The organism is Streptomyces sp. C, assembly GCF_000158895.1.
Taxonomy (GTDB): domain Bacteria; phylum Actinomycetota; class Actinomycetes; order Streptomycetales; family Streptomycetaceae; genus Streptomyces; species Streptomyces racemochromogenes.
On the sequence record NZ_GG657750.1, the window covers coordinates 5,032,820 to 5,074,146 of the forward strand.

38 protein-coding genes and 2 pseudogenes are annotated in these 41,327 nt (G+C 72.4%); 24 read left to right on the top strand and 16 right to left on the bottom strand.

Going from position 1 to position 41,327, the window contains the following annotated elements; translation table 11 throughout:
* Positions 1-44: 44 nt before the first annotated feature.
* Positions 45-1,076 carry a class II fructose-bisphosphatase gene (gene glpX, locus SSNG_RS22885; protein WP_007266271.1) on the bottom strand — a complete coding sequence of 344 codons (1,032 nt, stop codon included), beginning with the start codon at positions 1,074-1,076 and terminating at the stop codon, positions 45-47.
* Positions 1,077-1,259: 183 nt separating this feature from the next.
* Here glpX and SSNG_RS22890 point away from each other — a divergent pair, with 183 nt between their 5' ends.
* Positions 1,260-1,787 (top strand): DUF4245 domain-containing protein, encoded by a 528-nt coding sequence (locus SSNG_RS22890; RefSeq protein WP_206731402.1) that lies wholly within the window; start codon positions 1,260-1,262, stop codon positions 1,785-1,787.
* Positions 1,788-1,920: 133 nt separating this feature from the next.
* Here the strand turns inward: SSNG_RS22890 and SSNG_RS22895 are convergent, their stop codons facing one another.
* The 4 genes from SSNG_RS22895 to SSNG_RS22910 form a co-directional block, all read right to left on the bottom strand.
* Positions 1,921-2,511: a malonic semialdehyde reductase gene (locus SSNG_RS22895; RefSeq protein ID WP_007266273.1), complete on the bottom strand. Its 591-nt coding sequence runs from the start codon at positions 2,509-2,511 to the stop codon at positions 1,921-1,923.
* Positions 2,512-2,608: 97 nt separating this feature from the next.
* Positions 2,609-2,848 (bottom strand): exodeoxyribonuclease VII small subunit, encoded by a 240-nt coding sequence (locus SSNG_RS22900; protein WP_042801687.1) that lies wholly within the window; start codon positions 2,846-2,848, stop codon positions 2,609-2,611.
* A gap of 37 nt (positions 2,849-2,885) precedes the next feature.
* On the bottom strand, positions 2,886-4,205 hold the full coding sequence (gene xseA, locus SSNG_RS22905) for an exodeoxyribonuclease VII large subunit (RefSeq protein ID WP_007266275.1): 1,320 nt from the start codon (positions 4,203-4,205) through the stop codon (positions 2,886-2,888).
* A gap of 33 nt (positions 4,206-4,238) precedes the next feature.
* Complete coding sequence (locus SSNG_RS22910; RefSeq protein ID WP_007266276.1) at positions 4,239-5,618, bottom strand: APC family permease; 1,380 nt, start codon at positions 5,616-5,618, stop codon at positions 4,239-4,241.
* 86 nt (positions 5,619-5,704) lie between these two features.
* Between SSNG_RS22910 and SSNG_RS22915 the strand changes: the two genes are divergently transcribed.
* Both SSNG_RS22915 and ppgK read left to right on the top strand, forming a co-directional pair.
* Positions 5,705-6,709 (top strand): 4-hydroxy-3-methylbut-2-enyl diphosphate reductase, encoded by a 1,005-nt coding sequence (locus tag SSNG_RS22915; RefSeq protein WP_007266277.1) that lies wholly within the window; start codon positions 5,705-5,707, stop codon positions 6,707-6,709.
* A 19-nt stretch (positions 6,710-6,728) separates the two neighbouring features.
* Positions 6,729-7,478 (top strand): polyphosphate--glucose phosphotransferase, encoded by a 750-nt coding sequence (ppgK, locus tag SSNG_RS22920; RefSeq protein ID WP_007266278.1) that lies wholly within the window; start codon positions 6,729-6,731, stop codon positions 7,476-7,478.
* 1 nt (position 7,479) lies between these two features.
* On the opposite strand, the gene SSNG_RS22925 is transcribed toward ppgK, so the two are convergent.
* Complete coding sequence (locus SSNG_RS22925) at positions 7,480-7,971, bottom strand: DUF6542 domain-containing protein (protein ID WP_050779706.1); 492 nt, start codon at positions 7,969-7,971, stop codon at positions 7,480-7,482.
* Between the two features lie 150 nt (positions 7,972-8,121).
* Here SSNG_RS22925 and ychF point away from each other — a divergent pair, with 150 nt between their 5' ends.
* Complete coding sequence (gene ychF / locus SSNG_RS22930) at positions 8,122-9,210, top strand: redox-regulated ATPase YchF (RefSeq protein ID WP_007266280.1); 1,089 nt, start codon at positions 8,122-8,124, stop codon at positions 9,208-9,210.
* A 133-nt stretch (positions 9,211-9,343) separates the two neighbouring features.
* Here the strand turns inward: ychF and SSNG_RS22935 are convergent, their stop codons facing one another.
* Both SSNG_RS22935 and SSNG_RS22940 read right to left on the bottom strand, forming a co-directional pair.
* A complete protein-coding gene (locus SSNG_RS22935) occupies positions 9,344-9,607 on the bottom strand; it encodes a type II toxin-antitoxin system RelE/ParE family toxin (RefSeq protein WP_007266281.1) in 264 nt (87 codons plus the stop codon).
* A complete protein-coding gene (locus SSNG_RS22940; RefSeq protein WP_007266282.1) occupies positions 9,600-9,869 on the bottom strand; it encodes a type II toxin-antitoxin system Phd/YefM family antitoxin in 270 nt (89 codons plus the stop codon). Before SSNG_RS22940 ends, SSNG_RS22935 begins: the two co-directional genes overlap by 8 nt.
* Positions 9,870-9,963: 94 nt before the next feature.
* On the opposite strand from SSNG_RS22940, the gene SSNG_RS40135 reads away from it, so the two are divergent.
* The 3 genes from SSNG_RS40135 to SSNG_RS22955 all read left to right on the top strand — a co-directional run bounded on the left by SSNG_RS40135 (position 9,964) and on the right by SSNG_RS22955 (position 12,214).
* Complete coding sequence (locus SSNG_RS40135) at positions 9,964-10,161, top strand: Txe/YoeB family addiction module toxin (protein WP_042801689.1); 198 nt, start codon at positions 9,964-9,966, stop codon at positions 10,159-10,161.
* Positions 10,162-10,245: 84 nt separating this feature from the next.
* Positions 10,246-11,460, top strand: a complete 1,215-nt coding sequence (locus SSNG_RS22950; RefSeq protein WP_007266284.1) for a hypothetical protein — start codon at positions 10,246-10,248, stop codon at positions 11,458-11,460.
* The gene (locus tag SSNG_RS22955; RefSeq protein WP_007266285.1) at positions 11,444-12,214 is read left to right on the top strand and encodes an alpha-ketoglutarate-dependent dioxygenase AlkB; all 771 of its coding nucleotides are present in this window, start codon (positions 11,444-11,446) and stop codon (positions 12,212-12,214) included. Before SSNG_RS22950 ends, SSNG_RS22955 begins: the two co-directional genes overlap by 17 nt.
* A gap of 260 nt (positions 12,215-12,474) precedes the next feature.
* On the opposite strand, the gene SSNG_RS22960 is transcribed toward SSNG_RS22955, so the two are convergent.
* Positions 12,475-13,299: a hypothetical protein gene (locus tag SSNG_RS22960; protein WP_050779707.1), complete on the bottom strand. Its 825-nt coding sequence runs from the start codon at positions 13,297-13,299 to the stop codon at positions 12,475-12,477.
* A 490-nt stretch (positions 13,300-13,789) separates the two neighbouring features.
* On the opposite strand from SSNG_RS22960, the gene SSNG_RS22965 reads away from it, so the two are divergent.
* The 4 genes from SSNG_RS22965 to SSNG_RS22980 are packed head-to-tail and all read left to right on the top strand — an operon-like array spanning position 13,790 to position 18,971.
* Positions 13,790-14,527 (top strand): 2OG-Fe dioxygenase family protein, encoded by a 738-nt coding sequence (locus SSNG_RS22965; RefSeq protein ID WP_128637104.1) that lies wholly within the window; start codon positions 13,790-13,792, stop codon positions 14,525-14,527.
* Positions 14,528-14,581: 54 nt separating this feature from the next.
* The gene (locus SSNG_RS22970) at positions 14,582-17,470 is read left to right on the top strand and encodes an FAD-binding and (Fe-S)-binding domain-containing protein (RefSeq protein ID WP_007266288.1); all 2,889 of its coding nucleotides are present in this window, start codon (positions 14,582-14,584) and stop codon (positions 17,468-17,470) included.
* Positions 17,458-18,216: a fumarylacetoacetate hydrolase family protein gene (locus SSNG_RS22975; protein ID WP_007266289.1), complete on the top strand. Its 759-nt coding sequence runs from the start codon at positions 17,458-17,460 to the stop codon at positions 18,214-18,216. Before SSNG_RS22970 ends, SSNG_RS22975 begins: the two co-directional genes overlap by 13 nt.
* Before the next feature lie 32 nt (positions 18,217-18,248).
* Positions 18,249-18,971 (top strand): sulfite exporter TauE/SafE family protein, encoded by a 723-nt coding sequence (locus SSNG_RS22980; protein ID WP_007266290.1) that lies wholly within the window; start codon positions 18,249-18,251, stop codon positions 18,969-18,971.
* Positions 18,972-19,009: 38 nt separating this feature from the next.
* On the opposite strand, the pseudogene SSNG_RS38700 reads toward SSNG_RS22980, so the two are convergent.
* Positions 19,010-20,615: pseudogene (locus SSNG_RS38700) on the bottom strand (PucR family transcriptional regulator).
* Between the two features lie 259 nt (positions 20,616-20,874).
* Here SSNG_RS38700 and SSNG_RS22990 point away from each other — a divergent pair.
* Positions 20,875-23,265: a molybdopterin cofactor-binding domain-containing protein gene (locus tag SSNG_RS22990; RefSeq protein ID WP_007266292.1), complete on the top strand. Its 2,391-nt coding sequence runs from the start codon at positions 20,875-20,877 to the stop codon at positions 23,263-23,265.
* A 44-nt stretch (positions 23,266-23,309) separates the two neighbouring features.
* On the opposite strand, the gene SSNG_RS22995 is transcribed toward SSNG_RS22990, so the two are convergent.
* A complete protein-coding gene (locus tag SSNG_RS22995; protein ID WP_007266293.1) occupies positions 23,310-23,891 on the bottom strand; it encodes a Uma2 family endonuclease in 582 nt (193 codons plus the stop codon).
* A gap of 32 nt (positions 23,892-23,923) precedes the next feature.
* Complete coding sequence (locus tag SSNG_RS23000) at positions 23,924-24,919, bottom strand: SMP-30/gluconolactonase/LRE family protein (protein WP_007266294.1); 996 nt, start codon at positions 24,917-24,919, stop codon at positions 23,924-23,926.
* 77 nt (positions 24,920-24,996) lie between these two features.
* Between SSNG_RS23000 and SSNG_RS23005 the strand changes: the two genes are divergently transcribed.
* From SSNG_RS23005 to SSNG_RS23020, 4 genes are all read left to right on the top strand, one after another.
* Positions 24,997-25,434 carry a MarR family transcriptional regulator gene (locus SSNG_RS23005; RefSeq protein WP_007266295.1) on the top strand — a complete coding sequence of 146 codons (438 nt, stop codon included), beginning with the start codon at positions 24,997-24,999 and terminating at the stop codon, positions 25,432-25,434.
* A gap of 91 nt (positions 25,435-25,525) precedes the next feature.
* Positions 25,526-26,650, top strand: a complete 1,125-nt coding sequence (locus tag SSNG_RS23010) for an alpha/beta hydrolase-fold protein (protein ID WP_007266296.1) — start codon at positions 25,526-25,528, stop codon at positions 26,648-26,650.
* Positions 26,651-26,907: 257 nt separating this feature from the next.
* Positions 26,908-27,993 carry an alpha/beta hydrolase-fold protein gene (locus SSNG_RS23015; protein ID WP_007266297.1) on the top strand — a complete coding sequence of 362 codons (1,086 nt, stop codon included), beginning with the start codon at positions 26,908-26,910 and terminating at the stop codon, positions 27,991-27,993.
* A complete protein-coding gene (locus tag SSNG_RS23020; RefSeq protein ID WP_042801691.1) occupies positions 27,990-28,781 on the top strand; it encodes a trypsin-like peptidase domain-containing protein in 792 nt (263 codons plus the stop codon). Before SSNG_RS23015 ends, SSNG_RS23020 begins: the two co-directional genes overlap by 4 nt.
* A gap of 58 nt (positions 28,782-28,839) precedes the next feature.
* On the opposite strand, the gene SSNG_RS23025 is transcribed toward SSNG_RS23020, so the two are convergent.
* The 3 genes from SSNG_RS23025 to SSNG_RS23035 all read right to left on the bottom strand — a co-directional run bounded on the left by SSNG_RS23025 (position 28,840) and on the right by SSNG_RS23035 (position 31,893).
* The gene (locus tag SSNG_RS23025; RefSeq protein WP_007266299.1) at positions 28,840-29,790 is read right to left on the bottom strand and encodes an EamA family transporter; all 951 of its coding nucleotides are present in this window, start codon (positions 29,788-29,790) and stop codon (positions 28,840-28,842) included.
* Between the two features lie 44 nt (positions 29,791-29,834).
* Positions 29,835-30,653 carry an isocitrate lyase/phosphoenolpyruvate mutase family protein gene (locus SSNG_RS23030; protein WP_007266300.1) on the bottom strand — a complete coding sequence of 273 codons (819 nt, stop codon included), beginning with the start codon at positions 30,651-30,653 and terminating at the stop codon, positions 29,835-29,837.
* 109 nt (positions 30,654-30,762) lie between these two features.
* Positions 30,763-31,893: a pyridoxal-phosphate dependent enzyme gene (locus SSNG_RS23035; RefSeq protein ID WP_007266301.1), complete on the bottom strand. Its 1,131-nt coding sequence runs from the start codon at positions 31,891-31,893 to the stop codon at positions 30,763-30,765.
* A 233-nt stretch (positions 31,894-32,126) separates the two neighbouring features.
* Here SSNG_RS23035 and SSNG_RS23040 point away from each other — a divergent pair, with 233 nt between their 5' ends.
* The 7 genes from SSNG_RS23040 to SSNG_RS23070 all read left to right on the top strand — a co-directional run bounded on the left by SSNG_RS23040 (position 32,127) and on the right by SSNG_RS23070 (position 40,312).
* Positions 32,127-33,701: a S8 family peptidase gene (locus tag SSNG_RS23040; protein WP_007266302.1), complete on the top strand. Its 1,575-nt coding sequence runs from the start codon at positions 32,127-32,129 to the stop codon at positions 33,699-33,701.
* 164 nt (positions 33,702-33,865) lie between these two features.
* Complete coding sequence (locus SSNG_RS23045; RefSeq protein ID WP_007266303.1) at positions 33,866-35,032, top strand: DUF4190 domain-containing protein; 1,167 nt, start codon at positions 33,866-33,868, stop codon at positions 35,030-35,032.
* Positions 35,033-35,169: 137 nt separating this feature from the next.
* A complete protein-coding gene (locus tag SSNG_RS23050) occupies positions 35,170-35,922 on the top strand; it encodes a GntR family transcriptional regulator (protein WP_007266304.1) in 753 nt (250 codons plus the stop codon).
* Positions 35,923-36,220: 298 nt separating this feature from the next.
* Positions 36,221-36,415, top strand: a complete 195-nt coding sequence (locus SSNG_RS23055) for an SPOR domain-containing protein (RefSeq protein WP_007266305.1) — start codon at positions 36,221-36,223, stop codon at positions 36,413-36,415.
* 32 nt (positions 36,416-36,447) lie between these two features.
* A complete protein-coding gene (locus SSNG_RS23060) occupies positions 36,448-36,855 on the top strand; it encodes an NUDIX domain-containing protein (protein ID WP_007266306.1) in 408 nt (135 codons plus the stop codon).
* Between the two features lie 227 nt (positions 36,856-37,082).
* Positions 37,083-37,511 (top strand): ATP-binding protein, encoded by a 429-nt coding sequence (locus SSNG_RS23065; RefSeq protein WP_042803982.1) that lies wholly within the window; start codon positions 37,083-37,085, stop codon positions 37,509-37,511.
* Between the two features lie 182 nt (positions 37,512-37,693).
* The gene (locus SSNG_RS23070) at positions 37,694-40,312 is read left to right on the top strand and encodes a SpoIIE family protein phosphatase (RefSeq protein ID WP_050779903.1); all 2,619 of its coding nucleotides are present in this window, start codon (positions 37,694-37,696) and stop codon (positions 40,310-40,312) included.
* A 12-nt stretch (positions 40,313-40,324) separates the two neighbouring features.
* Here SSNG_RS23070 and SSNG_RS23075 read toward each other — a convergent pair whose 3' ends face one another.
* Positions 40,325-41,041: a PspA/IM30 family protein gene (locus SSNG_RS23075; RefSeq protein ID WP_007266309.1), complete on the bottom strand. Its 717-nt coding sequence runs from the start codon at positions 41,039-41,041 to the stop codon at positions 40,325-40,327.
* Positions 41,042-41,078: 37 nt separating this feature from the next.
* Between SSNG_RS23075 and SSNG_RS43040 the strand changes: the two are divergent.
* Positions 41,079-41,327: pseudogene (locus tag SSNG_RS43040) on the top strand (hypothetical protein); the annotation flags it as partial.

Consider the following 41,327-nt stretch of genomic DNA (forward strand, 5'->3'; position numbering starts at 1 on the left):
CCGCACAGGGGCCGCCCCTTCGTCGTGCCGTGACCGGCCACCCCCTAGCGGGCGCGGTCGAAGTCGACGTCGCTGTAGGCGCGCAGCTTCGACAGGCGGTGCGTGGAGTCGATCTGCCGGATCGTGCCCGACTTCGAGCGCATGACCAGCGAGGACGTGGTCGCGGTCTCCGAGCGGTAGTGGACGCCGCGCAGCAGCTCGCCGTCCGTGATGCCGGTGGCGACGAAGAAGACGTTCTCGCCGGACACCAGGTCGTTCGTGGTCAGCACGCGGTCCAGGTCGTGGCCGGCGTCGATGGCCTTCTGGCGCTCGGCCTCGTCCTTGGGCCACAGCTTGCCCTGGATGACGCCGCCGAGGCACTTTATGGCGCAGGCGGAGATGATGCCCTCGGGGGTGCCGCCGATGCCCATCAGCAGGTCGACGCCGGTGCCCTCGCGGACGGCCATGACCGAGCCGGCGACGTCGCCGTCGGAGATGAACTTGATCCGGGCGCCGGTCTCGCGGATCTCCTTGACGATGCCCTCGTGGCGGGGGCGGTCCAGGATGACGACCGTGACGTCCTCGGGGGCGATGTTCTTGGCCTTGGCGACGCGGCGGATGTTCACCGAGACGGGGGCGTTGATGTCGACGAAGTCGGCGGCCTCGGGGCCGGTGACCAGCTTGTCCATGTAGAAGACCGCAGACGGGTCGAACATGGTGCCGCGGTCGGCGGCGGCCAGGACGGCGATGGCGTTGGGCATGCCCTTGGCGTTGAGCGTGGTGCCGTCGATCGGGTCGACGGCGATGTCGACCTCGGCACCGGTGCCGTCGCCGACGCGCTCGCCGTTGAAGAGCATCGGGGCTTCGTCCTTCTCGCCCTCGCCGATGACGACGACGCCGTTCATCGAGACGGTGGAGATCAGGGTGCGCATCGCGTTGACCGCGGCGCCGTCGGCGCCGAGCTTGTCGCCACGGCCGACCCACCGGCCCGCGGCGAGGGCCGCGGCCTCGGTGACCCGTACGAGTTCCAGGGCGAGGTTGCGGTCAGGCGAGTCGGGGGCGACTTCGAGCTGGGGCGGCAGGTTGTGCTCGGTCATCGGAGCGCACCTTTCTGTACGACGACGGCCGGGATGTGAGGGTGCTGGAACTCTATCGGTTCATCGACATATTGAGCAGACCGGGTCACGTATGAGCGGTATATCGGTGATGTCGTACGGCTGAGCGGACACCCCGGCCGCTGATCGCCCACGGCGATGCGGGACGATGGTGCCGTGGCAGGTATGAAAGGCAAGCAGACGGTCTGGGACATGGTCCGGTCGCTGGCGGTGATCGGCGTGGTCGTGGCGGGCATCTACATATTCGTCCCCCATGACGAGGATGCCGACCCGACGCGCACGGTGGACTACCGCGTGGAGACCATCACGGCCCGGCGCGCCGCGCCCTACCCGGTGGCGGCCCCGGTGGGCCTTCCGGAGCAGTGGCGGGCCACCTCGGTCACCTTCGAGCGCAAGAACGCGAACGCCTGGCACCTCGGCTTCCAGGACCCGGAGAAGCAGTACGTGGCGGTGGAGCAGTCCACCGACGCCTCCGCCAAGAACGTGGCCAAGCTCACCCAGCAGGCGAAGGCCACCGGGCAGACCCAGCAGGTCGGCGACCGGGCCTGGGAGCGCTGGGACGGCGAGAAGTACGACGCGCTCGTGCGGCAGGAGCAGGGCTACGTGACCGTGGTGACGGGCACGGCCGGCTTCGAGGGGCTCGGCGCGATGGCGGCGGCGCTGGAGTTCAAGCAGGGGCAGCAGGCCCCGTAGCGGCCGAGCCGCGCGTGCGGCGCACGGCCGGAAGGACGAGGAGAGGCCGCCCGCCCCGGGATCCCGGGGCGGGCGGCCTCTCGTGTCGCGTCGTGCTTCCTGTCCGTGCCGGTGCTCAGACGGCGCGGGCGGCTCAGACGGTGGTGATGACCTGGTCGAAGTCCAGGCGCGGGGAGCGCGGGAACCAGGCGTTCTCGCCCGGCTTGCCGATGTTGACGACCATCAGCGGGGTGTGGTCGGCGTCCAGGAACTCCTTCTGCACGCCGGCGAAGTCCACGCCGGTCATCGGGCCGGCGGCCAGGCCGGCGGCGCGGACGCCGATGATGAAGTACGCGGCCTGGAGGGCACCGTTCAGCAGGGCGGCCCGCTCGCGGACCGGGCGCTCGGAGAAGAAGGCGTCCTTGGCCTGCGGGAAGTGCGGCAGCAGCTGGGGGAGCTCCTCGTGGAACTCGTTGTCCGCGGAGAGGATGGCGACCAGCGGGGCGGCGGCCGTCTTGGCCTTGTTGCCCTCTTCCATGTGCTTGACGAGGCGCTCGCGGGCCTCGGCGGAGCGGACGAGGGTGATGCGCAGCGGGGTCTGGTTGAAGGCGGTGGGGCCGAACTTCACGAGGTCGTAGATGGCCTGGACCTGCTCCTCGGTCACCGGCTCGTCGGAGAACGAGTTGGCGGTGCGGGCCTCGCGGAACAGCAGGTCCTGGGCAGCGGCGTCGAGCACGAGAGACATCGGTAAGCCTTCTTCTATGCGGTGGTGAAGCGATGGCTCCGACTCTACGGCGAAAGTAGATTAAATTTCAACTACTTGCGGGGGTGGGGGGTGCGGGTCACTCCTCGCGGCCGTTCCCGTCGCCCCCGGCGGCCGCCTCGCGGGCGGCCAGTGCCGAGTCCAGCCGGGCGCGGGCCCCTTCGAGCCAGTGCCGGCAGACCTTCGCCAGCTCCTCGCCGCGCTCCCAGAGGGCCAGGGACTCCTCCAGGGAGGTGCCGCCCGCCTCCAGCTTGCGGACGACCTCGACGAGCTCGTCCCGTGCCTGTTCGTACCCCAGCGCCGTATCGGTGTCGGTCATTTCCTTGGGTCCCATCGTAGGTGTGTGATGCGTCTGATTAGCGTGGAATATGTCGGTTTTCGAGGGGTCCTGGACCGGCGGTCGAGCCACCTTCCAGCGCCGCCTCCGGGACCTGCGGCGGAGCCGCCGACGGCCCCGCCGGCACAGCCGTCCCGGCGACCGTCACCGTGAACCCGCCCGCCGCCACCCGGGCCCGCAGCGCCTCGCCCTCCGCGACCTCCGAAGCCGCCCGCACCACGTGCCCGTCCGCCCGCTGGAGCACCGCGTACCCGCGCTCCAGGGTGGCCGCCGGCGACAGGGCGACGACCCGGGCGAGGGTGTGCTCCAGCTCGGAGTCGGCCCGGTCCAGCAGGTGCCCGAGCGTGCGCCGGCTGCGGGCCAGCAGCGCCTCCAGCTCGTCCTCCCGTACCTCCACCATCCGCCGCGGGTGCACGAACACCGGGCGCGCCAGCGCGTGCGCCAGGCCCCGCTCCTCCCGGTCCAGCAGCCCGCGCAGCGCCCGCAGCCCCCGCTCCTGGAGCTGGCGCACCCGCTGGAGCTCCTCACCGACGTCCGGGACCACCTTCTTGGCCGCGTCCGTGGGCGTGGAGGCCCGCAGGTCCGCGACCAGGTCCAGCAGCGGGGAGTCCGGCTCGTGCCCGATCGCCGACACCACCGGCGTACGGGCGGCCGCGACCGTCCGCACGACCTCCTCGTCGGAGAACGGCAGCAGGTCCTCCACGCTGCCGCCGCCCCGCGCCACGATGATCACGTCCACGTCGGGCCGCGCGTCCAGCTCCTTGACCGCCTGCACCACCTGGGGCACCGCGTGCACCCCCTGCACCGCCACGTTGCGCACCTCGAAGCGGACCGCCGGCCAGCGCCGCCGGGCGTTCTCCAGTACGTCCCGCTCGGCCGCCGAGGCCCGCCCCACCACCAGGCCGATCAGCTGCGGCAGGAACGGCAGCGGCTTCTTGCGGTCCAGGGCGAAGAGCCCCTCGGCGGCCAGCGACCGCTTCAGCCGCTCCAGGCGCGCCAGCAGCTCCCCGATCCCGACCGGGCGGATCTCGGTCACCCGCAGGGACAGCTGCCCGCGCGGGGCGTACCACTCCGGCTTGGCCAGGACGACGACCCGCGCGCCCTCGGAGACCACGTCCGCGACCTCGTCCCAGACCTGGCGGAAGCAGGTCACGCTGACCGAGATGTCGTGCGAGGGGTCGCGCAGCGTCAGGAACACCACCCCGGCCCCCGGCCGCCGGGACAGCTGCGTGATCTGCCCCTCCACCCACACCTGGCCCAGGCGGTCGATCCAGCCCCCGATGAGCCGGGACACCTGGCCGACCGGCAGCGGCGCATCAGCCGACGTATTCAGACCCATGCAGGCAGGCTAACCGCCCCCGCTGACAGCGTCTCAGGCCCGGGGCCGGGTGTCGGCGCCCACGGGACCCCGCCCGCGCTGTACGAGGAGCACCGTCAGGCCCGCCAGCAGCCACGCCGCCCCCACCAGCTGCGCCGTCCACGAGGCCTCCACGATCACGGCCACCGTCACCGCCGCCCCCAGCACCGGCACCACCAGGTGCTTCCACCACACCGGCGCCCCCGCGCGCCGCCGGACCACGAACCACCCCACCACCGACGCGTGCAGCAGGGTGAACGCCACCAGCGCCCCCACGTCCACCACGGAGACCAGGTGGTCGAGGCCGTCGTCGCGGCGGGCCGCCCACACCGCCGCCACCAGCGTCACCGCCGCCGCCACCAGCAGCGCCGCCCGCGGGGTGCCGCCCGAGGTGCGCGCCAGCGCACGCGGCAGCCGCCGCTCCCGGGCCATCGCGAACAGCAGCCGCCCGGCCGCCGCCTGCCCGGCCAGCGCCGCGAAGGCCGCCCCGATCGCCTTGCTCACCGCCACCAGGTCGTGCAGCCAGGACCCGACCGAGGCCTCGACCGCGTCGTAGAAGGCCGGCCCCTGCCGCCCCGGGTCGGCCGCCAGCTCCGCCGAGGACACCGGGGACAGCAGGGCCGCGAGGTAGGTCTGCGCGACGAACAGCACCCCGGTCAGCGCCAGGCAGAACAGCACCGCCCGGGCCACCCGGGCACTGCCCCCGGTGACCTCCTCCGCGAAGGAGGCGATGGCGTCGAAGCCCAGGTACGACAGGACGGCCACGGACACCGCGCCCAGCACGGCCGCCGCCGAGAAGCCCAGCGGGCCGTCCCCGGTCAGCGGCGACAGCCAGCCGCGCCGGGCCCCGTCCCGGGCCAGCACGGTCACCGCCGCCACCAGGAACACCAGCAGCACCGCGATCTCCATGGCCAGCACGGCGAAGCCCACCCGCGCGGCCGCCCGTACGCCCCACAGGTTCAGCGCCGTGGTGGCCACCACCGCCAGGGCCGTCCACACCCACCGCGACACCTCCGGGACCAGCGCGTGCATCGCGATCCCGGAGAACAGGTACGCCACCGCCGGGATCAGCAGGTAGTCGAGCATCGCCATCCAGCCCGCGATCAGCCCCGCCCCCTCGCCGAGCCCCTTGCGGGCGTAGGTGAAGACCGAGCCGGCCTGCGGGGCCACCCGCACCATCTGCGCGTACGAGAAGGCCGTGAACGCCATCGCCACGGTCGCGACGGCGTACACGAGGGCCACCGCTCCGTGCGACTTCGCGTCGAGGGTGCCGAAGACCCCCACCGGGGCCATGGGGGCGATGAAGAGCAGCCCGTAGACCACCAGGTCCCGGAAGCCCAGGCTCCGGCGCAGCGCCGCGGGGGCCGCCGTGCTGGAATCCGTAGCGGAAGCCATCGATCCTCCGGGGGACGGTCGGTACGTACGTTCGACCAAGTCTGTGCCGAACGGGCGACGTCCGGCCTGCTGGAGACCCCCGTACGATGGAGCACATGACTGCTGCCGCCCCTGCTCCCGCCGCCCGCCGCGTCCTGCTCGCCGCCCCCCGCGGTTACTGCGCGGGCGTGGACCGTGCCGTGATCGCCGTCGAGAAGGCCCTGGAGCAGTACGGTGCTCCCGTCTACGTCCGCCACGAGATCGTGCACAACAAGTACGTGGTCCAGACGCTGCAGAAGAAGGGCGCCGTCTTCGTCGAGAAGACGGAGGAGGTCCCGCCGGGCAACATCGTGATGTTCTCCGCGCACGGCGTGGCGCCGGTGGTGCACGAGGAGGCGGCGCGCGGCCGGCTCGCGACCATCGACGCGACCTGCCCGCTGGTCACCAAGGTCCACAAGGAAGCCGTCCGCTACGCCAACGAGGACTTCGACATCCTCCTCATCGGCCACGAGGGCCACGAGGAGGTCATCGGCACCTCCGGCGAGGCCCCGGACCACATCACCATCGTCGACGGACCCGACGACGTGGCCAAGGTCGAGGTCCGCGACGAGTCCAAGGTCGTCTGGCTCTCCCAGACCACCCTCTCGGTCGACGAGACCATGGAGACCGTCGACGCGCTGAAGACGAAGTTCCCGCTGCTCGTCTCCCCGCCCAGCGACGACATCTGCTACGCCACCTCGAACCGGCAGGCCGCCGTCAAGGTGATGGGCGCCGACTCCGACCTCGTCATCGTCGTCGGCTCCAAGAACTCCTCGAACTCCATCCGCCTCGTCGAGGTCGCCCTCGACGCCGGCGCGAAGGCCGCCCACCTGGTCGACTTCGCCAGCGAGATCGACGAGGCCTGGCTGGACGGCGTCACCACCGTCGGCCTGACCTCGGGCGCCTCGGTCCCGGAGGTCCTCGTCGAGGAAGTCCTCGAATGGCTCGCCCAGCGCGGCTACGCGGACGTGGAGATCGTCAAGACCGCCGAGGAGCACATCACCTTCTCGCTGCCCAAGGAGCTGCGCCGCGACCTGCGCGCCGAGGCCGCGGAACTGGTCGCCGAGAAGTAAGTCCTCGTACCGTATGCCCATGCAGATCTTCGGTGTGGACATCGGCGGTTCCGGCATCAAGGGCGCTCCCGTGGACCTGGCCCGCGGCGAGCTGGCACAGGAGCGCCACAAGGTACTCACCCCGCACCCGGCCACCCCCGAAGGGGTGGCCGGGTGCGTCGCGGAGGTGGTCGGCGCCTTCTCCTGGGACGGTCCCGTCGGGGTCACCTTCCCGGGCGTGGTCACGGGGGGCGTCACCCGCACGGCGGCCAACGTCGACCCGGGCTGGATCGGCCTCGACGCGGCGGCCCTGCTCTCCGCCCGGCTGGACGGCAGGCCGGTCACGGTCCTCAACGACGCCGACGCGGCGGGCGTCGCCGAGATGACGTACGGGGCGGGGCGCGGGGTGGCGGGCACGGTGCTCCTGCTCACCCTGGGCACGGGCATCGGCAGCGCGCTCTTCCAGGACGGCCGGCTCGTACCGAACACGGAGCTGGGCCACCTGGAGCTCAAGGGCCACGACGCGGAGACGCGGGCCTCGGTGAAGGCCAAGGAGGACGGGGACCTCAGCTGGGAGCGCTGGGCGCACCGGCTGCAGAAGTACCTGGCCCACGTGGAGATGCTCTTCTCCCCGGACCTGTTCATCCTGGGCGGCGGCGTCAGCCGCAAGCCGGAGAAGTTCCTGCCGCTGATCAAGGGGATCCGGGCGGAGATCGTCCCCGCGCAGCTCCAGAACGACGCGGGGATCGTCGGCGCGGCGATGGCCGCGCGCGACGGGGCGGCCCGGTAGCTCAGTAGGCCGTCCTGGCACGCTGCTGCCGGGCGGCCCGCTTGCGCCCGCTCAGGGCGGCCCGGCGCACCAGCGCGATCAGCCCGGCGGCCAGCGTGCCCGCGTAGAGCCACCCGGCGTGCAGGGACAGCGCGGACACCACCCCCATCAGCTGCCCGCCGAAGCCGCCGGAGCCGCCCGAGACGGGCCACACCCCGGCGGCGAAGGCGATGGGGGCCGAGATCGGCGCGGTGACCAGGTCCGCCGGCCGCACCCACACGCCGACCGCGGCGGAAACGGGCAGGAAGAGCAGCCCGTACGCGAAGAGCGAGGAGCCGAAGAGCAGCCGGCAGACCCCCGCGACCAGCAGCATCGCCAGGCAGGCGAACAGCCCGGCGCCGAACCCGGTCAGCATGGGCCGGGGCAGCCGGCGGGGCGCGGCGGGGCGCCGCGACTGGGCGGGCACCCGGGCGGGCACCCGGGCGGACACCTGGGGGTGACGTACCGAACGCATCCTGTATTGCTCCACCCCACCAAACTAGGCGGGAAGGGCCCCGAATCCGGGCGCGGACACGCGTACGTCCACCCCCGCTCATCGGAAAGTAAACTGTCGGGTGGCCCACCTCCGGGCCGCCGCCCCCTCCAGCTACGGGAAGTCGCCAACGTGTCGCTCACGATCGGAATCGTCGGCCTGCCGAATGTCGGCAAGTCGACCCTGTTCAACGCCCTGACCAAGAACGACGTGCTGGCGGCCAACTACCCGTTCGCCACCATCGAGCCGAACGTGGGCGTCGTCGGCGTCCCGGACCCGCGCCTGGGCGTCCTGGCCGGCATCTTCGGCTCGCAGAAGGTCCTCCCGGCCACGGTCGACTTCGTCGACATCGCCGGCATCGTGCGCGGCGCCTCGGAGGGCGAGGGCCTGGGCAACAAGTTCCTGGCGAACATCCGCGAGTCCGACGCGATCTGCCAGGTCATCCGCGCCTTCAAGGACGAGAACGTCGTCCACGTCGACGGCAAGGTCTCGCCCAAGGACGACATCGAGACGATCAACACCGAGCTGATCCTCGCCGACCTCCAGTCCATCGAGAAGGCCGAGCCGCGCCTGACGAAGGAGTCCCGTCTCCAGAAGGAGAAGGTCGCGGTCCTGGCGGCGGTCGTCGAGGCCAAGAAGATCCTCGAAGCCGGCGACACCCTCTTCTCCAAGGGCATCACCAAGGGCACGGAGCAGGGCGACCTCCTCCACGAGCTCCACCTCCTCACCACCAAGCCGTTCCTCTACGTCTTCAACGTGGACGAGGACGAGCTGACGGACGAGGCCTTCAAGGCGGAGCAGGCCGCCCTGGTCGCCCCGGCCGAGGCGATCTTCCTGAACGCGAAGCTGGAGGCGGACCTCGCGGAGCTCGACGACGAGGAAGCCCTGGAGCTCCTCCAGTCGGTCGGCCAGGACGAGCCCGGCCTCGCCACCCTCGGCCGCGTCGGCTTCGCCACCCTGGGCCTCCAGACGTACCTGACGGCCGGCCCGAAGGAAACCCGCGCCTGGACCATCAAGCAGGGCGCCACCGCCCCCGAGGCGGCCGGCGTGATCCACACCGACTTCCAGCGCGGCTTCATCAAGGCCGAGGTCATCTCCTTCGCGGACCTGGTCGAGTGCGGCTCGGTCACCGAGGCCCGCGCGAAGGGCAAGGCCCGCATGGAGGGCAAGGACTACGTCATGCAGGACGGCGACGTGGTGGAGTTCCGCTTCAATGTGTAGTCGTGCACATACTGCACGTTAGGCGTTGAGTCAAACGCGCAAGTCGGAAGGGGTCGGGCTCTGTCGAGTCCGACCCCTTCGTCGTCACCGTGCTGGATGGGTGCTGGATATTCTGACGTGTGGTCAGCGGCAATCAGGTGTCGTAGACGGTGGACCGGTGTCCCACGTGAACGAGCCAGACCACCAGTTCCCCGTTGTCGATCGTGTAGAGGACGCGGTAGTCGCCGACCCGTAGCCGTCGGCGGTCTGGCTGGGACACGAGTGCGGTGGTGTTGAAGCCGAGCGGATCGCTTTCCAGCTCGGTCAGCCTGGCCAGGATGCGCAGCGCCATGTCGCGAGGGATCTTCCGAAGTTCGGCCTGCGCCTCGGGGCGGAAGACGGTTCGGTACTCACTCACTGCGCGCCAGCGTCTCCCTCATGATGTCCTCGATCGGGATGCCGGGCGCGGGGTTGGCCATGCGCTCGTCGATGATCCGATTGATTTCGCGCTCTTCCCACTCCTGGTACTTGCGCAGTACCTCGATGGAGACAACGGCGGCGACTTCCTTGCCGCGGCGCGTGATCACCGTGGGTACGTCGTCGCGGTCCGCGCGCTCCACGACCTCCGCCAGGTGGGCGCGCACGTCGCGGATGGACTCTATGGGCAGCGGCTGCGTCATGCGCCCAAGGGTACCGAGTGTCCCATGTGTACACAACGAGGCGGTGGCGGTGGGCAGGCCGCCTCGCCGCGGTCGCGTGTGCTGGATGTGCTGGATGAACGCGCACCGTGCTGGATCAGTGCTGGATGAGGACTCCGAAAACCGCGTTTTCGCAGGTCGGAGCGGCAAGCCGGAACCCTTGAAGTACCACCTGCCCGGCGCGTGGTCGCGGCGGATCGACGACGAGCACCGCCTCGTCTACCTGGTGACCGACAAGGAGATCGTCGTTCTCGCGGCCAGGTACCGCTATTGAGAGCGACGGTGTCGGACGTACTCGCTTCGCTGCCGTACGGAGGTACAGTGATCGGCTCGGAGCCTGCGAGCGGGGGGACCGTTGATGAGCACGACAGGAGCGGCAGGGGCTCGTATCGAGGACGCGGGGAACGTTCTGGTCGCGCCGCCGGGGGGCGGTGATCCCGTCGGGGGGTTCTTCGGGGCCGTGGTCACGGCCGAGGAGGTCGCGGCCGGGGGGCTCGACCTCGCCGGGAAGACCGTTTACCTGTGCGGTGACCTCGCTGCCGTCGATGCCCGGCAACTGGAGCGGGCGGAGCGGGTGTTCGTCGTGCGGGAGTTCCAGCGCGGGGACGGCGCAGGGTCCTGGGTCCCCGTCGGGCTCGGGCGGGTTCCCGTTCGGGTGCACGGGGCCGGGGTGTACTACCCGCGGTTCTTCGAGCCCGGGGACGGCCACTTCGGGCGGATCCGTGCGGAGCACGAGTTCCAGTCGCTGACGGAGTCCACCAAGCCCGGAACGGCCCACCGCAGCGGGATCTACCTGACGCCCGTCACGCGGAACGGCGAGGAGCTGCACTTCCGGCTGCTGCGCTGCTCCACGAACCTCTCCGGGCCGACCGAGGGCTTCGGCCCGACCGACACGGAGATCGTCGACGCCCTGAACCGCGAGGCCGCGACCGTGTTCCGCGACCACGCGCCGCTGAACCACGTACTCGCGCAGATCTACCGCAACACCCCTGCCGTGGAAGGGCGCAAGCAGTCCAAGGCCCGGATTTCGGCCCACGCCGACAAGACCAAGGACATGCCCGCCGGCGGCATCATGGCCTTCTGCACCTTCTACGAAGGTCTGGACCGGCTGGAGCCCCTGGACGGGGACCCGTTCGACCGGGGAGTGAAGGGGGTCAGCGGGCTGACCCGGCTCCGGTTCCGGCTCAAGGATCCGGCTGGAGGAGGTGGTGCGGCCGGACTGGTCGAGGAGTTCAGCGTGACCCTCCATCCCGGCTCCGTGTTCTTCATGCCGCTGTCCACCAACCGCCTGTACACGCACGAGATCCGGCCCTCGGCGCTGGACGCCGGGCTGCTGCCGACCCGGCTGGGGTACGTGGTGCGCTGTTCGAGCGCCGAAGCCGTCCACAAGGACGGCGCCACGTTCCTCAAGAAGCCCGGCGGGCCGGTGGAGCTGGGGCCGCCCACGCCCGAGGGCATGGACGAGCTGCGGAGGCTGTACGCCGAGGAGAACAGGACCGCGTCCGCCATCGACTACGGCGACGGGTTCCTCTTCAGCATGAACGCGGGAGACTACGTTGCCCCTCGGATCTAGGGTCCCGGACGGGATCGTCGCCTTCGCCTTGCCGCCCGGGGAGGACCTCTTCGCGGAGCTGCTCGCCTCGATCCGGTGGGAGGACGTGGGCAAGGGCCGGCAGGGCGCCGTGCTCACCGCCCCCGACGAGTCGGGGGCGGTGCCCCTCGTACGCACCACCACCCGCTACGGCAGTCCGGCGCAGCGCTTCCGGCCGGTGCACGAGCGGCTGGCGCGGCGGATCCGGGAGCACCTGGCGCTCCCGGCCGACTTCAACAACGCCCTGATCGAGAACTACACCGACGCCTACCGGACCATGGGCGGCCACAGCGACCAGGCCCTCGACCTGGCCGACGGTTCGTTCATCGCCCTGTACTCCTGCTACCGGGATCCCGACGCGGGCCGGCCGAGGAAGTTGATGTTCGAAGCCAAGGGGGACGGGGGCGAGACGTTCGAGATCCCCCTCGACCACAACGGCGTCGTCGCGTTCTCCGTCGCCTCGAACTGCCGGTACCGGCACAGGATCGTGCTGGACGCGCCCGCCCCGGCGGGGGACAACCGGTGGCTGGGCGTGACCTTCCGGACCTCGAAGACCCTCGTCCGGTTCCGCGACGGACACGCCCACCTCCCCGGGGGCGCGCGCCTCGTGCCGGCCGACGAGGACCAGAGCCGGGAGTTCTACCGGATGCGGCGCCGCGAGAACCACGAGACGGACTTCGCCTACCCGCCGCTGGCGTACACCGTCAGCGGGAGCGATCTGCTGCCGCCCGTCTGACACGTACCCCTGCGTGTTCCCGCAGTGCGGGTTCACCACCCCCGCGAGACGTTGAAGGGGTGACGGGTGCCGCGTGAACATGGTGTTGGCAGTCCAGTCCAGTCCAGTCCAGTCCAGTCCGGCGCAGTCCGGTCCGGCATCCATGAGGGGCACCATGTACCGCTTCGCCGTCGTCCCCGTTCCCGCCGCCGTCCTGATCGCCCCGTCGGCCAGTGACATCGGGTGGGGCGTCACCAGGCCGGCCTGATCCGAGACACCCTTCAGGCGGAGCGGGCCGGGGCCGGCTCTTCCGGGGCGTCGTCGAGGAGTGCCGACTTGGCTATCAGGTAGCCCAGTTGGGCCCGGCTGCGGCTGCCCAGCCGCGTGGACATCCGCGCCACGTACTCCTGGCAGCGGCGCACGCTGATGCCGAGCCGCGCGGCGGTCACCGAGTCGGTGTCACCGGCGACGATGTGCCGCATGATGGCCCGTTCCAGGTCGTCGGTGATGCGGGTCGTGGCCCGGTCGCGGCCGGGCGGGGTGAAGGGGACGGCCCTGGTCCACGAGCGTTCGAAGAGGGCCACGAGGAACGAGACCACGGCCGGGGCGCGGATCTCCGCGGCCACCCGGCCCTCGTCGTCCTCGGGGATGAACGCCACCGTCCTGTCGAAGACGATCAGCCGGTCGAAGTTCTCGTCCAGCGTGGCCACCCGGGCGCCGCGCTGCTGGACGGTGTGCACGAACCTGCGCGTTGCCGCGCTGGACCGGGCGTTGTGCTGGTAGATCGTCTTCATCCGCACCCCGCGGTCCAGCATCTCCAGCGTGGCGGGCAGCGACTCGCTGAGGACGGCTTCGGACCTGCCCCCGCCGGGCTGTGAGGTGAGCACCTCGAAGCGGCATTCCCGGGCCGCCAGCCGGATGGCGGCGTTGATGTTCGGGTGGTCGGTGTGCGTCACGTACCCGTAGGTGTTCCGCAGCCGGCTGTTCCGGTATTCGGCGACCACCGGACCCAATTCGTCCCGGAGTCGCAGCAGGTTGATCGCCGACCGGGCGGAGTTCTCCAGGATCTCGGCCACGACGTGGCTGCCGATCGTCTCGGGATTCACGGGAGTGAAGCCGCTGCTGCTCCGGTCGTCCGGAACCGCGAGGCCGGAGGAGAGGAGTCTTTCCAGCGAATCCTCGCGGGCCTCGGGAGACCGTTCCCCGCCGGCGAAATCAGGAGTCGCGGGCGGATGGGACGCCGAATCCTGTGCGAGCAGCTCTCGGTAGAGCTGAATGTCCTGGGATCGGAGTGATTCGAGAGGTGTACCGAACGTAGGCGTCATCGGGTGTTCCCCCATGCTGGCAACTGGCGCTCCCGCCCAGGCTAGTTGCCTCGAATCCGGCCGGCCTCGGGGCAGACTGGAGCCTTTGGTCACGTCTTCGGGTGGGATGTGAATTCGGCCGGAGGGTGTGATTCCAATTTTTCCGCGTGTTCCTGCGGTGCAGGTTTCCGAACCGGTTTCCTGACTTGTCCGGGTGCTTCCCCTCCGGTCAGCATCGGTGCTGTCGCATTCATCGCGGCAATGTCGAAGCAACCGATAAAGGGAGTTCGTGGTGACGACCGAGGCAATACGTTCACAGAGCTCGGCCGCTGATATCAATCCTCCGTACAGGTACTTCTCGGACGAGGAGCTCGGGCAGGCCCTGGACGTCCACACGGCGAGCGAGATCAAGCTCTTCCTGGAGTCCTGGGAGGAAATGCCCGTCGACGCCTACATGAAGGACGGCGCGGACTACCGCCGCCGCCGTCACGGCCTCTTCCACTTCTCCGGCGGGGAACTCGTGCAGGACCCGCCGCGGGCCTTCCACCAGTCCGCCGAGGTGAACTCCCTGCACGGCGGCGTCGACCGGCACTTCCCCCCGCTGGCCGACGACGTGGCCGCCGGCGGAGTGCTGCACACCCTCATCCGGTTCTTCGCCGAGCGGGTGCCCGGCGACCTGGACCCGGCCACCACCGGGGTCGGCGTCCACCAGATCCGCATCACCGCGACCCGCGACGCCAAGGGCCTCCCGGCCCCCGAGGGCGTGCACGAGGACGGCCACCACTACGTGGCGCAGGTCCTGATGCGCCGCACCGACGTCGAAGGGGGCGAGTCGCAGCTGTACGACCGCGACCGCCGCCCCCTCCACAGCACCACGCTGCTCCGTCGGTTCGAGTCGATCGTGATCGACGACCGCAGGGTCTTCCACGGAGTCTCCGCCATCGAGCCGGCCTCCGGGGTCCGCCAAGGCGTCCGCGACATGCTGCTGATCGACTACTTCCCGCTCCCGGCCGACGGCTCCGCCGACTGACCGACCGCACCCCCCGACCGCCGCCGCCCCGCCCCGCCACCCGGGAAAGACGCCATGAACGACTTCACCAGGCACCTCCAGTCACGGCTGCCCGCCGCCCGCACCGACGTGCGGACCCGAACCGCCTACACCTCCGACGCCTCGATCTACCGCGTCATGCCGACCGCGGTGCTGGAGCCCCGGGACGAGGAGCAGGTGGCCGTCGCCGTGGGCATCGCCACCGAACACGGCGTCGGCATCACCTGCCGGGGCGGCGGCACCTCCATCGCCGGAAACTCCATCGGCACCGGGCTGATCCTCGACTTCTCCCGGTACATGAACCGCATCGACGAACTCGACCCGGAGGCCCGCACCGCCACCGTCCAGCCCGGCGTCGTCCTCGGCACCCTCCGGGACCGGGCCGCCGCCCACGGCCTCACCGTCGGACCCGACCCCTCCACGTACTCCCGCTGCACCATCGGCGGAATGATCGGCAACCACGCCTGCGGCGCCCACTCGGTGGCCTGGGGCACCACCGCCGACATCACCCAGGAGGTCGACCTGCTCCTCGCCGACGGCCGCCGGATCCACGCCGGCCACGGCTCCAGCGGCGACGCCGACATCGACCGCCGTCTCAAGCGGCTGCGCGACCACCACCTCGCACCGCTGCGCACCGAACTCGGCCGCTTCGGCCGCCAGGTGTCCGGGTACGGGCTGGGCGCCCTGCTGCCCGAGAAGGGCTTCCACGTCGCCCGCTCGCTCGTGGGCACCGAGGGCACCTGCGGAGTCCTGCTCGGCGCGAAGATCGCCCTCACCCCGCTGCCGGCCGCCCGGGTGCTCCTCGTCCTCGGCTTCCCCGACGTCTACGCGGCCGCCGACTGCGGCGCCTCGCTGGCCAAGGCCGGCGCGCTGACCGTCGAGGGGCTGGACGCACCCCTCGTCGAGGCGCTGCGCTCGCGCGGCGGCCGCGCCCCCGGCATCGACCTGCTCCCGCGCGGCGAGGCCTGGCTGTACTGCGAGATCGAGGGCACCGGCGAGGCCGACGCGATCGCCAACGCCGAACGCCTCGCCCGCGAGACCGGGGCCACCAGCTTCGTCACCGCCGACGCCGAGCAGACCGCCGCCATCTGGTCCATCCGCCGCAACGGCGCCGGCATCGCCACCCGCATGGCCGACGGCCGCCAGGCCTGGCCCGGCTGGGAGGACTCCGCCGTCCCGCCGGAACGGCTCTCCGGATACCTGAAGGACCTGCACGCCCTCATGGCGGAACACGAGCGGACCGGCACCATCACCGGGCACTTCGGCGAGGGCTGCCTGCACGTACGCGTCGACTGGGAACTCGGCACCGAACAGGGCATCGCCGCCTACCGGGAGTTCATCACGGCCGCCGGCGACCTCGTCGTCGCGCACGGCGGCTGCGCCTCCGGCGAGCACGGCGACGGCCGCGCCCGCTCCGAGCTGCTGGCCCGTACGTACTCGCCCGAACTCATGGGCGCCTTCGCCGCGTTCAAGGAGATCTGGGACCCGCGCAACCTGCTCAACCCCGGCATCATCGTGGACCCGGCACCCTTCGACGCCGACATCCGCCCCGGACCGGGCCGCGACCGCAACGAACTGCCCCTGGTCCAGCGCTTCGGCGCCGACCAGGGCTCGCTCACCAACGCCGTGCACCGCTGCACGGGCGTCGGCAGCTGCCGCAACGACACCGGCCACATGTGCCCCTCGTACCAGGTCACCCGCGACGAGGTGCACTCCACCCGCGGCCGCGCCCGGGTACTGAGCGAGATGCTGCGCGGCGAGACGATCACCGACGGCTACCGCTCCACCGAGGTCCTGGAAGCCCTCGACCTCTGCTTTTCCTGCAAGGCCTGCAAGAGCGACTGCTCGGTCAACGTCGACATGGCCGCGTACAAGTCGGAGTTCCTCAGCAAGCACTACGAGGGACGGCTCAGGCCCCGCGCCCACTACACCCTCGGCTGGCTTCCGGTGCTCGCCCGGCTGGCCTCCGTGGCCCCCCGTACGCTCAACCGGCTGACGCGGCGCGCGCCCGTCGCCGCCCGGCTGAGCGCCCTGGCCGGGCTGGAGAGCCGCCGGCCCCTGGTGGCACTGCCGTCCCAGACCTTCAGGCAGTGGTTCCACTACCGCAAGCCGGCCCCCGCCCCCGCACCCGCCCCCGACGCCGCCGCCGCCGAGCAGGGCGGCGCCGGCACCGTCGTCCTGTGGCCCGACACCTTCAGCAACCTCCTCGACCCCCGCGGAGCCCAGGCCGCCACCCGGGTCCTGGAAGCCATGGGATACGAGGTCGTCCTGCCCGACGGCCCCGTCTGCTGCGGCCTGACCTGGCACTCCACCGGCCAGCTCGGCGCCGCCCGGGCCGTCCTCGGCCGCTCGGTGGGCGCCCTGCGCGAGCACCTCGAAGCGGGCCGGACCGTCATCGGGCTGGAACCCTCCTGCACGCAGACCCTGCGCGAGGAGGCCGCCGAACTGCTGCCCGACTCGCCCGTCGTGCGCAGGCTCTCCCGGCAGGTGCGCACCCTCGCCGAAGTGGTCGCGGAGCACGAGGGCCCCTGGCCGTTCGGGACGCTCGACCAGGACGCCGTGATGCAGCCGCACTGCCACCAGGAGGCGGGCCACGGCCACGGTCCGGAGGCCGAGGTGCTGCGCCGGCTCGGCGTCACCGCCGACGTGGTCTCCGCGGGCTGCTGCGGCATGGCCGGCAACTTCGGCTACGAACCGGGGCACTGGGACGTCTCCCAGGGCGCCGCCGAGCGCGAGCTCTACCCGAAGCTGCGGGCCGCCGGGCCGGACACCGCCGTGGTGGCCGACGGCTTCTCCTGCCGTACGCAGATCTCCCAGGAGGGCTCGCGCCGCCCCGAACACCTCGCGGAGCTGCTGCTGCGCGCCCTGCCCGGAAACACCCCCGGCAAGAACTCCGAGAACGGAAGTGGATCATGCGCATCGTAAGGTTCGAGAAGGCGGGCACGATCCGCTACGGACTCCTCGCCGACGACGAGGTCGTACCGCTCGTCAACGGCCCCTTCGGCCCCCTGGACGTGTCCGCGGACGCGCCCCGCATCCCCCTCGCCGAGGTGCGGCTGCTCGCCCCCGTCACCCCGGGGAAGGTCCTCGCCATCGGCCGGAACTACGCCGAGCACGCCGCGGAGCTCGGCAACGAGGTGCCCGAGGAGCCGCTCGTCTTCCTGATGCCGGGCAGCGCCGTCATCGGGCCCGGCGAGGCCGTCGTCAAGCCCTCCTACACCGACGAGCTCCACCACGAGGCCGAGCTCGCCGCGGTGATCGGCAAGACCTGCCGCGACCTGAAGCCGGAGGAGGTGGCCGACCACCTCCTCGGCTACACCTGCGCCAACGACGTCACCGCCCGCGACCTCCAGGGGCCGGACCGGCAGTGGTGGCGGGCCAAGGGCTCGGACACCTTCTGCCCCCTCGGCCCCTGGGTGGAGACCGAACTCGACCCCCGCGCGCTCGCGGTCCGGGCCACGGTCAACGGAGAGGTCCGCCAGGACGGCAACAGCTCCCGTATGGTGCACCCCGTCGACCGCCTGATCAGCCACATCAGTTCGGCCATGACCCTGCACCCCGGTGACGTGGTACTCACCGGCACCCCGGCGGGTGTCGGACCGCTGCGGCGCGGCGACCGGGTCACGGTCTCCGTCGAGGGGATCGGCGAGCTCACCAACCCCGTCGTCTGAACCGCGCCGCCCGACCTGGAGACACCTGCCCCATGTTGATCCTCCTCGGCGCCTTCCTGGTGCTGGCCGCCGCCTCCGTCGTACGCACCACGGCGGGCTTCGGCTTCTCCCTGGTGGCCGTCCCGCCCCTGGCGCTGCTCATCGACCCGGCGAGCGCGGTGGTGGTGGCCGGGATCATGGCCGCCCCGCTCAGCCTGTGGATAGCCGTACGCGACTGGCGTCACGTCGACCGCCGCCTGATGACGGCCACCCTGCTGTCCGGGCTGGCCGGCGTGCCGTTCGGGGTATGGCTGCTGGCCACGCTCTCCTCCCGGGTGCTGCTGTTCGTCATCACGGCGGTGGTCCTGCTGGGCACGTTCATCGTGTGGCGGAAGATCACCCTGGGCGGCGGCCTGAAGATGGTGATGGCCGTGGGCCTGTTCTCCGGAGCCTCCTTCGCCGCCACCGGCATAGACGGCCCACCGATGGTCGCCGCGTTCCAGAGCATGCGGCTGGAGCCCCGCGTCCAGCGGGCCACCCTGGGCGTGGTGTTCTCCGGCACCAGCCTGGCCGCGCTCGTCGGCTTCGGCATCAGCGGCCAGCTCACCGCGACCGTCGGGCAGATGCTCCTCGTCGGGGTACCGGCCCTGTTCATCGGGATATTCGCCGGCGAGAAGGTCTTCCACCGCCTGAACGCCGAGCGCTTCCGCCGGGTCGTCCTCGGCCTGCTGGTCGTCAGCTCCCTGTCGGTGGTCCTGCGCGTGGCCGCTGCCTGACGGGCCACCGCCCGACGTGCCCTGCCGCCGTATCCGGTTCAGACCGCCCGCAGGGCGGCGAAGAAGTCCAGCCTGGTCTCCAGCCGGGTCAGGTCGGTGCCGGTCAGCTCCTCGATGCGGGCGACGCGGTGGCGCAGCGAGTTCACGTGCAGGTGGAGCCGGGCCGCGGTCCGGGACCAGGACGCATCGCAGTCGAGGAACGCCTCCAGCGTGCCCAGCAGGTCCGTCCGGTGCAGGCGGTCGTGGTCCCGGAGCGGCCCGAGGTGGCGGTCGGCGAAGGCCCGGCGGGCGTCCGCCGGGATCAGGGGCAGCAGCGAGAGGACGTGCGCGGTCAGGTCGCCGGGGCCGCGCACGGCCACCCGGTCCGGGGCGTCCCGCGCGACCCGCAGCGCGTTGTGGGCCTCGTCCAGCGCACGGCGGGCGTCGCCGGGGTCGCCCACGGGAGTGCTGACACCGACGGACACCGCCTCGCCCGGGCCCAGCCAGCGGGCGAGGGCGGCGGCGAGCCGCCGCTGGAGGGCGGCGCAGTCGACGCCCGGCGCCGGCTCGGGCGTCAGGACCATGAGCACCGCCCGTTCGCCCTCGACCGTGGCGGCGATGTCGAGCGGTGACACCGGCGCCGGGCCGTCCGGCTCGACCAGGGCCTCCTCCAGGAGGACGCGCAGGGCCCCGGCCGGCGCCCCGTCGGCCACCACGTACTGGCAGCGCGGCCAGTGGCCGACCCCGCTGACGACGGACTGCGCCGTACTGCGCAGCCGTAGGGGGATCTTCCTCGGCCGGGACGTCGTCGCGCACCAGCTCCAGGGAGCGGCCGGCCAGGTCCCGGAGGGCCGCCTTCGCCCCCTCGTGCGCGCACCGCGCGTCGCCGAGCAGTTCACCGACCCGGTCCAGGAGCTCCGCGTCCGCCGCGGGCCACCGGGAGACGTCGGCCTCCACCACCACCAGCCAGTCGCCCAGCTCGGTGGCCGGCCCGGGCGGGCCGGCCACCGGCAGGAGGGAGTACGGGCGCTCCCCGACCGTGACCCGGTGCGGGGCCCGCTCGCCCGCCCGCCGCGCCGCGAGGTAACGCGCGGCCAGCGCCGCCGCCGTCCGCGGGTGCGGCGGCGGGTGCGCCCCGGCGATCTGGCGCCCGGTAGCGGACAGGACGCGCACGTGGAGGCCGAGGCTGTGCCGCAGGAGCTCCAGCACGGAATCGGGGGCGGCCCGGTCGGCGAGGAGCCGCCGGTGGCGTTCGACCAAGGCGGCGAGGCTGCCGACCTCCCGGCGGTGCAGGTGGCGCAGCACGTGTTCGGTGACCGCGGCGAACGAGGTCTCCGGCGGCACCGCGACGAGCGGCAGCCCGTGCCGCCGGCAGGCCCGTACGAGGTCGTGCGGAACGAGCCGGTGCTCGACCTCCCCGGCGGCCAGGGCCGTGACACCCGCCCGCGCGAGGACGCGTACGAACGGCTCGGCGTCCCCGTCCGCCCGCCACCAGGCCAGCCCGGTGAGGACGAGTTCCCCGCCGGAGAGGAACCGCCCGGGGTCGGCCAGGTCGATGACCGGGACGGCCCGGACGGCGCGGTCGAGCACCGCGTCGCCGGCGTCCGCGCCCACGAGCAGCAGCAGGCCCAGCTCGTCGGTGTCCAGGAGTTCACGCAGCCGCATGATCATGAGCCTCCCATGCTGCCGCGCATCTTCCCGTGTACGGATCACCACAGATCACAGGCGTGCCGCGGTGTGAACACACGGTCCTCCACAGGCGGCGGAGCGGGCGGTTCTGAGCGATCGGTGACTGCCCCGCCCCCCGGCCCGCTGTGTGTACTGCTCCGCGTGGCCGACGGTTTCCGGCCGCGCGGAGCCGGATACCGCGTACGGGGGTCGCGGTACCGGCACGGCACGTCACGCAGAGAGAGGCGGTCCGAACATGGCCGGCACCACCAGCGGTATCCCCACCAACGTCACCCAGGGCTCCCGGACCAGGGGCGGCATCGGCGAGTCCACGCTCCGCCCCGACGGCACTCTCAAGGTGACCGGCGAGTTCGCGTACTCCTCGGACATGTGGCACGAGGACATGCTGTGGGGCCAGACCCTGCGGTCCACGGTCGCGCACGCCGAGATCGTCTCCATCGACGTCGCCGGGGCCCTGGCCGTGCCCGGCGTCCACGCGGTCATGACGTACGACGACCTCCCGAGCCCCGTGAAGTACTACGGCATGGAGTTCCAGGACACCCCGGTCCTCGCCCACGGCAAGGTCCGCCACCACGGCGAGCCGGTCGCCCTGGTCGCCGCCGACCACCCGGAGACCGCCCGCCGCGCCGCCGCGAAGATCAAGATCGAGTACCGGGAGCTGCCGCTCGTCACCGACGAGGCCTCCGCGACCGCCCCGGACGCCGTGCTCGTCCACGAGAACCGCGACGACCACCACAGCGCGCACGTCCCGCACCCCAACATCGTCCACCACCAGCCGATCGTCCGCGGCGACGCCGCCGCGGCCGCCGCGCGGGCCGACGTCATCGTCACCGGCGAGTACACCTTCGGCATGCAGGACCAGGCCTTCCTCGGCCCCGAGTCCGGCCTCGCCGTGCCCTCCGAGGACGGCGGCGTCGACCTGTACGTCGCCACCCAGTGGCTGCACTCGGACCTCAAGCAGATCGCCCCCGTCCTCGGCCTGCCCGAGGAGAAGGTCCGCATGACGATGGCCGGCGTCGGCGGCGCGTTCGGCGGCCGCGAGGACATCTCCATGCAGATCCTCGCCTCCGTGCTCGCGCTGCGCACGGGCAAGCCGGTCAAGATGGTCTACAACCGCTTCGAGTCCTTCTTCGGCCACGTCCACCGCCACCCGGCGAAGCTGTACTACGAGCACGGCGCCACCCGCGACGGCAAGCTGACGCACATGCGCTGCAAGATCGTCCTCGACGGCGGCGCGTACGCCTCTTCCACGGCCTCGGTCGTCGGCAACGCCGCGTCCCTCTCGGTCGGCCCGTACGTCATCGACGACGTCGACATCCTGGCGGTCGGCCTCTACACCAACAACCCGCCCTGCGGCGCGATGCGCGGCTTCGGCGCCGTCCAGGCCTGCTTCGCGTACGAGGCCCAGATGGACAAGCTCGCCGCCGAACTGGGCATGGACCCCGTCAAGTTCCGCCAGCTCAACGCGATGGAACAGGGCACGGTCATGCCCACCGGCCAGGTCGTGCACCACCCCGCCCCGGTCGCCGAACTGCTGCGCATGGTCAAGGAGCGCCCGCTGCCGCCCCAGCGCCAATGGGAGACCGCCGGCGGCCCGGCCGACCTGCGCGCGCTGCCGGGCGGCCTGTCCAACACCACGCACGGCGAGGGCGTCGTCCGCGGCGTCGGCTACGCGGTCGGCATCAAGAACGTCGCCTTCTCGGAGGGGTTCGACGACTACTCGACGGCCAAGGTGCGGCTGGAGGTCGTGGGCGGCGAGCCCGTCGCGATGGTGCACACGGCCATGGCGGAGGTCGGCCAGGGCGGTGTCACCATCCACGCGCAGATCGCCCGTACCGAACTCGGCGTGCAGCAGGTCACCATCCACCCCGCCGACACACAGGTGGGCTCGGCGGGTTCGACCTCCGCGGGCCGCCAGACGTACATGACCGGCGGGTCGGTGAAGAACTCCTGCGAGCTCGTCCGCGAGAAGGTCCTGGAGATCGGCCGGCGCAAGTTCGGCGCGCGGCAGCCGGCGTGGGCGTCCGACGGGCTGCTGCTGGAGGGCGGCAAGGTGGTCACCTCCGGCGGGGAGGTCCTCGCGGCCCTCGCCGACGTCCTGGAGGACGAGGTCGTCGAGATCGAGGCGGAGTGGCGGCACTTCCCCACCGAGCCCTTCGACCGGGTCACCGGCCAGGGCAAGGGCCACGTGCAGTACGCCTTCGCCGCGCACCGGGCCGTGGTGGAGGTGGACACCGAACTCGGCCTGGTCAAGGTGGTGGAGCTGGCCGTCGCGCAGGACGTGGGCAAGGCCCTCAACCCGCTGTCCGTCGTCGGCCAGATCCAGGGCGGCACCGTGCAGGGGCTGGGCGTGGCGGTGATGGAGGAGATCATCGTGGACCCGAAGACCGCGAAGGTCCGCAACCCCTCCTTCACGGACTACCTGCTCCCGACCATCCTCGACACCCCGACGATCCCGGTCGACTACCTCGAACTGGCCGACCCGGAGGCCCCGTACGGCGTCCGCGGCATCGGCGAGGCCCCGACCCTCTCCTCCACCCCGGCGGTCCTGGCGGCCATCCGCAACGCGACGGGCCTGGAGCTCGACAAGACCCCGATCCGCCCGGAGCACCTGACGGGGCTCTGACCGGAGCGGCCCGGGACGGCGCGAGCGGCCGTCCCGGGCACCGGTCAACCGCCCTGGGGCGGCGTGAGCTTGTCGAGGTCGATGCCGATCTCGAAGGGCACCGGGCGCTGGAGCGCTTTCCGGAAGATGCCGGCCGGCGCGTAGGCGCCGGTCGGCTCGTCGAGCTCGTAGACGTGGACGACGGCCGCCCCGTCCTCGTCCTCGATGCACCAGTAGTGCGGGATGCCGGCCTCCGCGTACTTGCGGAGCTTCACCGTGCGGTCCCGGTGGGCGGATTCGGGCGAGACGACCTCGACGACGAGCTTCACGTCTTCCGGGGCGAACCAGGTGCGGTCGGGGTCGTACGGGGCCGTGGTGACCACGAGGTCCGGCTCCGGACGGTTGCGGACATCGAGGCGGATGGTCATTTCCCGTCCGACCCTGAAACCGTCGGGGGCTTGTGCCCTGAGGGCGAGCGTGAGGTCGGTGACGACCTCGCCGTGCCACCAGCGCTGCGGCGACATCATGAAGACGAGGGCTCCGTCGATCAGCTCGGTGTGGCGGGGTGCCTCGGGGAGGCGGTCGAGGTCCTCCGCGAACCAGCCTTCCGCGCGCGGCGGGCGCATCCAGTCGGGCAGTGCGGTCATGGCTTCACGGTAGCGGCCCGCGGGCTCGGCTGTCACAGACCTTGGACCGCGGCCACCGAGAAGGTGGTGGGGGTGCCCGTCGAGGGGGTGAAGGGGCCGTCCTTGTCGAACTGGGAGCGGACCACCAGGGTGCGGCCCGGGGTGTGGGCCAGGGTGGTGGGCATCTGGAGGGACGGGTCCGTGAGGGTGCGGGTCAGGCGGGCCCGGGTGCCGTCCGCGGTGAGCTGCCAGCGGGTCAGGGTGTTGGTGACGTTGTGGGCCGCGCGGAGGATGCCCGTGGGGGAGAGCTGGAGGCCGTCGGCGGCCTTGAGGTCGCCGCCCGTCAGGGCGACCCGGCTCAGGGCGCCGGTGCGCAGGTCGACGCGGTGGAGTTCGCCCGCGGTCATGTCGACCGTCAGCAGGTAGCGGCCGTCCCGGTCGGCGGTGATGCCGTTGAGCGTGAAGTGGCCGGGCGGCGGCGGGGTGACCTGCCGGCTCAGGTCGTACGCCACGGTCAGGGGGCCGGAGCCGGCGCGCAGCTGCGCGGGGGTGACCCGGTAGATCACCGCGCGGACGCTGTCCGTCAGGTAGGCGGTGCCGTCCGGGGTGATGGCCAGGTCGTTGATGAAGTGCGGGGTGGCGGGGTCCACCTCGAAGTGCGCCAGGCGGGCGCCCGTCGCCGTGTCGTACACCGACACCCCGGCCGTGGAGTCCGTGACCCACAGGCGGCCCCGCGCGTCGACGCGCAGCCCGTTCGCCGTGCGACGGCCGTCGGTGCCGGACGGGAGGAACACCTCGGCGGTGCGGGCCCCCGGGCGGGCGCGGTAGACCGTGCCGTCCGCGTACGAGCCGACGTACACCGTGCCGGTGCGGGGGTCGGAGGCTATGCCCTCGGGGTAGACCTTCGAGCCGGGGAGGGTGAACGCCGTCCCGACCGAGGAGGAGGCGGCGGACGAGGAGGCGGCGGACGAGGGGGCGGCGGCGGTGGTCAGGGCCGCGGCGAGGGCGACGGCGGCCGCGGTGACGAGGGCGTTAGAAGGCATGCGCATGGGTGAACCCTTCTTGATCGGTGTGTCCGCAGAGTAGTTAGAGCTCTAATGCTTGGCAAGGGTCGTAGGATGCCGCAATGACCTCCATGCCTCCCGAGGAACGCATCGGCGCGCACATCAAGCGCGCCGAGCAGGCGCTCCTCGCGGCGAAGAACGCCGCGTGCAAGCCGGCGGCAGTAACGGTTCCGCAGTACGCCGCCCTGCTCTGGCTCGCCGAGAAGCCGGGCATCTCGGCGGCCGCCCTCGCCCGGCTCTGCGGGGTCACGCCGCCCACCATGAACACCGTCCTGAAGAACCTCCACGAGCGCGGCCTCATCGAGCGGACCCCCCACGAGTGGCACCGCAACGTGCTGGAGACCCGGCTCACCCCGGAGGGCCGCGCCGCGATGGAGCTGGCCGACACCGGCGCCGTCCGCGTCGAGACCGCCCTCGCGGCCGCCCTCACGGACGAGGAGCGGACGCAGCTCATCGAGCTGCTGGGACGGTGCGCCGAGGTGCTCGACACCCTGAGGTGAACCGGACGCGGGATCCGCGCGTCAGCAGGAGGGGGACGTACCACCCGCACTGTCCCGCCCGGGGCAGGCCCGACCGTTCGGAGCGAAGACCGTGCACGAGTACCCGCAGCAGTCGTCCGGCCGTCAGCCCTTGCCGGGGCAGGGCCGCAGGAGGTACCGGCGCGCGAGGTGGACCGGCGCGGGCGTCGCCTGCGCGCTGCTCCTGGGCGGGGCCGGCTGCGCCGCCCCGGAGCAGGAGCGGTCCTCCGGCGACGGCGCCGCCCGCCTCGGCGGGCCCGGCCCGTCCGCCGCCGGCACCCCGTCCCCCGGAGCGAAGCAGCCGCAGGCCTCGGCCCCGCCCACGCCCACCGGCGACCCGGACGTACAGCTGCCGGCCGGCCCCAGGTCCGACTTCAGGCAGACCGCCAGGCTCGACGACGGCACGGTGATAGCCAAGACCCGCGTGGCCGGAGCCAAGTCCGGGTTCGAGGGCGACGTCTGGGTCTGGACCCCCAAGGAGTACGAGGACCCGAAGTACGCCAAGAGCGCCTTCCCGGTCCTCATCGCCCTCCCCGGCGGCAACGGCTACCCCACCAACTACTGGGCCGACCGCAGCCTAGGCCTCCAGAAGGCCGTGTCCGAGGGCGTCCGGGCCGGTACCAGCCTGCCCTTCGTCCTGGTCATGCCCGTACTCAACCCGGACGACAAGTACTACTACGACGGTGCCGACATACCCGGGCAGCCCAAGATGGGCACCTGGATGGCCGAGGACGTCCCGGACTTCGTCCGCGCCAACTTCCGCACGTACCGGTCCCGCGACGGCTGGGCCTTCATGGGCTCCTCCTCGGGCGCCTTCGTCGGCATGAAGACGCTCCTCCAGCACCCGGACAAGTTCAAGGCCGTGATCGCCAGCGGCGGCGAGATCACCCCAGACTCCCCGCTCTGGAAGGGCCACCAGGCGGAGATGGACGCCAACAACCCGGAGAAGCTCGCCGAGAAGCTGATCGCCGGCGGCGGCCCTGACGTCTACATCAACTTCCAGGTCGGCACGAAGGAGTCCGGCAAGGACCGGATGGTGAAGTTCGTGCAGCAGTACGGCAAGGGCCCGGTCAAGACGACCATCCGCGACATCCAGAACGGCGAGCACAACGGCTGGCACTACGTGCGCGGCATGAAGGAGGGCTCGCTGGAGTGGATCAGCAAGGTGCTGAAGGGCCCCAGGCCCGAGGCCGGCTGACCGCGCCCCGCCGCGCCCGGCCGCGCCCCCGCCGCCCGGCCGGCTGACCGTCGCCCCGTACGTTCGAAAGCCCCCGTTCCCCGCAGGCAGGACCCGCCCCCGACCCGTCGCCGGACTCCGCCACGTGGCCCTCGCCACGTCGCCCCGGTCCCAGGCAACCCATACGGTCGTTCACACCTCTGTACAGGTGTTAAGGGGGACCAATCGGTCCGACCCGCGCCCAACCAGGGCGCCGGAGAAGGAACGGGAACAAATCCGTGCAGTATGACCACCAAGGCGACGGCGGCCCCACGACCAAGGGCGGCCGTCGCCCCCGGCGCCCCCGCAGGCGCCAGATCCTGATCGGCGGCGGACTCGCGCTCGCCCTCGCCGCCGGGGGCGGCGCGGCGTACAAGGCGGGCCTCTTCTCGGACATAGGGGATCCGGTCTCCTTCGGCAAGATCCAGGAGTCGGCCACCGCCGAGGACATCCGCCCGGGGGTGCTGATGCCCACCGGCCCCAAGGCCGAGTTCACCCGCACGAGCCGGCTGCCGGACGGCACGCAGATCGCGATGACCACCCTGACCGGCCAGAAGTCCGGCTTCACGGGTGACGTGTGGGTGTGGGTGCCCAAGGAGTACGACGAACCGCGGTACGCCAAGAGCGCCTTCCCGGTGCTGATCTCCCTGCCCGGGGGCCGCGGCTACCCCAAGAACTACTGGGGCACCGGTCCCGGCCTCGGCCTCCAGCAGGCCGTGATCGACGGGGTCAAGGCGGGCACCAGCCTGCCGTTCATCCTCGTCATGCCGGTGATCAACGCGGATACGAAGCACCACTTCGACGGATCGGACATCCCCGGCCAGCCGAAGATGGGCACCTGGATGGCCGATGACGTCCCCGATTTCACGAAGGCCAATTTCCGCACCTTCACCTCCCGCGACGGCTGGGCCTTCATGGGCTCCTCCTCGGGCGGTTTCGGAGCCTTCAAGCACGTCCTGAAGTACCCCGAGCGCTTCAAGGCGGTGATCGCCAGCGGCGTCGACATCGTCCCCGACTCGCCGCTGTGGAAGGGGAACCGGCAGGCCATGGACGAGAACAACCCCGAGAAACTCGCCGAGAAGCTGATCAAGGAGGGGGGTCCGGACGTCTGGATCAACTTCCAGATCGGCACCAAGGAGAGCGGCCGCGACCTGGCCGAGCGGTTCATGCGCGAGTACGGGAGGGGTCCCGTGCACACCCGGCTCCAGGTGATCCAGGATGGTGAGCACAACGGAAAGTCGTACGTACGAGGAATGAGGGAGGGTTCCCTGGAGTGGATCAGCAAGGTGATGCAGGGACCGACACCCGATCCCGCCGTGCGATGAGCCCGACGGTGAAGGGGGCGACGGCCGCCGTCGCCGCGGGGATCGCGATGGTCTGCGCCGTCGCGTTCCTCAAGGCGCCCGGCGACCGGCCGGTGCATCCCTTCCCCACCGTCGGCGTGCTCATGGCCAACGGCGAGCACTGGTGCACGGCGAGCGTGGTCGACAGCCCCAAGGGCAACGTCGTCGCGACCGCCGCGCACTGCGTCGCCCCGGCGGGCGAGGACGGAGTTCCCGGCGAGGTCGCCCACGACGGCCTCGCCATCGGCGAGCTCTCCTTCGCGCCCGCCTTCTCCGGGGAGGGCTCCGGCACCCAGCCCCTCGGCGTGTGGAAGGTCCGCTCGGTCCACGTCGACGAACGCTGGACGAAGTGGGGCGACGACACCGCCGACTTCGCCTTCCTCACCATCGAGCCCGACGAGGACGGCCGCAGCGTGCAGGACGCCGTCGGCGGCAAGAGCGAGGCGCCGGCGCCCGACTGGACCTCCGGGTACGAGCGCGAGGTCACCGTCATCGGCTACCCGGAGTCCGAGCACAACCCGCAGAACAAGCCCGTGTCCTGCACCACCCAGACCCGCCACGACCTCGACGACCCCGACATGCTGTACATCAGCTGCTCGGGCTTCTGGACCGGAACCAGCGGCAGCCCCTGGATCGCCGACCGCGGCGGCACGGGGCAGCCGGGCCGGCTGATCGGGGTGCTCAGCGGCGGGGACACGGACGTGGACTCCACGGCCGCGCTGTACGACGAGAAGGCCAAGGCCCTCTACGAGCGGGCCGCCAGGGGCTGAGCCGGCCGCCAGGGCCGGAGCAGGGGCCGGAGCAGGTCCGAGCAGGGCTCCAGCGGGGCTACCCCTTCCGGCGTTCCGTGCTGACGATCACGCCGACCGCCGCCACCACGATCGCACCGCCGAGCACGATCGGCAGGGTCAGCGGCTCGTCCAGGATCAGCGCGCCCAGCGCGACGGCCACCACCGGATTGACGTACGCGTACGTGGCCACCAGCGACAGCGGCGCCGCCTGGAGCAGCCACGCGTACGCGGTGAAACCGACGACCGACCCGATCAGCACGAGGTAGCCCAGGGCCACCCACGAGGAGGCGGAGAAGGCGCCGACGTCCAGGCCGCGCTGTTCCCCGCGCAGCAGCCCCACCACCACACCGGCGGCCCCGCCCGCCAGCATCTGGTACGCCGAGCCGGTGAAGGGGTTGGCCGGCAGCGGCAGCCGCCCGGCCGAGAACGAGCCCAGCGACCACGACAGCGCGGCGCCCAGCACCAGCAGCACCCCGCCCAGCTCCACGTCCCCGCTCAGCCCCGGGCTGGTCAGCACGGCCAGCCCGGCGAGGCCCACCAGCACCCCGGCCAGGGTGCGCAGCGGCGGCCGGTCCCCGGTGGCCGCCCGCAGCACCACCACCCACATCGGCACCGACGCGATGAGCAGCGCGGCCAGCCCGGACGGGATGGAGGTCTCGGCCAGCACCACCAGGCCGTTGCCGCCCAGGACCAGCAGCAGGCCGACCAGCACCAGCGAGCGGGCCTGCGCGGCCGTGATCCTGAGCGCGGAGGGCCCGTACCGCCAGGCGACGATGCCGGCCAGGACCAGGCCGGCGGTGATGAAGCGGGCCCCGGCGGACAGGAAGGGCGGCATGGTCTGGACGACGATCCGGATGCCGAGGTAGGTCGAGCCCCAGACGACGTACACGAGCGCGAGCGCGAACCACACGGCCCCGGTGGTCCTGCGGCGGGGCGCGTCGGTCGCCGCGCCCGTGCCTTTGCCGTCTGTCGGAGTCGAGGTGCCCATGGCCGGATCCTACGGTCGGTGCCGGATGCACGCTTCCCGGTATCTCAGCCCTTGAGCAGCGCGTTCAGCTCCCCGTACGGCAGGGCCCCGGCGAGGGAGCCGTAGGTGCCGCCGCCCAGCAGCTCCTCGGTGGCGCGGCGGACCACGGCGTACGCGGCCTCGGCCACCCAGGAGCCGAGGCTGACGCGGGCCACCCCGAGGGCGCCCAGCTCGGCGACCGAGGGCGCGTCCGGGCCGACGAGCACGTTCAGCGGCCCGTCGATGCCCTTGGCGAGCTCGGCGACGGTGGCCGGATCGGTGACCCCCGGGACGAAGACGCCGCTGGCGCCGGCGGCGAGGTAGGCGGCGGCGCGGGACAGGGTCTCGTCGAGCCGGGTGGAGCTCTGGCCGAGGCCGAAGAGGTACGTGTCCACCCGGGCGTTGATGTACAGCGGCACCCCGGCCGCGTCGGCGGCGCTCCGGGCCGCGGCGAGGCGCTCCGCGTGCTCGGCGGGGGCGCGGCGGCCGTCCTCGATGTTGATGCCGACCGCCCCGGCGGCCAGCACTCCGGCGACGGTCTCCCCGACCCCGGCGGCGTCGGAGGCGAACCCGCCCTCGATGTCGGCGGTGACGGGCACGGAGACGGCCGAGGCCACCCGGGCGATCAGCTCCAGCGCCCGCTCCCGCGCGAGCACGTCCCCGTCGGGCGCCCCGAGGGACCAGGCGACCCCGGCACTGGTGGTGGCGACGGCCGCCGCCCCGGCGGCCTCGACGAGCCGCGCACTGGCGACGTCCCAGGCGTTGGCGAGCGCGAGCGGGGCGGCGGGGGTGTGCCGCTGCGTGAACGCGGTGGCCTTGGCGATGAGGTCAACTGTGTTGGTCATGGCCCCAGTCCACCAGACCGCCCCACCCGTCGGCTGGCGGTTTTCCGCCTCCTTCGTCACGCGCCGAGGGCGTGTCCGGGGCCGGCGCGTCAAGAAGGAGGGCGGCGCGTCAAGAAGGAGTGGGGGTGGGGGCCAGGCCCGTCTTCGCGCCCGCGCCGCACAGGGGGATGACCGCTCTGCGGCCGCCCAGGGGGTTGCCGGGGGCGGTGGGGGCGACCGCCGCCCAGCAGGCCGCCGCCGTCGGTTCCACGAAGAGGCCGCGCCGGGCCAGGTCCCGCTGCGCCTCGCGGAGCCGGTCGTCCGGGACCGTCACGAAGGTGCCGCCGGACTTGCGGACCGCCGCCAGGATCTGCCGGGCCCGTGGCGGGGCCGGGATCGCGATGCCCTCCGCCGCCGTCGGCAGCTGCGGCACCGGGGCGGCGTCCTCCGCGCCCGCCGCGAAGGCGGCCGCCAGCGGGGACACCGCCTCCGCCTGGACCGCGATCAGCGCGGGCGGCCGTACCCCGTGCCGGGCGGCCAGCTCCTCCACCGCCAGGGCCGCGCCGAGCAGCAGGGTGCCGTTGCCCACCGGCACGACCAGCGCCTCCGGGAGCCGGCCGCCGAGGGCCTCCCAGATCTCGTACACGTACGTCTTGGTGCCGTGCAGGAAGTACGGGTTGAAGACGTGGCTGGCGTAGAACGCCCCCGGCTCGTCCGCCGCCGCCCGCGCGGCCCGCGCCGCGGCCTCGCGGCCGCCGGCGACGACGCGTACGCCGGCCCCGTGGGCCCGCATCTGCTCCGTCTTCTTCTCCGAAGTGCCCTCCGGCACGAAAACTTCACAACTCAGCCCGGCCCGCGCGCAGTACGCCGCCACGGACGTCCCCGCGTTGCCGCTGCTGTCGGCGACCACCCGCTCCGGAGCCAGCCTGCGCGCCAGCTCGGCGAGCATGACAGCGCCCCGGTCCTTGAAGGACAGCGTCGGCATCAGGAAGTCGAGCTTGGCGTGAATCCGATCCGACAGCGGCACCAGCGGGGTGTGCCCCTCCGACAGCGACACCGAGAACGCCCCCGGCAGGGGCAGCGCGGGCGCGTACCGCCACAGCGAGTGGGGTCCCGCCGCCGGTTCGAGGGGGATGGCCGGATCGGGTGTGAAGTCGAGGTCCCAGGGACCGCCGCACAGGGGGCAGCACCACGGCGCGGTCCGCACGTCCGCGTGCGTGCCGTCCTCGGGGCAGACGTAACCAGGAAGTGCGTGCGTCATGTGCGGAGCACCTTTGCTCGTTCATGGCCGTTGTATGGCACGGATGTTACGCGTCCGCGGTGCGGCGGCCGGGCTCTTGTGGGATGGCGCGGGGGTGGGTCAACCTTTCGGGGACGACGGCCCGTTGGGACGGGATTCGTTGTCATGGACATGCTCGAAGGCAGTTCTTCCGCGTGTCCGCGCACCGCCGCACGGCACCCGCAGGCCACCCCCTCAAGAGGAGGACCCCCCACATGTCCGTGATGCGTCACACCCGCCGGAGGATCGCCGGCGTCAGCGCGACCGCCGTCGTGGCCCTCGCGCTCGGCGCGGCCGCCGCCCTGCCCGCCGCCGCGGCCGACGGCGCCCCGCAGGGCGTCATCGAGAACGCCGGCGTCGCCGGGGCCGTCCCCGGCAGCTACATCGTGACCCTGAAGGACTCCGCCGCCCGCTCCACCGCGGACAGCGGCAAGGCCGTCGCCAAGCGGTACGGCGCGAGGATCGACCGGACCTACAGCGCGGCCCTCAACGGCTACTCCGTGGAGGTCTCCGAGGCGCAGGCCAGAAAGCTCGCCGCCGACCCGGCGGTCCGGTCGGTCGTGCAGAACCGCACCTTCACCGTCGACGCCACCCAGCCCAACCCGCCGTCCTGGGGCCTGGACCGCCTCGACCAGCGGGCCCTCCCGCTCGACCAGAGCTACACCTACCCCGACAAGGCCGGCGAGGGCGTCACCGCGTACATCATCGACACCGGCGTCCGCATCACCCACCAGGACTTCGGCGGCCGCGCCTCCTACGGCTACGACGCCGTCGACAACGACAACACCGCCCAGGACGGCCACGGCCACGGCACGCACGTCGCCGGCACCGTCGCCGGAGGCGCGTACGGCGTCGCCAAGAAGGCGAAGATCGTCGGCGTCCGCGTGCTCGACAACAACGGCTCCGGCACCACGGCCCAGGTGGTCGCCGGCATCGACTGGGTCACCCGCAACGCCGTCAAGCCCGCCGTGGCCAACATGTCGCTCGGCGGCGGCGCGGACTCCGCGCTCGACACCGCCGTGCGCAACTCCATAGCCGCCGGCATCACCTACGGCGTCGCGGCCGGCAACGAGTCCACCGACGCCTCCAGCAAGTCCCCGGCGCGCGTGGCCGAGGCCATCACCGTCGGCTCGACCACCAACACCGACGCGAAGTCCAGCTTCTCCAACTACGGCTCCATCCTGGACATCTTCGCGCCGGGCTCCTCCATCACCTCCGCCTGGGGCACCGGGGACACCGCGACGAACACCATCTCGGGCACCTCGATGGCCACCCCGCACGTCGTCGGCGCGGCGGCCCTCTACCTCTCGCAGAACCCGGCGAGCACCCCGGCGCAGGTCCGCGACGGCCTCGTCGCGGCGGCCACCCCGAACGTGGTGACCAGCCCCGGCACCGGATCCCCCAACCGCCTGCTGAACGTGGGCGCGAGCACCACGCCGCCGAACCCGGGCACCAAGTTCGAGAACACCGCCGACTACGCGGTCAACGACAACGCCACCGTCGAGTCGCCGGTCACCGTCAGCGGGATCGCCGGCAACGCCCCGGCCGCGCTGAGCGTCTCGGTCGACATCAAGCACACCTACATCGGCGACCTGAAGGTCGACCTCGTCGCCCCCGACGGCTCGGTCTACAACCTGCACAACCGCAGCGGCGGCAGCGCCGACAACATCATCCGCTCCTACACGGTCAACGCCTCGTCCGAGGTGGCCAACGGGGTGTGGAAGCTGCGGGTGAACGACAACGCCAACATCGACACCGGCAAGATCGACTCCTGGGCGCTGCAGTTCTGACCCCGGGTGAACACGAGGTCCTCCGCCCGGGCGACCGGGTGGCGAGGGGCGCGATAACAGGCTGGATCGCGCGATGAACGCGGGGGTGACCGACTGGTCGGTCACCCCCGCTGCGTACTATTTCGCGCATTCGTTCGCGCCGCCCCTGATGGAGCACTCGCCCGGTGACCACCCCGCCCCCGCAGCATCCGCCCGCCGGCCCGGGCCACTCCTGGCCGCCGCCGTCGCCGCCGCCGGCGTGGGGGCCGCCGCCGTCCGCGTACGGGCACCCGCCCGCGCTCAACGGGTTCGCCCTGGCCTCCCTGCTCGTCGGGCTGCTGTGCTTCCCGCCGCTCGGGATCGCCTTCGCCGTCGTGGCGCTGGTGCAGATCGCGCGCAAGGGGGAGCGGGGCCGCGCGCTGGCCGTCGCGGGCCTGGTGGTCTCGCTGCTGACGACGGCCGTCCTGGTCACCGGCGTCACGCGCTACGCGGAGCACTTCACGGGCGCGCTGGGCGGGGCGCGGTACGCGGAGCAGGTCGAGGGCCAGCTGACGGGGATGGACGAGCTGCGCGTGGGCGACTGCTTCAACGTCCCCGGCGGCGACCTCCTGGACGAGACCCGCTTCACCTACCGGATCGGCTGCGACCGGGTGCACGACGCCGAGGTGACGGCCGCGACGCTGATCGGGCAGAGCTCCTATCCCAGCAAGGGGTGGCTGAAGGAGAACGCCACGGACACCTGCTGGAAGGCGCAGGACGCGTACGCGATGGACTCGTGGGCGCTGCCCGAGTACGCGGAGATGTTCTACTTCACCCCCTCGCCGGACAGCTGGCAGAACGGCGACCGGCGGCTCCTGTGCCTCATCGGCACGTCGACCGAGGAGCACAAGGGCAGTCTGCGCAAGGATGCGGGCATGCTGACGGCGGACCAGGTCACCTTGCTGAGCGCGCTGAACACCGTGGACCAGGCGCTGGGGCGCGTCCCGGACCAGGAGCTCGACGAGGCGCTGCCCGAGCACCAGAAGTGGGCGCGGAGCGTGGACGAGGCGCTGGCGTCGGAGGAGCGGACGCTCCAGGGCGTCACCTCGCGCCAGGGCACGGGCCCGGCGGCGGGCGCCCGGCTCCGGGAGGTCGCGGCGGCGCGCAAGGAGTGGCAGCGGGCGGCGCGGGCGGCCCGGCCGGGCGACTTCCAGCGGGCGTGGGACGCGGCGCTGGCGGCGCTGTCGGTGGACACGGAGAAGGCGCTGCGCGGGTCGTACGGGCTCTCGACGCGGGTTCCGGAGTGGCTTCGGCCGGGTCCGGACGGCTCGGGGACGGGGTCCGGGCGGGGGCCCTCGTCGGAGTCCGTCTGAGGTCCTGTGGGTAACGCGCGGTAACGGGTTTGAGTGACCTGGGTTCATCACATCGAGTGAAACTCTGGCCCGTGCTTGCGCTGCTCAACCGTCGGTTGCCAGGGTGTAGCTGTCTGTCAACCTGATGGGAGTGGCTCGTGACTTTCGGTGAGCAGCCGGCCTATCTCCGCGTGGCCGGGGATCTGCGACGGAAGATCGTCGATGGCTCCCTGCCCCCGCACGCCCGGCTCCCTTCCCAGGCCCGGATCCGCGAGGAGTACGGGGTCTCCGACACCGTGGCGCTGGAGGCGCGCAAGGTCCTCATGGCCGAGGGGCTGGTGGAGGGCCGCTCCGGGTCCGGCACGTACGTGCGCGAGCAGCCCGTGCCCCGCAGGGTCGCCCGCTCCGGCTACCGCTCGTCCGGGGCGTCGACGCCGTTCCGCCAGGAGCAGGCGGAGGCGGGCGCGCGCGGCACGTGGGAGTCCAGCAGCGAGCAGACGGCCGCACCGGACCGGATCGCGGAGCGCCTCGGCATCGAGCCGGGGGACCGCGTCATGCGCACCCGGTACGTCTTCCGCGACGCGGGGGAGGCCATGATGCTCTCCACCTCCTGGGAGCCCCTGGCCGTGACCGGCCGTACCCCGGTGATGCTGCCGGAGGAGGGGCCGCTGGGCGGCTCGGGGGTGGTGGACCGGATGGCCGCCATCGACGTGGTCGTGGACAACGTGGTCGAGGAGGTCGGGGCCCGGCCGGGCCTGGCCGAGGAGATCATGACGCTGGGCGGGGTCCCGGGGCACGTGGTGCTGGTGGTGAGCCGGACGTACTTCGCCTCGGGCCGCGCCGTGGAGACCGCGGACGTGGTCGTGCCGGCGGACCGCTACCGCCTCGCGTACCACCTGCCTGTCCGGTAACAGCGCCCGCGCGGGGTTTTCGGTCGTTTCGCAAGGGTCCGGGGCGCGCCCCGGACCCTTGTTCGAGTGCGGTCCGCGCGGAGCGGCGGGCCCTCCCACGTCGCCCACCCGCCGGTGCGCTCCGTGCGCCGGGTCCGGACCGGCGCGCGCGCCCCGTTCGCACCCCTGGCCGGATGCGTACGCCCCCTGGGTACCTCTTCGTGAAAAACCGTATCCGCTCAGTAAAGGTCGGGCGTAAGCTCGGGCATATGCGCAATGCGGTTTCCTGGGCAGGTACAGCGGCGGAGGGTGAAGCGCGATGACCGACAGCGGTGCCCTGCTTCCATGGCTGGTCATACGTCAGGACGACAACGGCAACCGCTACCGGGTGGGTCGCTACCCCACCCGGGCCGAGGCCCAGAAGGTCGTCGACAGCCTCGACGACCGGGGACACGAGCAGCTCTACTGGGTCGAGCGGATCGGACAGGAAAGCCAGACCGCCACCACCAACTGAATCGGCTGAAGGCGCTGGCATAGGCTCCGCCCATGACTGTACGAGTGGTCGTGGGCGGAGCCCTTTGTCATGACGGGCGCCTGCTGGCCGCCCGGCGCAGCGCGCCGCCCGAGCTGGCCGGCCGGTGGGAGCTCCCCGGCGGCAAGGCCGAGCCGGGCGAGACGGTGCCCGAGGCGCTGGTGCGCGAGCTGCGCGAGGAACTCGGCGTGGAGACCGAGGCGCTGGAGCGGATCCCGGGGGAGTGGCCGCTGAGGCCCGGACTGGTCCTGCACGTGTGGACCGCCCGGCTGGTCTCGGGCGAGCCCGAGCCCCTGGAGGACCATGACGAGCTGCGCTGGCTGGCCCCGCACGAGCTGGACTCGGTGGACTGGCTCGACCAGGACCGGCCCTTCGTCGAGGAGGCCGGCCGCCGGCTGCGCGCCGGAGCGGGCGCCGGGTAGGCGATGCGGCGGGTCCCGGGCAGGAGGCGGGACGGGCGCCGCGTCGCACGGCGGGGCGCACCGGGGCGCGTGACGCTCCCGCTCTAGGCCGTCTGCGCCACAGTGCGCCGGTGCGTGGGGGATCGGGTGGTACGGCGTCCCGAATATCGGGTATGTCGCTATTAGTCCCTATCTCGCCCCCCTTTCGTCACCGACGAACCGGACTGGGGTCGCTGGTGGCCCGGGAAGTGATCGGCGTGATCGACACAGACGGTGAATGCGCCGAGTGGGCCTTCCCCGCCGAGCCCGGTGCCGTCCGCACCGCACGCCACGCCGTGCGCGGCACCCTCCGCTCCTGGGGCCTGGACTCCGTCGGCGACGTGACCGTCCTGCTGGTCAGCGAGCTGGTGACCAACTCCCTGCGGTACGCCTCCGGGCCCATCGGAGTCCGCCTGGTGCGGCGCAATCCGGCCGCGCCGGACCTGGCCGGCGGCCCGGCCCTGCTCGTGGAGGTCTCCGATCCGCTTCCGGATCCGCCCCGCGAGCGGATCGCCAAGCCCGACGACGAGGGCGGGCGCGGCCTGCACCTCGTCGCCGTCTCCGCGCGCCGCTGGGGGACCCGGCACGGGAAGACGGGGAAAACCGTGTGGTTCGAGTTGGCTCTTCCTGGTGAGTAACAAGGAGAAGGGCGGCAGTGGGTCTCCCGGGCGGCGTCGGGGAGGACCACCCGACGTGGCCGGAAGACAACGGGACCCTTTTGTGATCGTGAACGCCGTGCCGTACGGGGCCGTGGTGCTGAATACTTCGGTCATGGCCGGTCCGGTTGCGGTGAGCTGGAGGGGACGGTCGCGTGAGCGAGATACCTGCGCAGACACATCAGGCCCGGGTGCCCGGGGAGCCTTTGCACGACTCCCTGTGGCACACCAGTCCGCCTGGCTCGATATACGACTACATAAAGGTCGCCTCCTTCTCGATCGGCCCTGACGGGCTCATCGACCAGTGGAGCCTGCGCGCCGAGGAGCTCTTCGGGCTCAGCGCGGCACAGGCGGTCGGCCGCGACCCCGTCGAGGCCTTCATGCCCCCCGAGCTGCGCGAGGGCGGCCACCGCAAGGTCGCCGAGATCCTCGACGGCAAGGAGTGGACCGGCCTGATCCCCTTCCGGATCCCCGGCGGCGAGGGCGCCCACGGCGTGGCCGAGATCTATGTGATGCCCACCCACACCGAGAGCGCCGAGCGGGCCGCACTCTGCGTCGTCGTCGACGTGCGCGCGCTGCGCCGCATCGAATCCGACCTGGCCGCATCACAGGCCATATTCGGCCAATCCCCCTTCGGCTTCCTGCTCTTCGGCACCGACCTCACCGTGCAGCGCGCCAACCGGCGCTTCGCGACCGTCTTCGGCGGAGCCGTCGAGGAGCACCGCGGCCGCACCGTCCACGACTACCTGCCGCCCCACGAGGCCGACCGGATGGCCGAAGCCCTGCGCCGGGTCCTGGAGACCGGCGAGTCCGTCACCGACCTGCGGATCACCGGCGCCACCCCCCGCAGCCGCGACGACCGCCACTGGTCGATCAACCTCTACCGGGTGCACGACGGCACCGGCCGCCCCATCGGCGTCGCCGGCCTCGGCACCGACGTCACACGCCGCCACCTCGCCGCCCGCGAGGCCGCCGGCGTCCGCCGCAACCTCGCCCTCCTCAACGAGGCCGGCCACCGCATCGGCAACTCCCTCGACCTGGAGACCACCGCCCGCGAACTCCTCGACGTCACCGTCCCCGGCTTCTGCGACCTGGCCTCCGTCGACCTCTACCAGGGCCTGCTGCTCGGCGACGACGACCGCCCCGCCCGCCCCCAGGGCCCCGGCGTGCCCTCCCTGCCCGACCAGGGCGCCCGCCGCGCCCCCTCCGCGAAACTCCGCAGGGTCGCCTTCGCCTCCGCCGTCTCCGACGCCCCCCTGTCGGGGCCCGGCGCGCTGGTCGCCGTGGGGGAGACCCACCGCTACCCCGCCGCCTCCCCCGGGGCGAGGGTCCTGCGCACGGCACGGCCCCGGCTGGTCGACGCCGCGGGCCCCGACGACCTCGTCCAGTCCACGCTGATCGTCCCGATGGTCGCCCACGACACCGTGGTCGGCCTCGCCCAGTTCTCCCGTACGAAGGGCAGCGAGCCCTTCGGCGAACGCGACCGGGCCGTCGCCGTGGAACTCGCCGCACGGGCCGCCGTCTGCATCGACAACGCCCGCCTCTACCGGCGCGAGCACGAACGCGCCCTGATCCTCCAGCGCAGCCTGCTCCCGCCCGGCGACCCCGAGGCCGCCGGCCTCGACATCGCCTGCCGCTACCTGCCGGGCAACGCCGCCACCGAGGTCGGCGGCGACTGGTTCGACGTCATCGAACTGCCCGGGCACCGCACCGCCCTCGTCGTCGGCGACGTCATGGGCCGCGGCCTGCGCGCCGCCGTCGCCATGGGCGAACTGCGCACCGCCGTACGCACCCTCGCCCTGCTGGACCTGGAACCGGCCGAGGTCCTCGCCGCCCTCGACGAGGTCGCCCGCGGCCTCGGCGCCCCCGGCGGCGCCCAGCAGGCCTCGCGGGCCGCCCTGCACTCCCGCGACGCCGACCGCTCCGAGGTCTACCTCGCCACCTGCGTCTACGCCGTCTACGACCCCGTCACCCGGCGCTGCACCATCGCCAACGCCGGCCACATGCCGCCCGTCCTCGTCGAACCCGCCGAGGACGGGGCAGAACCGCCCCCCGGGCTGCTGCTGGAGATCCCGACCGGAATGCCGCTCGGGGTGGGCGGCGAACCCTTCGAGGAGGTCGAGGTCGAACTCCCCGAGGGCGCCCTGCTCGCCCTCTACACCGACGGGCTGGTCGAGTCCCGCGACCACCCCCTGGAGGAGGGCCTGCGCGGGCTGCGCGGGGCGGTCGCCGATCCGTCCCGCCCCCTGGAGGAGGTCTGCGACCACGTCCTGAACACCCTCCACACCCGGCACGGCGAGGACGACATCGCCCTGCTCATGGCACGGGTCCAGGGACTGCCCTCCGGCGCCGTCGGCGACTGGCAGCTGCCCCGCGAGGCCCGCTCGGTGGGCCGGGCCCGGGAACTGGCCCGCGCCAAACTCCCCGCCTGGGGCCTGGAGGGGCTCCTCGACACCACGGAACTCCTGGTCAGCGAACTCGTCACCAACGCCCTGCGGTACGGAGAGGGCGAGATCCGGCTCCGGCTGCTGCTGGACCGGACCCTGGTGTGCGAGGTCTGGGACGGCAACCTCGTCCAGCCCAGGCGCCGCCGCGCCCGGGACACCGACGAGGGCGGCCGCGGCCTCCAGCTCGTCGGCCTGCTCTCGGCCGGCTGGGGCACCCGCCGCACCCACCGGGGCAAGACCGTCTGGTTCGAGCTCCCGCTCCCGATGCCGGGCGGCGCACCGGGAGAGGCGGTCACCGAACTGTCGGCGGAACAGCTGCTGGACATGTACGGCTGAGGCGGGGCCCGTTCACGCCGCCCGGGACTTGAGGGCGGCCAGGCGGGCCTCGACCTCCGAGGTCCTCCCGAGGTCGTCCAGCGCCTCGAACTGGGCGTCCAGGGAGGAGGCGGCCAGCTCCGACTTGCCCATGGCCATCGCCTCCTCCCGCCGCACCTTCTCCTCGAAGCGGTGCAGTTCGCTGGTCGGGTCCAGTACGTCGATGTTCTTCACCGCGTCCAGCATGGTGTTCTGCGCCCGCGCCGTCCTCGCCCGTGCCACCAGCTCGTCCCGCTTGGCCTCCAGCTCCGTCAGCTTGTCCTTCATCGAGTCCAGGCCCGCCCTGAGCCTGTCCACGACCTCCGTCTGAGCGGCGATCACCGGCTCCGCCGTCGCCGCCTCCTTCTCCGACTGCAACTGCCGGCCCAGGGCCACCTTCGCCAGGTTGTCGAAGCGGTCCGCGTCCGCCGCCGCGCCGGACGCGCGCAGCTCGTCCGCCTTGCGGCTGGCGGCCAGGGCCTTGCCGCCCCACTCCGCGGCCGCGTCCACGTCCTCCTTGTGGTCGGCCTCCAGCATCCGCAGGTTGCCGATGGTCGTGGCCACCGCCTGCTCGGCCTCCGAGATGTTGTTGGAGTAGTCGCGGATCAGCTGGTCGAGCATCTTCTGCGGGTCCTCGGCCTGGTCCAGCAGCGCGTTGATGTTGGCCTTCGCGAGCTGGGTGACACGGCCGAGGACGGTCTGCTTGCTCATCGGGGTCCTTCCTGGTGGATGGGGGTCCGCAGACCCGGTGTCCGGTCGTTCAGAAGCGGCCGCCGCCGCCCATGCGGCCGCGGGTCCCGCCGCCCCCGTAGGAGCCGGGCCCACCGCCGAAGCCGCCTCCGCCCCCGCCCCCGCCTCCGCCGAAGCCGCCTCCGCCGAACCCGCCCCCGCCTCCGCCGAAGCCGCCCCGGCCGCCGCCCCGGAGGATCTCGCCGAGGATGATCCCGCCCAGCACGGCACCGCCCCGGCCGCCGCCCCCGCGCCGGCCCGCGTACGG

What these genes read in the sequence shown, in the direction of transcription:
- glpX (WP_007266271.1), bottom strand. Translation starts at nt 1,076, where the DNA reads ATGACCGAGCACAACCTGCCGCCCCAGCTCGAAGTCGCCCCCGACTCG.
- SSNG_RS22890 (WP_206731402.1), top strand. Translation starts at nt 1,260, where the DNA reads ATGAAAGGCAAGCAGACGGTCTGGGACATGGTCCGGTCGCTGGCGGTG.
- SSNG_RS22895 (WP_007266273.1), bottom strand. Translation starts at nt 2,511, where the DNA reads ATGTCTCTCGTGCTCGACGCCGCTGCCCAGGACCTGCTGTTCCGCGAG.
- SSNG_RS22900 (WP_042801687.1), bottom strand. Translation starts at nt 2,848, where the DNA reads ATGACCGACACCGATACGGCGCTGGGGTACGAACAGGCACGGGACGAG.
- xseA (WP_007266275.1), bottom strand. Translation starts at nt 4,205, where the DNA reads ATGGGTCTGAATACGTCGGCTGATGCGCCGCTGCCGGTCGGCCAGGTG.
- SSNG_RS22910 (WP_007266276.1), bottom strand. Translation starts at nt 5,618, where the DNA reads ATGGCTTCCGCTACGGATTCCAGCACGGCGGCCCCCGCGGCGCTGCGC.
- SSNG_RS22915 (WP_007266277.1), top strand. Translation starts at nt 5,705, where the DNA reads ATGGAGCACATGACTGCTGCCGCCCCTGCTCCCGCCGCCCGCCGCGTC.
- ppgK (WP_007266278.1), top strand. Translation starts at nt 6,729, where the DNA reads ATGCAGATCTTCGGTGTGGACATCGGCGGTTCCGGCATCAAGGGCGCT.
- SSNG_RS22925 (WP_050779706.1), bottom strand. Translation starts at nt 7,971, where the DNA reads ATGCGTTCGGTACGTCACCCCCAGGTGTCCGCCCGGGTGCCCGCCCGG.
- SSNG_RS22940 (WP_007266282.1), bottom strand. Translation starts at nt 9,869, where the DNA reads ATGACGCAGCCGCTGCCCATAGAGTCCATCCGCGACGTGCGCGCCCAC.
- SSNG_RS40135 (WP_042801689.1), top strand. Translation starts at nt 9,964, where the DNA reads ATGAACGCGCACCGTGCTGGATCAGTGCTGGATGAGGACTCCGAAAAC.
- SSNG_RS22950 (WP_007266284.1), top strand. Translation starts at nt 10,246, where the DNA reads ATGAGCACGACAGGAGCGGCAGGGGCTCGTATCGAGGACGCGGGGAAC.
- SSNG_RS22970 (WP_007266288.1), top strand. Translation starts at nt 14,582, where the DNA reads ATGAACGACTTCACCAGGCACCTCCAGTCACGGCTGCCCGCCGCCCGC.
- SSNG_RS22975 (WP_007266289.1), top strand. Translation starts at nt 17,458, where the DNA reads ATGCGCATCGTAAGGTTCGAGAAGGCGGGCACGATCCGCTACGGACTC.
- SSNG_RS22980 (WP_007266290.1), top strand. Translation starts at nt 18,249, where the DNA reads ATGTTGATCCTCCTCGGCGCCTTCCTGGTGCTGGCCGCCGCCTCCGTC.
- SSNG_RS22990 (WP_007266292.1), top strand. Translation starts at nt 20,875, where the DNA reads ATGGCCGGCACCACCAGCGGTATCCCCACCAACGTCACCCAGGGCTCC.
- SSNG_RS22995 (WP_007266293.1), bottom strand. Translation starts at nt 23,891, where the DNA reads ATGACCGCACTGCCCGACTGGATGCGCCCGCCGCGCGCGGAAGGCTGG.
- SSNG_RS23000 (WP_007266294.1), bottom strand. Translation starts at nt 24,919, where the DNA reads ATGCGCATGCCTTCTAACGCCCTCGTCACCGCGGCCGCCGTCGCCCTC.
- SSNG_RS23005 (WP_007266295.1), top strand. Translation starts at nt 24,997, where the DNA reads ATGACCTCCATGCCTCCCGAGGAACGCATCGGCGCGCACATCAAGCGC.
- SSNG_RS23020 (WP_042801691.1), top strand. Translation starts at nt 27,990, where the DNA reads ATGAGCCCGACGGTGAAGGGGGCGACGGCCGCCGTCGCCGCGGGGATC.
- SSNG_RS23025 (WP_007266299.1), bottom strand. Translation starts at nt 29,790, where the DNA reads ATGGGCACCTCGACTCCGACAGACGGCAAAGGCACGGGCGCGGCGACC.
- SSNG_RS23030 (WP_007266300.1), bottom strand. Translation starts at nt 30,653, where the DNA reads ATGACCAACACAGTTGACCTCATCGCCAAGGCCACCGCGTTCACGCAG.
- SSNG_RS23035 (WP_007266301.1), bottom strand. Translation starts at nt 31,893, where the DNA reads ATGACGCACGCACTTCCTGGTTACGTCTGCCCCGAGGACGGCACGCAC.
- SSNG_RS23040 (WP_007266302.1), top strand. Translation starts at nt 32,127, where the DNA reads ATGTCCGTGATGCGTCACACCCGCCGGAGGATCGCCGGCGTCAGCGCG.
- SSNG_RS23055 (WP_007266305.1), top strand. Translation starts at nt 36,221, where the DNA reads ATGACCGACAGCGGTGCCCTGCTTCCATGGCTGGTCATACGTCAGGAC.
- SSNG_RS23060 (WP_007266306.1), top strand. Translation starts at nt 36,448, where the DNA reads ATGACTGTACGAGTGGTCGTGGGCGGAGCCCTTTGTCATGACGGGCGC.
- SSNG_RS23075 (WP_007266309.1), bottom strand. Translation starts at nt 41,041, where the DNA reads ATGAGCAAGCAGACCGTCCTCGGCCGTGTCACCCAGCTCGCGAAGGCC.